This is a genomic window from Pseudomonas coronafaciens pv. oryzae str. 1_6 (genome assembly GCF_000156995.2).
Taxonomy (GTDB): domain Bacteria; phylum Pseudomonadota; class Gammaproteobacteria; order Pseudomonadales; family Pseudomonadaceae; genus Aquipseudomonas; species Aquipseudomonas tremae.
Genome location: NZ_CP046035.1, coordinates 4,882,501 through 4,936,468, shown reverse-complemented (window position 1 = coordinate 4,936,468; position 53,968 = coordinate 4,882,501). Strand labels below are relative to the sequence as shown.

Sequence of the window (53,968 nt, the reverse complement as noted above, 5' to 3'; positions counted from 1 at the left end):
TTTACAAGGCAGAATAGTTAAATCCTCTAGTTCATAGGTTACAAGTCGCTCTTGCCAATTACGAATAACCTGAGCGGAGTTCGCATTCTTGATGTATATGATTAAAGCTCCGCGATTTTGCTGCGCATCACCGGTTGCGTATCTAGTGCAAAGTTGTTGAAATCCTTGGAATAGATAGTCGTACGCACCGTGGATCTTTGCTTCGCCGATCCAAAGGTAGTTGTTCTTTCCTTTAACCGAAAGGTCAGTATGTCCGCCAATTTTTGTTTCGTGAGCGGCATTATATCCCATCGCTCTCAATATATTTACTATTTCCATAGTCAGCCGATCTTCGCCATCTTTGGCTCGGACTTCAGGGTTTTCTTGTATGCGTTTGATGACATCATCTAAATCGGAATGCAACGTGTCGACGAATTGATCGTAAGTACTTGCAGTTGCACGCCTGATTGATCCTGTTATGCCCGATAGTCCTAGCTCTTCGGCAAAAAGCTTCAACTGGCCAATGGTGAGGTTGTCGAATGTACTTCCACTCATGTCACCCATTGTCAACTTCCGGAGAAACTATAAAGTAGGGGTATACATAGCGGTCATAATTGTCCACGGCTATTCCTGTCTCCGGGTGTATCAACTCCCCACTTGTCTCGGCATGATATATAGTCTCGTCGTCAAGAGGGGTTATTTCATTGTCTATTATTAGTTCAAACTTCATTTCAAGAAGTTTGGTCCGCTCGCCTATCAGGTACTGTGTCAGCTTTAAAAGCTGCTCGGGCAGTTGCACCTGAGCCAATTGCGCGATCGCTGAATAACTTAAGTGCTTAATTTCTGATTTGTGCGCGAAAATGTGTTCGGCAACCCGACACACTGCCTCCCGATCTTCGGCAGGGTTGATGTCAGAGGCAATGACCCCAAGCGCATGCTCAAGGTTCATGGCTGGAGCGAGGCTAATAATTTCGTCATCAGGAAATTATAATCGTTATCGGACGCACATGACAGCAGGTAGGCTATGTCAATGGTCGGATCGGCAGCGCTGGTGAGCGCTACCGTGCCAGGGATGACGAGCTGGACATTCCCATGTTTAGAAGGGCTGTCCCAGCACTTGCTTAGCATGTGGGCGTTCAGAGAAGCTACGGTTGCAGCTCCTCCGACATGGTATTGGTCTTGGCGAAAATCTAACTGTCTGGTACGCATCTTGCCCGTGTGCACGCCAGCGCTAGTAGTTGTGTGGCCGATTTCAGCGACTCGCCCATCAGGGTTGTCATATAATTTCTTGATTGCAGGGAAGAAATTCAATGGCCCTTCAAAGTTTTTGGCTAAGTCAATTTTCTTTTCTAATGAGCGAAACGTTTTTTCATCCAGATATTTGAGGCGCTTCTCTATATCTTTAATTCTCTGAATGTCTAAGCCGTCCATGCGGATCTGGACCGTTTTGTTTATTTTGTTTATAGATATTACGTCAAACAGCTGAACCGCGCGATTGCGCACGCCGATCACTTCGTCAAACTCTCCGAAGTCATTAATGACTTTGTCGGTTATCGAGTTGAGTGGTAGTGTCTCACGTTCTGTTATGTATTGTTTGGAGCAGAATACGAACGAGATTTCATCATCACTTTCGTAGTAGTTTACGCAGTGAATCTTCAGAGGAGCCGTAACGAGTTTGTCGTGCTCAAGGGGTAAGGGGAAGCGCTTGTCATATATCGTACCCTTTTCGAGAATTTCACTTTTGAAAAGATCAATTATGGTGTTGTAATCCCCTAAAAGTTTGTAGATGCGCACCATCTTATTGCCGTGAAGTGTCAGATCGATGTACACATCTCTGAGTCCATCACTATATGCTTTACTAGTTTTCGGAGAGATTAAATACGTTGCAAGTTTGTCGATGGACTTCTCCCAACCCATCGACGCGCTCAAGTCGTTTTGATGCAATGCACTGCGAAATAACGCAAACGATACTTTTCTTTCGTTCAATCCATCGGCGTAATCAATTGCGCTCATTTATAAAAAGCTCTCCTTGCCTCGGTCGATCGCACAGTTAAGCGTCTCAATTAATCTGTGCGTGTAGTAGTCTCATCTGTTCAAGATACTATTTCGCCATTAGGCTGTCTAGCTCGTTGGCATGCCGTCTTCAGCACTTCAGTCAATCGACGAGCCGAAATACCATGGGCGTATTATGGACGTTTGCCTCGTCTCGATTCGCAGACGGGGCCGCGCATGAGGCCGGAACGAAAAGATCACTCGTTCAGTATCCGCCCTCAATGCGCCAGGAGGCGATAATTAGCTTTCGGGCGTTGGGTTGGTTTGGGAGTATGCGGAACAGAGCCTCAGGCTGCTTTACGTGCCGCCTTTTGCTTTTCGATCCATCTCTGCACCTCCTTTTGAGACCACCGCGAGTATCTGCCCAGCTTGGTAGGGGCTGGAAAAGCATGTCCTGCAATCAGCTCGTAGATTGTCGACTTGCCGAAGCCAGCTTGCCGACATACCTCTGGGAGTTTGATTAATATATCGATGTCGTTCTCGCTCATGCGATCTCCCCGATGTTCACCAGCTTGAACTCTATTACCCAAACCATCGGGTTGGCATTCCAGTTCTCGTGCCCGTTGAGTGAGACCCACAGGATTGAGAACAGCTCCTCTTCCGAGTAACCAATGCCGTCTGGGTCCAGATGGTCGCGGCAGCTCAATACGCCCTCTGCAAATGCTTGTTCCGGCGTGATGTCTTGCAGCCGTTCGATGCGTACATCTGTTATTTCCAACAGAATCCGAGACGCCCAGCGCGGCATGTGGATGCTGGGCCGCCATTTAAAACCGTAGGAGTAACCAGTTGCATCTATCCGGTAGATGCAGTGCCTCGGTTTGCGAAGGGCTGCTGGAACATCGCAGATTTTTTTGCCTGCCCTCACCCACGCTGAGTAGCTCAAGGTGTGGTTGCTCCAAGACTCATGACCTGCGTCTGGGCAGGGTAACCATGTCTCGCGTACCCAAAGCCTGTCACCTGGTTGGCCGTAGGGGCATTCGGCCAGATGTACATCTGCCGTTTGCGCCCCACTTCCCTCGGCAAGCTTCTTGTGTGGAGTAGGGAGAGACGTTTCCACTAACCGGCGCGTGACTGTCTTTTGGCCTGCCAGTAATGCGTGCGTCATCAGCCCGTTGAATAGTATGGGGCGCTCTTTAGCCATCGCTATGTTGGGCGTGGCCATATTACTGGGCCCGCTCTGAACCCGTCTGGTTGGAATTGTGCTGAGCATCGCGTTATAGGCGAATGTCAGTTCCCGAGGGTGGGCATCGCGCTGATGTAGCATCATCGCAAAGTTGGCGATGTCCTCGAAGTTGCCAGGGTTTCCCTTGGGAATATGCCCGACCAACATCTCTGCCAGCGTTCTATCCTGCACCCTGGTTTCACTCCAGCCACGAAGACCTTTAGCGCGAGCTTCAGCCAGCTTTGTTTTCATGGCTGCAGCGAAGTTGTCGACGGCCAAATTATCGGGGTGTTGGTGTACTTGGCCAGGAAAGAGACGGGCACAAAAGGCATCCAAATCTGCAAGGTATTGAGTTGCAGCTGGAGTGCCGACATTCTCGACCAGTGTGCGTGACTTACCGAGCAGGGCCACGCTGTCGGTCAGCACCGCGATGGTCTCGGTAAGTTGCCTGCGAGCTTTGTCACGCGCTCCCGTGCGGCTCATGGCTTCACCTCATTCGCGACCGTTGCGCTGGCCTGCAGGCCACACTTCGTGCATCTCAGCCCAATGTCTGAAAGGCTGGGTTCATGATGGTTGAGGAAGCGGTACAGCTCTTCCACGGGGCAATCAGACTGGAACGGCCTGTTACAGATCTGCGACAGGGCCTTACCCCCCACCACATGCTGCGCGGGCAGGCGATTTTGAGCGATTAGCGTTGCATCATGAGTGGCTGCCTCGCGCAGCTTTTCGGGGGGTACAGGCGCTTCGGTGGTGCTGCTGGGAAGAGCAGTAATGCCTGCTGCTGTGCAGCAGAGACAGTTTGTTTTTTGTGTGGTGCTCCAGCTGCTGTTGCGGAGAAAAGCGGCTTGAGCCTGAAGGTCAGTCTGTGAGTAATCACTGCCGCTTTCCTCCGATGCTTGGTTGCAAGTTGATTCATCAGGCGCTTCTGGTTTTGTGCTGACGACGTAAAGCGCGTGCGTCTGGTCATTCTCCTCGACCAGATCGGCCAGCAGCAGCGCGTTTTCGATGTCCTTGTGCAGAGTGCGTAAGACGTCAGGTCCGATCATCGACCTCAGTCGATTGTTCAGCTCTTTGTTGAAGCGGGCCGTAGCACGGAGTTCGGCAATAGCTTTGTTGTGCTGCTGGTGCAGGTCGCCAGCAGCTTGCGGGCTGAGCCGCAGCAAGGGGGTAGATCGGTTCATGCTGCGTTCACCTGCTGGGCTGATACGCCGAGCGCTTCAGCCATTTGCAACGCCTGCTGCCGGAGTGCCAGACAATCGCGTTCCAGCTTTTTGCCGGTACGAAACGCGCTGAAAGTCTCAGCAGCGATTCTCAGTTTCTCGGCTATATCGATCAGCACATCTCTTTCTTGCGCACCAAACGCCATGCCTTTCTGAAGCCTTTGGCAGTGTCGCGCCAACTGCTCATGGTCAGTGCGGATCAGCCTGAGTGATGCTTCAAGCTCATTTATCGCCACGACGTCTTGTTCGCGGGGTGTTTGCTCGCCGGTCGTGGTGCCAACTTTGATGCCGTCGCTGCGGCCCATCATGTAGCCAAACCATAAAAGCAGGCCGGCTGAAATGATGAGTCCGATCAGCGCGCAGATTTGAATTGTCGTCATGTGGTGTGCTCCTGATGAGGTTGCTCGGCTGGTGGTGGCAGCCGTTTTGGTTATGTCGGTAAGTCCGCTTCGGCTTGGGAATTGCCCATCTCTTCATCGGCTTTGTATGCGCGGATGTCGATCAGTGCTGCGACATGCCGAATGTGCGCGAACTTCGGTGCTTTGCGGCTTGTGTCCAAAGTGGTGATCGGGAGCGGGATTCGCCCGTTCTCAATCTCGGCAACAAACGACCGTTCGTTGAGGTTTCGGAAGTACTGCTCGCGCAGCTTGTCTAGGGGGATCAGCACATCTCCGAAGGTTCGATACAGCAGTTCAACGGTGGCCGCTTCCGGTGCTGGCATCAGACGTAGCGGATTCTGGTTGTGGTCCTTCATGCTGCAGCTTCTTTGGGTGGGGGAATGTAGTCGTACATGTCCATGAGCGCTTCTTGTGCTGTACGTCCGCGCCCAAATACGTACCCTGCGCAAGGTCGACGCATCGTGAGGGTGAGAGGGATCCATTGGGGTTCAGTGATGCTGAGGTCGAGCGTGACGTGGGCATCGATCATTTGAAGTTCGCATGCCAAAAATTCAGCGATGGCCAGCAACTTGATTTGCTCATGCTGCAATGGCGTTGCCGCAACAGCTTCAAGTAGTGCGGCTGAGTTCATGCCAGCAATGACAGCGGCAACGTCGTTCTGAGTGCGCTGTTCTGGCGGAATGCGCAGCAAGTCGATCAGCAAATGGTCAATCGCTTCTTGGTTCATTCGGTCTTCTCCGCTTAGGGTGGTTCCAGCTGTTCAGGCAGTGCCGTTTGGTGAGCTCGCGCAGGTGTTCAGGAACCTCAAGAAGCGCTGCATTGCGTTCCTCCCGCGTATGCAGCGCGACGATCTGGCGAGCGTATTCCCTAGGCCACGTCACGTTTGTCGGCCGGTATTTCAGGCACAGCCAGCCCCAGTTGTTCAGCGAGCCAGCGTATGCCGGGCTGCTTTACCCTGGTTGACTGGCTGTACTGCATGCCCAACTGGTGATGGAACCAGCTGCTGTCTTTGACACGCATGTACTCGCTGTCCCGTGTTGGATAGGCGGGAAGGTTCCGTTCATTGAGTAGTGCCTTTTCCCGCATCATGGCGATGAGCTTTGGTCTGCTGATGCCAAGTTGCTTGGCGGTCTGAGCTAAGGTGCGTTCCATTACTCCTCCTAGGCCGCGTGCATAGCGGGAGTCGCAATGCTGGCCAGGTGATTGATGGACTCAACGACCTTTTCATGGATTTCGGCATCTGGACCGGACAACGTGAAGCACTTGGTCCGAGGTTGTCTTACTCCGATAGTCATAAGGGTTGTAGCTGCTGTCCGGGTTCTGTTGCGATGAATCGAGACATGAATCGGCTGTTCTAGGCCAACGTCCAGGCTGAGCATGCCGCCCCGGCGAACCAGATCAAAAACTTGCAGACTCAGTTGCTCATCGAGAACGCTGTATTTTCCATCGATGCGCTTTGCCGTGGATGTACCCAAATCGAGCGCGCCGTTAGCTATCTCTTCGATGAAAGCTCCCAACTGGAGGTGCATCGTCGGGGCGTTTTGCAGAGTCAGGGAGTGGCGTTGGTTACCTACCTCTACCCTAAAGTGCGTTTCCGCTGAGGCGTGTTCGACCTTGAGGCGAAAGGGCAGGGCACCGCTCTTTGCAGAGCGAATGACGTGGTTGAACGTTTCTGTCAGCTTGGTCTGCGCTTTGAGTAAGGCCAGTGTGTTGGCGTCGAGCTTGTATTTGCTCATGCTGCCCGCCCTCCGTCGTTTGGGTCGAAGGGAAGTGGTTTCGTAACGGCTCTGAGTTTCGGCTTGCTTGGAATGAAAGTGCAGCCATGGACTACAGCCAGATGGCGAACCTCAAAAACGCGAAGGGGGTCGGTGACTCTAGGGTGGACGTGAATGGTGGTGGCTGTGGTGTGCATGGTGTTGCCTCGCTCTGTGGTGGAAGAGTGAGGCAAGTAAACAATCTGTTTGCTTTTCGGTCAACACATTTTGTTTGTCTTTAGATAAGTGACGGTCCTTTGAGGGGGCGGATGGATGACCACCAGAAAATGCGTCCAAGAATCACAATTCTTTGCGCCAATATGTCGTCAAACTCATAGTCCTCGTCAGCGTATTCGGAGGAATTGAAGCTCTTCATCCTGATCCCTGCTGGCAAGCGTTGCAAAAATTTGATGCGGAAATGCCCGTCATGGTCAATTGCGTAAATCTCTCCGTCGATTATCCGAGTCATGCCGGTATCGATACCAACAGTAGCGCCAGAAAGGATCAGTGGATGGTTGCTATCGCCATTGTTTGTTGCGAACACGGCGTTCGACGGATCCACGCCGCAGGTTCGCATAGTTGCCCTGGAGAATCTGAGCTTCGGTCCAGAGACCTCTTGGACTTCGGTACGAGCAACCTTGCCTGGTCCCGATGAAAGCTCGACCTCCTTGTAAAGCCTCAATTCAACCTCATCGTTTTCAAGTGGCGTATCGGAATCCCAAGGGGCTAGAGGCTCCAGTACGTAGAGGGGGGGCTCATTAGCAGCTGCGCGCGTCGGGTTGCGTGCCGTGGTATCGGTGCGCATGGGCACATCCTTACCTTCAAGCCAGTCACGCTCCACGACCAAGGTACGGGCAACTTCTCCAGCCATGTAGGCTGGCACGCCCCTAGACTTCCAGTTCGTGATGTTTTGCTCATTTTCTAGGTCCAGCACGCGCGCAAATTCCGCGCCTGTTAGCCCCGAATCTGCCAGTGCTTGCCGGAAGCGTTGCCCTTTGAGGAATAGCGGTTGTTTGCTCATAAACAGAATGTTACAGCGCTTGCATCAAAATGATAACAAACGTATTGTTTGCATGTTCCTTTCATTTTGTTTGAAGTGGGTAACCTCATGAGTACGCCTGATCAGATCTTTGATTTGATACTGCGGGTAGCGGAAGAAGCCGGTAAGAGCCCATCGCAGCTCGCACGCGAATGCGAGATTAGCCCGCAGCGGTTGTTTAACTGGCGTCATAGAGGCGTGCCAGTGGCTCAGGTTCGGCCGCTCGCCAAAGCACTTTCTGGCGCTATTTTGCCGCATGAGCTGCGACCTGATTTACCTGAGATATTTCCTGCACCTGAAAGCATTGATGTCGTTAAAGCTGCATAGAAAAAAGGCGACCCAAAGGTCGCCCAGTTTCCCCCAGCACGCGCCACCACAGCGGAGCCGGGCCGCGATTAAGGTTGACGGGCACACCACATGCAATCCGTCGGTCTTCATCGCGTTTTCAAGGCACGGATGCCTTGAGTTGCTGCCTCTTCCACCACAGAGCAGGCAGCTGTTGCGCCAGAGGTAAACGATGGATCGTTTGCCTCGGCACGGTGCCGGTATGACCGGCGTGTGGACCCTTTCAAGCCACGCGGCAAATGTATCACCACTACATGCTGCGCGGCACTGGCAACTTACAAGGATTAATGCCATGAGCCGAATTGCTCTGAGTTGTGTTGAACGGGCGCAGCGGGAGATCCTGCCGCTCGACCTGGCGCTTTACCATGCCGCGAGGGACTACCCTGGCGGCGCTGCTGCAATTGCCGCCACCACCGGCAGAAACCCCACTACCCTGCAACACAAGCTTTCACCAACCCACCCAAGCCACACAGTCAACATTCAGGAGTTCGGCGAGATCCTGGAGCTGACCAAGGACCGCCGCATTCTGGACGCCGTGCATGCCTTGGTCGGTGATACGACTTGGCAGGAGTTGGCAGAGGCTTATACCAACGACATGCCGGAGACGTTGACCACTGGCATTGCAGAATACTTCCATCAGGTCGCGAACCTTGCCGAGACGTGGGCTAAGAGTATCGGCGACGGTGTTGTGAGCGATCAGGAACTGGCTGAGATCCGTCTGCAGGTGTTTCGCAGCATTCAGGGCTTGCTCGGGTTGTTCAACCGCGCCTCCTACGTCAATCAGACGACGCGGGGTACTGATCATGGCTGACATTGCCGACTTTGCTAACGACCTGGTGCAGGAGCGCATAGACCAAGCCCTCGCTGCTCGGCGTGCGGCCAAACCTGCACTCGCGCTTCACTCGTTTCTTTTTTGCGAAACCTGTGAAGAGGCCATTCCCGACGCACGACGTATGGCTTTGCCCGGCTGCACGCAATGCCTGACCTGCCAATCCCTGCTGGAATTGCGTGAGGCCCGTCATGCTCGATGAGGTGTTAGGGCAATTCGCTGACTATGGCCTTGAGCCTGCTCAACCGTTGGTGTTCGGCAAGTTGACCCGTTGCAAGACATCCCAGGACAAGGGAAAGGAAAAGAACGGTTGGTACGTCATTCACGAGCATAGGACCGAAAAGAACGAGTCGCTGATCTTCGGCAGTTTTGGCGACTGGCGTTCGGGTGAGACGCAAAAGATCAAGGTGAAAGCGGGTCGAATGTCGCCCGAAGAGCGTGAGGTCATGCGCGCTCGTCAGGAGGACGCGAAGCGCCGCGCAGCTGAGGTCGCTGCCAATGCTGCCCGCCGTGCGGCCAGTCGGGCTGCCGGTATGTTCAAACGCATGCCTGATAAAGGCAAAAGCGCCTACCTGGATCGCAAGCAGATCGTCGGGTTTCGTGTTCGCTACGCACCGCGTTCAGGCGCTGTGCTGGTCCCGATGAGCAACACCCGTGATCAGATAGTCGGGCTGCAAGTCATTTACCCGGAAAAGCAACAGGATACCGGACGTGACAAGTCCTACTGGCCCTACGGTATGTCAAAGGAGGGCGCGTTTCATTTGATCGGCCCCGAGCCTGAGCCGGGTGAACCATTACTGATCTGCGAGGGGTACGCCACCGGCGCTAGCCTGCACATGGCGACTTCTTACGGAGTCGCCATTGCTTTTGATGCAGGCAACCTGCTGGCGGTCGCGAAGCTGATGCGTGACCGTCTCCCTGGTCGACCAATCATCATCTGCCGCGACGATGACTGGAAGACCAAACGCCCGAATGGACAGCCTTGGAACCCTGGCGAGGAAAAGGCCACCAACGCGGCTCTGATCGTTGGTGGTCAGGTGGTTGCGCCTATCTTCTCGGTTGAGCGTCATGACAAATGGACTGACTTCAATGATCTGCATGTCGCCGAGGGTTTGGAGGCCGTCCGCCGTCAGGTGTTAGCGGTCGTCAGGCCCCCTGCAGCAGGTGGTTGGAAAGACCAGTTGGCACGCAGTGAAAACGGCGCGCTCATTGCCCATATGCAGAATATCGAGCTGATACTCGGCAACGACGAACGCTGGGCTGGTGTCATCAGCTTCAGCGCATTCAGCTCCAAGATCGTCAAGTTGCGGGCCGCGCCTTATGGCGGTGGGACTGGCGACTGGGCTGATATCGATGATATGCGGGTCATGAAGTGGCTGGCTCAGGTCTACAACCTTCGGGTCAAAGCTTCCAGCGTCATCGAGGCGGTGAGCATAGTTGCTCACGACCACGCCTTTCACCCAGTGCGTGAGTACCTGCAGAAGCTTGAGTGGGACCAAGTGCCGCGACTGGAGCAATGGCTCATAGATGTCATGGGGGTTGAACCCTCTGAATACGTCAAAAAGGTCGGCAAGCGGTGGATGATCTCGGCGGTCGCAAGGGTAATGCGGCCTGGCTGTAAGGCTGACTCGGTGCTGATTCTTGAAGGCGCACAGGGCGCTGGTAAGTCCACTGCCATGAGCATCCTCGGGGGCGATTGGTTCATGGACACCCCCTTTGCGCTCGGCGACAAGGATGGCTTTCAGGCGATCCGTGGCAAGTGGATTGTCGAACTGGGCGAGCTGGACAGCTTCAACAAGGCCGAGAGTACCAAGGCCAAGCAGTTCTTTTCTGCCTCCACAGACACCTACCGAGAAAGCTATGGCCGGAGAACAAACGACGTGCCACGCCAGTGTGTTTTCGTGGGTACGACCAACCAAGAAGAATACCTGAAGGACGCGACCGGCAACCGACGCTACTGGCCGGTCGCGTGTACGAAGGTCGAACTTGAGCAGCTGCGTGAAATGCGTGATCAGTTATGGGCTGAGGCGATGTTTTGCTTCCAGGCAGGCGAGATCTGGTGGGTCAATCGTGACGAATCGTCCATGTTCGCCGAGGCGCAGGACGAGCGCTTTGTGGTCGACGAGTGGGAAGGGCTGATTCTGAACTGGCTGGAAGAGTCGCAGATCGGTGAAACCACCAGCGGCAACGAGTTGCTGGGCACCGCTTTGAAACTGGATGCAGGGCATTGGGGCAAGCCCGAACAGATGCGCGTCGGCGCAATCATGCACCGCCTAGGATGGAAGCGGGCGCGATCCTCTGTGCTGTCGAAAAGCGGCTTGCGGCAATGGGTCTACAAGAAACCGGCAGCGTGGGGCCGATCATCAGATCTGGTTGTCGAGAAGTTCGATGAGCCTTGCTTCAATGATTAAACGAATTGATGCGATGTTGAAACTTTGGGCCGAAGACCTGCATTCGCCTTCGCGGGGCGGAACCGCTTCGGGTGGGAACATGATCGCCATGCTGATGGAGTGCAAAGGGGAGCTGATACGCGGCACGCGGGGCAGCCGTGTGCTGCTGGATGAGTCTGCCGACATAGAGCTGATCGTCAACAAGCACCTGGCACCCGAGCTGGCGTTGGTGGTGCGTGAGCATTACTGCAACAGCGACAGCTTCCTGCATCAGAAAATCACCCACTGCGGTTGCAGTCGGCAGACCTACTACGACCGGCTGCATCAAGCACACCTGAGCATTCAAGGGCTGCTGTGGGGTAAGGCTGCTTGAGGGAGCTCGCTATTTCCCGCTTGTCCTACCTCGTCCCACTGCCTATCTACGCGGTGGGACGGGTTTTAGCCCCGTCTGCGTTGCTCCGTCCCACCGTCCCACCTTTAACCAGCATTCCCACATGTAGCGTAGCGGGCACCATCACGCGCTATGCGCGCGTCAGCGTGCGTTTAAATACTCTCTCTTTACACGGAGAAATAACAATAAAGGTAGGACAGTGGGACAACGCTTTGTTTTCGAGGGCTTCTGGCGTCCCACCTGTCTCCAGCCTAGTGGGACAGTGGGACAGGGGCAAAAAAGCGAATGGCCGATTGAGGGTATTCGTCTACATTGCCGGGGCGTTGGTGCTGTGTTGACTACATATTCGTCGGTGGCATTAATACTGGCTTGCTGCCACCGGAATCCACCTGTAAAAAGTAGTCATCTTCGATAGGTGCGACCGCATAGCGGCACACGCACTACACCACCAAACCCGGCCCTTGCGCCGGGTTTTTTGTTTTTAGCTCACCCCGAAGGGTGGTAACCGGATGCGCACCATGCCCGAAAAGAACCCCGACTTATGGGCGCACGTCTGGATGGCCCTTTCCAATCCACTATGGCAGGGCGCGATCATGGCAATCATCGTCTCTCTACTGCGCATCCTCTACGACGCCAAAGAAACCAGTAAGCGTCGGATCTTTTTTGAAGCGCTGATCTGCGGGTCGTTAAGCCTGGTCGCGTCCAGCCTGATTGAATGGATGACCTGGCCGCCCAGCCTCTCGGTGGCTGCAGGTGGAACGATTGGTTTTCTCGGTGTCACGGCCATTCGCGAGTTGGTTACCCGATTCATTGGCCGCAAGGTGGACATCACATGAAAGCCATCGCTGCTGCAATCATCATCACGCTGGTGGGCTTGTTGCTCGTTGGCATCCAGCAGAGCCAGATCGTCGCATTGCGCGGCGCGGTGGAAGTTGAGTCCACAGCCAAGAAGAAAGCGCTCGACGCCAACCTTGAAAGCGAGGCCACCATTACCACGCTTCGGGCTGAGGCCCAACGTAACGCCGCCTATCTGAAGGATCTGAATCAACGGATCAAGGCCAGCGAAAACAAAGCCAAACAGGCGAGGAAAGAATTTGAAGACCTCAAGCGCAACAGCAAGCCCGTTCGTGATTGGGCTTCTCAGCCTTTGCCTGACGGCCTGCGCGGCAAAGCCGGTGGTGGTCACAAAAACGTCAGCGGTCCGAATCGAGCCCCCTGAGCTGATTCCTTGCGAGCGTATCAACACCGATGAGGCAGATCTTCGTTCGAACGGTGACGTGTGGGAGTTGAAGGATCAGGCCATCAAGCTGCTCGACACCTGCGCCGATCAGGTCGACGCGCAGATCCTGCGCAGCCAGAGCAATTAGGCCGCACCAAAATATCAGACACTGCCATTTCTTGTTCTTGGCTCTGAGTGATCATGAATAGTGAAGTCCATCTGGTTCAGACAAGCAGGAAGGGGAATGCTCGGGCCACGAAAGTGGTGATCATGAGCGCCTTTTGAAAACCCGATTGGAATTGACCTCCAATCGGGTTGCGTTGGTTAGATAGAGCTATTGAAGAGACATGGAACTATGGGTTGGCCTACTGCAGAGCATTCACTACTCCTATCGTAAAGCGGCTGCATCATGCTTCCAATAATGAACCCAAAAATAGCGGCTATGACCAAATAGGCCTTGGCTCGCTCTTTCGGGCGATCAGTGTTGTCCATCCAAGCGCCAAAAGTCCGTAATTGACGTCCAGCTAGATACAGGAGGCAAAAAGCCAGTGGTAGGGCGAAGCTCAAGATTCCTATGTCGAAGCCTGGTTTCATGTGTAATTCCTCTTGGTTGGATCCAATCTTATAAACAATCTTTTTTTGTCTTACAACCCATAGCCTCATGATCAGGCCGAACTGCACAGTGGAGTGGAGCATGATCAGCGCCAAGGCGTTGAGGTTTGCAACGACCATTCCTCGCCCGCAATCAAGCACTGACACCCTGTAAATCCCAAAGTGGCGGGGACCCTGGGGTATTTCGGGGTATACGGGGCTGCGGACTCGCGGGACTCGGTTAGCGGACAGTTCACCAGCTTAGTGAACTGCGGTGAACAGGTGAACACCCCGTATTCATTGGGTGAACAGGACATTTCAGTATGACAGTGATCAGCAAGTCGGACTTCGCAGCACGGCGCGGCTGGGCCAAATCCTACGTTTCCAAACTGGCAAAGCAGGAACGCTTGGTTCTCACGCCGGACGGGAAGGTGGAACTGGAAGCAACCGAAGCGCTGCTGGCCGACTCTGCCGATCCGAGCAAAGCCGCTGTCGCGGCCCGCCATGAAGAGGGTCGCATTGATCGCGGTGTCTACAGCGAGCTTTTGCCGAGCGCCGAAACACCTGCGGTGCAGCCCCCGAGTAAAGGCCCGGACTTTCAGAAGTCCAGAGCGCATCGCGAGTACTACCTCGGGCGGCTGGCCGAGTCTGAGTTTCATAAGGTCCAAGGCAATCTGGTTTTGCGGGAAGCGGTTTCAAAAGCCGCCTTCACCGCTGGCCGCACCGTGCGCGACCTCATGTTCGGCCTCTCTCCTCAATTGGCCCCCGAGCTGGCTGCAATGACCGACCCGTGGCAAATCGAAAAACACCTGACGGGAGCATTCCGCCGCGTCTTTGAGGATGCTATTCGCATGACCACCGCTGACCTTGAACATGCCATGACCGAGAAATAGACCTATGCCCACTGGATATGCAGACGGTGCCGAGGTTTACCGCGAAGCGTATTGCCGTGGGCTTGAGCCCGACCCGGAACTCTGGGTCGATGAATGGGCCGATGAGTACATGCGCATCCCGCGTAACACCGGCGCAGCAGAGCCTGGCCAATACCGGACGGCCCGCACGCCGTATGCGCGTGAGCCAATGCGATGTCTGTCACCGGCTCACCCGTGCAAGCGGGTGGTTACCATGGTGGCGTCGCAGTTGATGAAAACCCAGATTGCGCTGAACTGGATCGGCGCGCTGATCCACCTGTCGCCATCGAACATCCTGGCATTGCTCCCCAGCCTCTTTCTGGCAAAGCGTGTGTCATCGCGGATCAGCAAAACCATCAAAGCGACTCCCGTTCTGCGCGAGCGTGTGGCTTCACCGCGGTCGCGGGACGCTCGCAATACGATGGACACCAAAGAGTTCGAAGGCGGATCTTTGTACGCCACCACAGCCGGTTCTGCAGCCAACCTTTCCGAAGTTTCGGCACGGTTTGTTTACGGTGATGAGGTGGATCGCTGGGACGTGGATGTCGATCAAGAGGGTGATCCGATAGAACTGGCCGAAACGCGGGGCAGTACCTTCGGGCGCAACGCCAAGTTCTACTTCTCCAGCTCGCCGACCATTAAAGGCGCTTCGCGTATCGATGACCTGTTCTCGACCAGCGACCAGCGCTACTACTACGTGCCATGCCCAACATGTGGGCACATGCAAACGCTGGAGTGGGAGCGCCTGCTGTACTCGCCGGACTTCAGCACCGTTCATTACCAGTGCGCCGGTCCTGGCTGCGACGTCCTGATCGAGGAGTTTCACAAGGGGGACATGCTCGCCCGTGGCGAATGGCGCTCACATGCCCAGGGCGACGGGGAGACCGTCGGTTTTCATCTCAATGCGCTGTATGCACCACTCGGTTGGACGAGTTGGGTCACGCTCGCGAAGCAATATGAAAAGGCCAAAAAGGCTCAGGACCGTGGCGACCTTGAACCGATGCAGGTGTTCTACAACACCCGTCTCGCCAAGGTCTGGGACAGCGCTCAGGAGCAGACCAAAGCAGCCGTGCTGCAAGCCCGAGCCCTGCAGGAAAACTACGTGCTGGGCTCTATGCCCGCTGGTGTTCTGTCGCTTACAGCCTCTGTCGACGTGCAGGCCAACCGTCTGGAAATGATGGTGGTTGGCTGGGGCGAAGGCATGGAGCGCTGGATCGTTGACTTCCAAGTGATCATGGGCGATCCCTCCGATGATCGCACCTGGCTAGTGCTGGATGAAAAGCTCAAAGAGCGCTACCGCCACCCGTGTGGCGTGAGCTTGGCGATCTTGGCAACGGGTGTCGACTCAGGGGGGCACCACACTCACGAGGTGTATCAGTTCTGTCGCGTTCGACGCTGGCGCAATGTCTTCGCCATCAAAGGCGCAAGCAAACCCGGCAAACCGGTGATCGCTCAACGGCCCTCACTGGTAGACGTCACATGGAAAGGTCAGACCGAGCGCAACGGTGCGGAGCTGTGGATGGTCGGCACCGACACGGCAAAGGACTGGATCTACAACCGCTACCACCTGGAAAGCGGGCCGGGCGCGCTGCACTTTCCAAGGGATTTACCCGATGACTTCTTCGCCCAATGCGTGGCCGAGCGCAAGGTTACTCGCTACGTCAAAGGCTTCAAGCGCATCGAGTGGGTGAAGGGCAAGGCAGAACGCAACGAAGCGTTGGACCTGCTGGTGTACAGCCTCGCGATGGCGCATTACCTGGGGCTGCATCGCTACGGGGAACACAACTGGGCCAGGCTCAAAAATGCCTTGGCGCAAGCCGGTCTATTCGACGACACCGGTCACGCAAAAGCCCCTGTGACAGAGCGTCTGAGTGTCGAGCAAAAACCTGAGCCGAGGCCGGAACCTCGACCCCAGCCTGTGGCTGCTGCCGTTCAAGCGCCAGATCGTCCGACTCCGCAACCCCAGCAACCCACGCAACGCCGCGCCTCCACCAGCGGCTATTTGAAGAGACGTTGATATGGCTTACACCCAGAAGCACCTTGATGCCGTCGAGGCAGCGATAGGGCGTGGTGAAAAGATCGTGCGTTACGCAGATCGGACGGTCGAGTACCGCTCGGTTGATGAGCTGATCCAGGCTCGCGATCTGATCCGCACCAGCCTGACCAACGCTGCCGGTCCACGCTCGCGGGTTGTCCGCCTATACCACGGAGGCAAAGGCCTGTGAGCACTCGTTACCCTACGCTGTCGCGCTCAGGCTTTCTGGTGCCGGAGCGCATCAAGGCCAGCTATGAAGGCGCTGCCGACGGTCGCCGATCTGCCACCTGGGACGCACCTGATACAGGCGTCAACAGCCTGATCATGCCCGCGCTGCGCAACTTGCGCTCCCGCTCCAGAGCCGCAGTGCGCAATGACCCTTATGCGGCCAATGCCATTGATCGTAGGGTCAGCAACCTGATCGGCACCGGCATCACTCCGCAGCCCAGGATCGCGGACAAGGAGTTGCGCCGTATCTTTCAGGAGACGTGGGAGGACTGGGTAGACGAATCCGATGCCGATCAACTGACCGATTTTTACGGCCAGCAAGCCTTGATCGCCCGGACGGTCGAGCAGTCGGGCGAATGCTTCGTCCGGTTGCGACCCAGGCGCATGGACGACGGCCTGGCAGTGCCCTTTCAGTTGCAATGCCTGGCACCCGAGTTCGTTCCGCATGACAAGTTTGAGGTGACCAGTACCGGCAACATTATCCGCGCCGGGATCGAATTTAACGGATTCGGCAAGCGGGTGGCCTACTGGTGTTATCGATCGCACCCGAGTGACATGACCTCTATTAACGCCGGATACAACATGCTGGTGCGTATCCCGGCCAGCCAGATGCTGCACATCTTTGAGCCGGTGGAGCCCGGCCAGCTTCGTGGTGTGCCTCGACTGGCACCGGTGCTGAAGCGCCTGCGCAGTCTGGACAACTACGACGATGCTGTCCTGTTCCGTCAGGAGGTGGCCAACCTGTTCGCGGGCTTCATTCGCAAGCCTGCTACTGACGGTCCGCCCATGCTTGACCCGTTGACGGGCGCGCCCATCAAGGTCGGGGGCGATGGCTTCACGCCGATGGTTGCGCTGGAGCCTGGCACGATGCAGGAGCTGCTGCCGGGGGAGGAGGTCGAGTTCTCGACACCGCCCGATGGCGGCAACAACTACCCCGACTTCATGCGGCAGCAACTAATGGCTGCTGCTGCCGGTGCTGGGTTGCCCTATGAGTTGATGACCGGCGACATGCGGGGCGTCAACGACCGCACCATCCGCGTGGTGCTCAATGAGTTTCGTCGGCGTCTGGAGCAGCTGCAGTTCAGCGTGTATGTCCACCAACTGTGCCGTCCCGTGCGGGCGGCATGGATGGACATGGCGGTGTTGTCGGGTGCTTTGCAACTGGACGACTACGCGGCACGCCGCCGTGAATACCTGCGCACGCGCTGGGTGCCGCAAGGCTGGTCCTACATTCACCCGGTGCAGGACGTGCAATCAAGAACGATGGAAATCAACGCGGGGCTCGCCTCGCGCAGCGAGATGTGCCTGCGCACCGGCACTGATGCCGAGATCGTGGACGAAGAAAACGCCGCTGACGCGGCTCGTGCCCGTGGACTGGGCCTCAACTACAGCACCTTGTCGGCGTTCGATGAGGACCCCGACGAGAAGGAGAACCCATGAAACCGCTGTTGCCGTTTCGCATTTTCAACAAGGCTCCGGTTGCCTTGGCGGTCGAGGACCAGAACTGGTACCGCATCAAGGCTGAAACCCAGGCCGAGCAGACCACCATCGAGATCTACATCTACGGTGAGATCGGCGGCTGGGGCATCACGGCCAACCAGTTCATTCAGGACCTAAAAGCCATTGATGACGGCGTGTCGCCCATCATTGCGGCGTTCAACACCATCGGTGGTGATCTGTTCGACGGGCTGGCGATTCACAACGCGTTGAACCGCTTGGGCGAGCGCTGCACGGCGCGGATTGATGCGTTGGCAGCGAGTGCCGGGAGTGTTGCAGCGTGTGGCGCACACCGCATGGTCATGGCGTCCAACGCCATGTTGATGATCCACAACCCGTGGACCTACACAGCCGGTGATGCCGAGGACCTGCGCAAGGTCGCCGATGTGCTGGACCAGACGCTGGAAGCCATCATCGCGGCGTATAAGGCCAAGTCGCCGAACATCGACGAGGTCGAGCTGCGGCGCATGGTCAACGCTGAAACCTGGCTCACCGCGCCGGAAGCACTGGCACTTGGCCTGGCCGATGAGATCGGGGCCGGGGTAGAGGTCAAAGCCTGCCTGGGGCAGGGCGCTGCCATACAGCGTTTCCGCCAGACACCGAAGGCCCTGCTGGATCAGCTCAATGCCGCAGAACCTGAGCCTGAAGAGGACGACCTGCCAACTGATCCTGAACCGGCTGATGCATCCGCCTTGGCGCTGATGATTACGAAAGCCTGCGGCGCGGCGGGCATCAACAACCTGATTGAGCCTTTGATTGCGTCCACCAAGCTTGCCGATCAAGCAACGGTGCAGGCGGCGATCACCCAGGCCAAGGATGTGCGCGACCTGTGTGTTGCGGCTCGCTTGCCGGAGCTGACTGCCGAATTCGTCAGCGCAGGTCTGGACAAGCAGGCCGTGCAGGCGCGTCTGTTTGAGAAGCTGGTCAGCAGCGGCAAGGGCTTTGAAATCGATAACAGCCTGCCGCTGCAGGACGATCCACCGGCCAAGGTCCAGGCCAAACAACCCGATCACCACGACATCTACGCGGCCCGCAGGGCGGCGCAGGGTGGCAAGAAACCGACCGCTACAGGAGCACGTCCATGACCATCAAAATGGAGCCTATCCATGCCGGTGAATTCCTTCTTTCCGAAGGTCCCGGAAACATCTCGCGAGAGTCGATCAACGTGGCAGCCAGTGGGGCCCTGAATGCGGGCCAGTTGCTGGGTCTGGTTGCAGCCTCCGGCGAGTTCGCGCCCTATGATCCGACCGCCGAAGACGGCAGCGAGATCGCCACAGCGATCCTTTTCGCACCGCTTCCTGAGTCCGATATCGTTCGCCGTGGTCGCGCCGTCGTGCGACTGGCCGAGGTCGCAGAGACGCTGCTGACCGGTCTGGATCTGGACGCTGAAAAGGCGCTGGCCAAGCAGTTCATCTTCCTTCGCTGATCGATTTATCGGCCACAAAACCCTGATTCACTTTCGTTTATCCGACCCCGCCATTTGCGGGGTTTCGTTTTTCTGGAGAATACCCCCATGGCCGATATCGCCATTTTCGACGACGAAGCATTCAGCGTCGCCACGCTCACCGCTGCCATCAACGAACAACCGTACTTGCCCGGTCGCATCAGCAGCCTTGGCCTGTTTCAGGAAGAGGGCATCGCGACCTTGACCGTGCAGATCGAAAAGGACGGCGACACCCTGGCGCTGGTCCCGGCCGGTGAGCGTGGCAGCTCTGGTCTTGTGGTCACTGGCACGAAGCGTCGCATGATTCCATTCAACACCGTCCACCTGCCGGAGCGCTTCACGATCCGGGCGGATGAGATTCAAGGCATCCGCGCATTCGGTTCCCGCACTGAACTGCAGGCCGTGCAGGATGTGATCAACACCCGGCTGGCTCGTGCCCGCCGTCAGCTCGACGCCACTCACGAGTTCCAGCGCATGGGCGCACTGAATGGCCAAGTGCTGGATGCAGACGGCATAACCGTGCTGCTGGACATCTACGCGGCCTTTGGCGTGCAGCGTCAGAGCCTGTCCATGGGCCTGAACGACGAGAAAACGGAACTGCGCGTCAAAGCAGGCGAGGCGCTGGATATGCAGGAGGATGCGCTGGGCAGCGTAACCACCAGTGGTTCGCGGGCATTCTGCGGCAAGCACTTCTGGAACAAGATGATCGTTCACACGTCGGTCAAAGAGACCTACCTCAACTCGGCGCAGGCGTCCGAGTTGCGTGGCGATGCTCGCGAAAGTTTCGAGTTCGGTGGGATCGTTTGGGAACGCTACCGTGGCAAGGTCGCCGGTATCGCTTTCGTGAATGACGACGAGGCGCTTCTGGTGCCCGAGGGTGTCCCGGACCTGTACATCTCGGCCTTCGCTCCAGCGGACTACATGGAAACAGTCAACACGCAGGGCATCCCGTACTACAGCAAGCTGGAAACGCTGCCGTTCGGCAAGGGCGTGGCGGGTGAAGCACAGTCCAACCCGCTGCATCTTTGCACCCGACCTCGGGCGCAGATCCGCCTGACGCTGTAGTCATGGCGTTCCGTGACTTGATCGAAACCCTGGATGACGCCGTGTTCGATGTCCTTAGCGACACGGCGTTCATTGAGGGGCGCGAGGTGTCGGGCATGTTCTCGGCACCTTGGCTGCAACCCAAGCTGGGCCGCATCAATACCGGGCTGCGCGAACCACACCTGGTCATTCGGGTAGCCGACGCGCAGGGCATTGTCGAGCGGCAGCAGGTACGTATCGATCTGCCCGTGCAGGACGGCGGTGGTACGTACACGCTGGTCCGTCAGGAGCCGGGTGGCGATGCGTTGATCACGTTGATTCTGAGGATTAACCCATGAGCGTAGGCAGCTTCTACAAGCAGTCGGCCAAGGATGGCATGATCACCCTGCAGCCATCTTCGGCTGATCTGGAAGCGTTCAAGGACTTTGCAGCGGCGGTTCCCAAAGCAGCAGCAGCGGCCCAGCGGCGCGCCATCAACAAGACGCTCCGTTGGTTGCGCACGCACATCGCAAGAGCGGTGGGGCGCCAGGAACGCATCGCCGTCGCAGCTGTGCGGCAACGCCTCCGGGCTTACCCGGTGAGCGGTGGCACGATGCGCGGCAAGCTCTGGTTTGGTCTGGATGCCATTTCTGCCAGTCGTATCGGCCGTGCGCGGCAGAGCCGTACCGGCGTATCCGTTGCCGGTCGCCGTTATCAGGGGGCGTTCTTCAAAACGGTTTATGGCGGCAGTCCTGATATCTGGATCCGGACCGCGAGCAAGCATTTCGACTCAGGCGCGTACGCCGAAACGCGGCAAGGCAAACGCCGCTCCGGGTTCATCGAAGAAAATGGCAGCCGCTTTCCGTTGGCCAAAGCCAAGGTATCGCTTGAAGAGGCGAGGCCACATTTTGATAACTGGGTGAAACGTGCTGATGAGCGCCTGCTGGAGATCCTCAAGCAGGAATTCAATTACGAGCTGCAGAAGTACCTGAAAGGAACTGCCCGTGCCTGACCAAGCGTTCAATCTTGATTCACTGTACGAAGCCATTGAACGACACATCAGGGCCGCGATTCCCGGTCTTGAGTACGTCGGCACCATGCCGGATATGCTTCAGCAGATCCTCGTCCCGGCCGTGCTGATCGAGCTGGTGGAGTTTGAGCCCGGCATTGATCAGGGCACCGGGGAAACGGCCCTGATTGCCCGGTTCGAAGCACGGGTGATCGTGGGGTCCGAACGCGAGCAATGCCAGCAGCAGGCCGCCTTTGCAGCCACTCAGTTGGCAGTATTGTTGAGGCTGCAAACCTGGGGGCTTGAGGTCGAGCCCGCCGAGTTCGTGAGAGCCGCACAAGACTGGTCGCGTCCTGAACTGGACGGTTACGCGGTCTGGGTCGTCGAATGGACCCAAGGGATCTACCTCGGCGAGGAGGAATGGCCTTGGCCTAATGAGCCGCCTGGCACTCTGGTGTTTGCCTTCAGTCCGGACACCGGACGTGGTAACGAAGATCAGTACCAGTCGCCTGAGGACATGTGATGAGTTTCGCGTTGGCTGAACATGACCGCATGCTGGCTGGTGTGGTGAAGGACTGCTATGTCGTTGCGCTGGACCTTGCCGCGTCACCTCCGGTATGCCGTGTTTCGGATGGTGACTGGGTCAGCGCCTGGGTGCGCTGGCACAGCGTGGCGGCAGGGAAGGCAAGGCACTGGCGGGCACCGACCCTTGGTGAACAGGGCACGTTGCTCAGTGCCAGCGGTGACGTGTCGCAAGGCACGTTCATTCCGGGGCTGTATGGCAATGCCGGTGCCCAGCCTGACAATCGCGATCATGTGGAAGTCTGGCGCTTCGACGACGGCGGTTCCCTGATCTACGACTGGCAGACCAACACTTACACGATTGATCTGCCTACCGGGACGGTGACTGTCACCGTCGGAGCCAGCTCGGCCGTTGTGACTGACGACTCTATCAGCGCGACCTCCGGAACGATCACCGCCAAGGCAGCCACGATCACGCTGGACGGAAACGTCACGATCAGCGGAACGCTCGCCGTCGCCGGTGATATTCGCGGCGGTGGCCAGATCATCGACACCGGTGGCAACACCCCGAACCACAAGCACTGACCCGGCCCGCACTGCGGGCTTTTTAATGTCTGGAGATAACCCATGGCGACCGTAAAAATCGATAAGACTTCTGGTGACCAACCGGCAGCCCCAACAGGCCAGGTCACCCCCACGGCGATATCAGCTACTGACGCCTTGCCTCATCCCGCGCCCGCTGTAGCGGTGCGGATGTATCGAGACACGCTGTTCACCTCGCGCACGCTGATTCTGCCGGATGACCGCACCCTTGCTGTCGCCAAGGGCATTGCCACGGCGCAGGTCGATGACACCGTCGCGCTGGAGTACCTGCGTGCACACCCGGACCTTAAACCGCTGGAGTAACTCATGATCGGAATGGATCGCCGTACCGGTCAGTCTGTCTCCGGCCTGACGCACCTGCGGCAGTCCATCGAAGACATTCTGGGCACTCCTGTGGGCAGCCGCCGAATGCGCCCGGAGTACGGCAGCAAGATCCGGCGCTTTGTCGATCTGCCTGTGAACGAGGGCTGGAAAAGCGCGGTGCAGGCCGAGGTGGCCAAATCGCTAGGCCGTTGGGAACCTCGCCTGAGACTTGAGCGTGTCAGGGTGATTGCGGTCCTGAACGGCCAGGTCACCTTGGAATTGCAGGGGACGTATCTGGGTGACAATGCGGTGTTGGAGGTGACGGCATGAGCTTGATTGAACTGTCGGCGCTGCCCGCGCCGCAAGTGCTTGAGGACCTGGACTTTGAAGAAGAATATCAGGGGGAGCTAGCCGCCTTTCGCGAATACATGGGCGACAACTGGAGCGCTTTGCTGGAAAGCGACCCGGTCACCAAGTTGCTCGAACTGGGGGCTTACAGACGGCTTCAGAACCGTGCGCGTGTCAACGACGCGGCAAAGTCATTGATGCTGGCATATGCCCAGAAAGCCGATCTTGATCAGTTGGCAGCCAACGTCAACCTCAAACGTCTGGAGATCCAGGCAGCAGACCCTGTTGCAGTGCCTCCCACTGCAGCTGTCATGGAAGAAGACGATGCGCTTCGGGAGCGTGTCCAGCTTGCCTACGAGGGACTGACCACGGCGGGGCCACGAAACAGCTACATCCTTCACGCACGCAACGCCTCAGGTTTGGTGGCCGACGCCACTGCGGAAAGCCCATCACCGGCAGCCGTGGTGGTTACGGTACTAGCGTTGGAAGGCAGTGGTGTAGCTGGAGCGGATCTGCTGGAGACGGTTCGGCTCAACCTCAGTGACGAGGATGTGCGTCCCTTGGGGGATCGCTTGACCGTTCAGAGCGCTGAGATTTTGCCTTACCGCATCAATGCTGTCGTCCACATGGTGGGGAGCGGGCCTGAAACTGAGGCTACTCTGGCTGAATGCAAGAACCGGCTGGGGGCCTGGATCAACCCCAGGAGACGTCTGGGCCTTGAGGTGGCTCGATCCGGCATTGACGCGCAGCTGCACATCAGCGGCGTCAGTCGGGTTGATCTTCAGGACTGGAAGGACATCCGCCCGACCAAGGCGCAGGCCGCCTGGTGTGAAGCATTCACCGTGACGCGGGGTAGTTGAGATGTCCAGCTTGCTCCCCCTCAACAGTTCCCCGCTTGAGCGCGCCATTGAGGTTGCCACGGATGAAGTCCCGAAGATTCCCTTGCGCACGCTGTACAACCCGCAGACCTGTCCCGCGCACTTGCTCTATCACCTGGCGTGGGCCTGGTCGGTGGACCGCTGGGATGAAGCATGGTCTGAGCCGGTAAAGCGTGCAGCCATTGCCGCGTCGTTCTTCATCCATGAACGCAAGGGGACCATTGGTGCGATACGCCGAGTGGTTGAACCGCTTGGCTATCTCATTGATGTCCTGGAGTGGTGGCAGACCGTACCTGAGGGAATCCCCGGTACTTTTGCCCTCAAGGTGGGTGTGCTGGACACCGGCATCACCGAGGAGATGTATCAGGAACTGACAGCCCTGATCGATGACGCCAAGCCTGTCAGCCGTCACATGCTGGAACTGGCCATCAGCCTTGAAACGACCGGCCGTTTCTACCTAGCCGCTTCGGTCTCCGAAGGCGACGAAATCGACGTCTATCCACCTGTACCGCGTGACATTGAAGTCTCGGGGCATATGGGGCTGGGTGGGCGTGAAACCACTATCGATACTCTGGATGTCTTCGCATGATCGATCAGACTTCGCAATTCTTTGCCACCCTGACCAATATCGGTGCGGCCAAGCAGGCCAATGCCGATGCCCTCGGCGTGCCTTGGAAAATAGCTCAAATGGGTGTGGGTGATGCCAATGGCACCGATCCGGTGCCCGATGCTTCACAGAAAAAACTGATCAACGAGCGCCGCCGTGCCCCGCTCAATCAGCTCAAGGTTGATCCAGCCAACAACGCGATCATCATCGCCGAGCAGGTTATCCCGGCAGAGGTGGGCGGCTTCTGGATTCGTGAAATTGGCTTGTACGATACGGAAGGGGATCTGGTGGCGGTTGCGAACTGCGCGCCGTCCTTCAAACCATTGCTGGCTCAAGGTTCTGGACGCACGCAGATCGTGCGCATCAACCTGCTGGTCAGCAATACCAGCAACGTCGAGCTGCGCATTGACCCAACGGTTGTGCTGGCCACACGTTCCTTCGTGGATCTGCGGATTCAGGAGGAGCTTTCCAAACTCGACAACAAGCAATCTGTTCGTGCTGCCACCACCGGCCCGATTGTCCTTGCTGGCATTCAGACGGTCGATGGCATTGCGCTTGTCGCAGGTGACCGGGTACTGGTGAAAAATCAGGCCAGCGGTAAAGACAATGGCCTGTACTCAGTCGTCGCAGGTAATGCCTGGTTGCGCGTTGTTGACGCGGATGCAAGCGCCGAGGTGACGCCCAACCTGATGGTCAGCGTCGAGCAGGGTGACACGTTGTTCGACACGCTCTGGCAGTTGACGACAAACGCGCCAATTACCCTGGGTACGACTGCGCTGGTGTTCGAGCAAGTGGCAGGTCCAACTGGCGTTTTGCCCGGTACTTACAACCGGGTTACGGTAGACCGACGCGGCCTGGTGATGGCCGGTTTCAACCCGACCACACTGGGCGGGTACGGCATTGCCGATGCCTACAGCAAGACCGAGATCGATACGCGGGTTGCGGCGTTACAACCCAAGCTGGGGTTTACCGCTGTGCAACAAGGCACCGGTGCGGGCCAATTGGACAACGCGGTGAAGATCGGATGGAGCGGGACTGACCTGAAAGCGACTGTTGATAAGACAGATCTTGGAAAGCTCTGGTATTCAAGCAACTTTAACCCCGACAAAAAAGCGGATCGTGCTGAAACCCTCTCCGGCTACGGTATTAATGACGCTTATACGTCAGCAGAAGTTGATCGGCGTGTGTCTGAGCGTGCCTTGAAGACGGAGGTTTATTCGAAGGCTGATACGTATACAAGAGCTGAGGTTGATACTCGGGACGCGCAGCGCTACACCAAAGAGGAAACCGATCTAAGACTGTCGGGCAAGGCGACTGGGGACGGCATTACGGTTGTCGGGTTTGCGGGCAATGATGTCAAATATCCCTATATGCGTCGATCCACTGATGGCGGCGTTTACCACCTGCAGACAAGGCTGGGGTATGTTCCTGTTCAAGCGGGCACGGGAGTCGGGCAGCAAAGCAACCTGATAAAAATAGGTCATTCCGCTGTTGGCGTTAAAATCACAGTTGACGAAACAGACTTTGGCAATCTCTGGTACTCGGGCAATTTTGACCCCAGTAGTAAAGCGAACGTAGGCTCCACGCTTGCTGCCTACGGGATTAACAATGCGTATACCAAGGCTGAGGTCGATGCACGCGACTCGTCTCGCGCAATTGCTGATTCAATCACCCACGTAGGGTTTGCCAGCGGTGATGTTGCTTTTCCCTACATGCGGCGGTCGTCCGACGGCGGAATATTTTACCTGCAGACCCGTCTAGGCTTCTCCCCTGTAGAGCAGGGTGGCGGCGCAAATATGGGTAATTTCAAACTGAGGCTAGGTTACAACAATGCCGGCAGTGTCCGTTTTTCAGTAGATGGCGCTGATTACGGCGATCTGATAAGCGATATTAACCTGGCGACGAAAGTTGCGGGACTTGGACTGACTGGCATTGGTCAGTATGCATTCGCACGAGTAATCAATACATATGGTAATTCTATAAACCAAGGTACATCGATTCCCGGCAACAACCTTCTTTACAGCTCTACAGCTGCAGGCGACGGCGCAAGTAGTAACTCGGGAACCATTGGCATAGGGACCTGGCGTGCTCATGGCGCGTTTAACGGTACTGAGCGCACGCTCTTTCAACGAATCAATTAGGTTAACTATGAGAACAGTATTAAGCGCCCGCGATCCTCGCTGGTCCGATCAGGCTCATTCGTCCATCGTTCTGATGGTGGCGTTCAAAGAAGTGTTCGAGATCTATGGAGAGACGCCGTTCGCGGCTTCTCCCCACGATACCGAGCCTCATGGTGTAGAGCTGTTTGAACGTGCGCTGGCCGGTGAGTTTGGTGAGGTCCAAGAGCCGACGCTCCAGACGGTGCAGGTACAGGTCATGTGCGAGCGTGGCGGACTTTCTGCTGCAGCTACGGCGCGAATCAACGAGTTGGTCGTCGAGCTGGAAACGTTGCAAGACGCCGTTGATCTGGGCGTCGCGACGCCCGAGCAGCAAACGGCGCTGCCTGCTATCAGCGCCGAGATTAAGGCGCAGCGGTTATACCGCGTCGAACTCGCGCAGCTCGACACGAAGCCTGGCTATCCGCTGGACTTTGAATGGCCGGTGCCGCCTGCCGATCCATTCGTTTACGAGCCGCCCAAGCCGGAAGCTCCTGCGCAGAACGTCAGCGACGACGATCAGCAAAGCACCTGACGCCCCGCACTGATGGGGCGTTTTCTTACCCGCTATTCGCATTCCACCACCAACCCCCCTGATCGGGGTTTTTTCGTTTCTGGAGATCGTCTTATGAGTTTCTTCCACGGCGTGACCATGACAAACGTCGACACGGGCGCACGTACCATTTCGCTGCCCACGTCCTCAATCATCGGTCTGGTCGATACGTTCACCGAGGCCCCGGCGTACAGCGCCAAGGCCAATGACCTGGTGCTGATCACGTCCGAGCGCGAAGCCATTGCAGCGTTTGGTCCTGACTCGGCGATCACCAAAGCCTGTCAGGCGGTGTACGTGCGGGCCAAGGCGGTGATCGTTGCTTGTGGCGTTGCCAAACTGGACGATGCTGCCCTGCAAACTTCCGCCATCATCGGCGGTGTCAAAGCTGATGGCACGCGCACCGGGCTCCAGGCACTGCTCGACGGCAAGAGCCGCTTCAACGCCCAGCCGCGACTGCTGATCGCGCCCAAGCACAGCTCGATTCTGGCGGTCGGCACCGCCATGGCTGCACTGGCAGACAAACTGCGGGCGCTGCCGATCTTCGATGGCCCCAACACCACAGACGAAGCGGTCATGGCGTATGCCAAGAACTTCGGCGGCAAGCGCTCCTTCATGGTCGACCCCGGTGTCCAGTACTGGGATACAGCGACCAGCAAGACAATAGATGCGCCGGGCTCTGCCTGGGTGGCGGGTCTGTTCGCCTGGACCGACGCGGAGTATGGCTTCTGGGCCTCGCCGTCGAATAAAGAGTTCGCCGGGATCACCGGCACCACCCGGCCCATCGAGTTTCTGGACGGCGACGAAACCTGCCGCGCCAACCTGCTCAACAACGCGAACATCGCCACCATCATCCGTGATGACGGTTATCGCCTGTGGGGCAACCGCACCCTGAGCAGCGACCCCAAGTGGGCGTTCGTCACCCGTGTCCGCACCATGGACATCGTCATGGACGCGATCCTCTACGGGCACAAGTGGGCGGTCGACCGTTCGATCACTGCGACCTACATCAAGGACGTGACCGAGGGCCTGCAGGCGTTCATGCGTGACCTGAAAAATCAGGGCGCAATCATCAACTTTGAAGTGTTCGCGGACACCGAACTGAACACGGCCAGCCAGCTGGAGCAGGGCAAGGTGTTCTGGAACATCCGATTCACCGACGTTCCACCTGCCGAAAACCCCAACTTCCGCGTCGAAGTCACCAATCAATGGTTGACCGAAGTGCTCGACTCTGCCGCTTAAGGAACTGCAACGATGGCGATGATTCCCGAAACACTGAGCAACCTGAACCTGTTCGTCGACGGCGTCAGCTTCCAAGGCGATGTTCCAAGCCTGACGCTGCCCAAGTTGACGATCAAGACGGAAGAGCACCGGGCTGGAGGCATGGATGCTCCAGTTGAGCTGGATATGGGCATGGAGAAGCAGGAAGCCAACTTCACAACAACGGGCGTGCGCCGGGAGTCGTTGAAGTTTTTCGGCCTGGCTGATGGCACTGCCTTCAACAGCGTTTTCCGAGGCGCGTTCAAGGGCCTGAAAGGCAAGATCACCCCAGTCGTGGTCACCCTTCGCGGTCGGCTCAAAGAGGTCGACATGGGTGACTGGAAGCCGGGTGACAAGTCCGAGATCAAACACTCGGTCGCGGTCACCTACTACAAGCTGGAAGTGGATGGCCGTCTGATTTACGAGATCGATGCGCTGGGCATGAAACGCGTCATCAACGGTGTCGACCAACTCGCTGCAGAACGTTCAGCCCTCGGCCTCTGATAAAAGGAAATTCCTGTGTCTCAAGCAAATACCCAACCAAGCTGGATGACTCTGACGGCCGAGAGTGTTTCGGTGAAGCTGTCCAAGCCTGCCGAAGTCAACAGCGTTCAGGTGGATACTCTGACCTTGCGTGCTCCGACCGTGCGAGATGTGCGTGCTGCGCAAGCGGCCTCAAATGGTGATGCCGAACAGCGCGAGATCAACCTCTTCGCATCGCTCGCCGAAGTGGGCGGTGGTGATCTGGAAAGGCTACCGCTCAAAGACTACAACCGCCTGCAGGCGGGCTATTTTCGTCTGGTGCAAGACGACGAGCTTTGATCCTGCACTTCAGAAGCTGGCGGCAAAGCGACTTGCAAAAGAGCTGGGCTTCTCGTCGGTGGAAATCATGTCCATGTCTTTCTCGGACATGATCTGGTGGCTCACGGACTGAGCCCATCCCAACATCTGAGGTGAGTGATGGCGAACAATCTGGCATTGGGGCTGGTGATTGGCGGCTCTGTCAGTTCCACCCTGGGTTCGGCCTTCAGTACCGTCGAAGGCCGTATCAAGAAGCTGGAGCAAAAGGGTAGTCAGGCCAAGGTGTTGAGAAACACCATTGGCGAAACCATGCGCCTGCGTGATGAGTGGAAGAAAGCGCACGACAGTGGTGCTGCATCGGCCTCTGGTCTGCTGCGCAAGCTTGAGACCAACCTCGACACGCTGCGTAAACAGGGTGTTCAGGTCGGCAAGCTCAGGCAGGAATATCAGTCCCTTGACCGTGTGGCCAGAAGCATGGACCTCAAGGTCAAGGGGCACCAACAGATCGAGCAGGGCAAGGCCGGACTCAAGTCCGGGATCGGCACCGCTGTCGCGGGTGTCGGCGCACTGGCAGTACCGACCAAGATCAGTGCGGACTATCAGGCGATCATCCGGGACATCGCGATCAAGGCGGGGGTGGCCAACAAGCCACAGGAAGCGGAACTGACCACCTCGGTGATCAAGACTTCTCAAGACACGGGCATGGCACGCAACGATGTGGCTGACCTGGTCAACAAGCTGGTCGGTGCGGGCATGAGCCTGGACAAGGCGCTGTCCTACGCGCCGGTGGCGGCGAAGTTTGCGGTCGGGCAGGGGGCCAGCGGCACCGATACGGCCAACATGATTCAGGCACTGCAGCAGAACGCCAAAATCACCGACCCGAAGATGATGGAAAAAGCCCTTGAGGCCGTCGCCATGCAAGGGCAGGCAGGTAGTTTTGAAGCCAGCGACATGGCGAAGTGGTTTCCGCAACTGCTTGCGGGCATGGGCAAGCTGGGTGTGACCGGCATGGATTCGGTGAGCCAGCTCGGCGCAATGCTGCAGGTGCAGATGAAAACAGCCGGCGGCTCGGATGAGGCGGCCAACAACCTGAAAAACTGGATGGAGAAGATCGGCTCCACCGACGTGGTGAAGTCATACAAAGACGTTGGTATCGACTATCAGGGTTCTCTCAACACAGGCATCCAGAAGGGAATGTCGACCCTGGAGTCCAGCTTTGCGCTGGCCCAGCACTACATCGAAAAGACCGATCCGGCCAAAGCCAAAAAAATGAAGGAGGCCACGGAGAAGATCAGTAAGGAAGCTGATCCGAAAAAGGCGAAAGAGATGCTGGATTCGCTGGAGCAGGCGCTGCGCACTGGCGATCTGTTCGCCGACATGCAGGTCAAGGCTGCGCTGACGGCGTACTCGCAAAACCGTGGCATGTATGAGCAACTGAAAAAGGACGCTCAGAACGCTTCAGGGATTCTGGACAAGAACCTGGCCGAGCGGCGTGGCGCTTCGTCGCAGATCTGGGCAGAGACGTTTCAGGCCGTCAACGACTCGATGCGTAGCATCGGCGACGCCATTCGCCCGGTCACTGACGCAGTCGCCAAAGGTATCACTGCAACAGCCAAAGAATTCACCACGCTTTCTGATAACGCCAAGCCTGTGGTTCTGGCCATCGCGTTACTCGGTGGCGGGTTGGTAGCCCTCAAGTCGGCTGCCGGTGCATTCAAAATCGGCAAGGGGTTGCTCAACCTCGGTCGCGGTGCGTTAGGCGGCAGCCCGAACAAGGTTCAGAAGGTCTTCGTCACGAACTCTGGCGATAGCGATGGCAAGCCCGAGGGCAAAGTCGGTGCGGTCAAAGGGCTGCTGGAGACTGGTCTCAAAGCCTTCAAGGGCAAGGATAAAGCCAAGGGCAAGAACAAAAGCAAGACCCAGGACGGTGACAAGGAACAGGTTGACGGTGACGACGATGAGTCTGAGGAAGGCGGCAAGACAGGTTTTGATCCTGTCGAAACCGGCCTCAAGATCCTCGATCTGTTCGGCGAAGGCAGTAGCGACGGCGATAGTGGCAAAGGTGGCGGCAGCAGCTCGGAGCCGCAGAAAGTCTTTGTGGTCAATGCCAATGCTTTCGGCGGTGGTTCAGATGCACCGGGTGACCAGCGTCGGTCTCGACGTGGTCGACGGCGAGGCGCAGCGGGTGGTGCCGGTGGTCGTCGTGGTGGTCCTCCTATGCCGCCAAGGCCACCTGTTCCATCTCCACCCCCTCCGGTGCCCGCTGGTCGACTGGCGCGTATGGCCGGGGCTGCCGGGAAGTTGGGCGGTCTTGCCAAGGTGGTTCCGGGTGCCAAGTTTCTCGATGCAGGCATGCTGGCGTTGGATACGTACCAGAATGCCGAAACCCAGGACGAGAAAGCCGAAGGCTACGGCGGCGCTGCCGGGGGATTGGCTGGCGCGTTGGCGGGTGGTGCGGCAGGTGCAGCCATTGGCTCCATTGTGCCCGTTGTCGGCACGGCCATCGGCGGGCTGGTGGGCGCATTTCTCGGAGGCATGGGCGGGCAGGACGTCGGTGGCTTTCTGGGCAAAGCGCTGTTTGGCTCAGACGAAAAAGCCGAGGCTGTTGCTGAAAAGCCAGGCGATACCAAGCCGTCTGCTGCGCCTGGCGATGTGGTCAAAGCGATGGCGGCGGTTGGTCCACCCCAGGCGTTGCCTGCTGTCATCAAGGCCGCCGAGCAAAGCAAGGCCGAGCCGGCGAAGATAGATCAGCAACTCACCTTCTCGCCGAACATGCCTGTCAGCGTACAGGGAGATGTGAAGGATCCGGCACAACTGGCACGAGAGATCGCGCCGTTTCTTCAGCGTCAATTTGAAGAGTTCAGTCGACAGGCGGCAGCCCGTCAATTGTTTGATGCCCCAGATGTGGGGTAAGGAAAGGTTATGGCCTATGCAGAGCAACTGCAGTCGTCGTTGAAGTACTTGATTACAGCGGGGGAGGTAGGGCGTCGAAGTCTGGATGACATGGTTGGCCCCTTGAATGGGGCCATCGGCGACATAACAGGGGCAGCATCAGAGCTGGAGAACATCCCTTTCATCGGTCCTGCCGTAGGCGCGAAGTTGCAGCGCACCATGCGTGGCATCAATGTCGCCCAGTCAAAGGTGGGCCAGGTGGTGGCGATGTACGGGCAGGCGACCAGTGCGGCGGCGCAGGTGCAAGAGCGTATGGGCACACTGAAAGAGCAAGCGTCCAAGGCGAGTGCTGCAATCAATCGGGTTGCCGGGAAGATTAGCCCGTCTCTGGGCAACATCGTACCCACCGGTAGTTTTGCCTCTCAGACCACGCCAGCCCCGGAAGCAGTAAAACCGTTTCCGCACTTGCTGATTATTCAGCCACTCAAGCCCGAGGCGCAGCCTTACTACTTCAACCTGGACACGGCTGCGTTCGATGAACTGCGCAGACAGACCGCGTTCCGTTGGGCCGGGCAAGAGCGTTTGACCCGCAGCATTGCGCAACAGGCGGTTGGGTTCGGCGACGACAAGCTGAGTTTGAAAGGGTCCATCTTTCCAGGCTTCAAAGGCGGACTTAAGCAACTGAACACGTTGCGCAGCATGGGTCGCAATCTGCAACCCCTCAGCCTGACAACAGGCTACGGAGAGGTTCTAGGCAACTGGTGTCTGCTTAGTGTGGATGAAGAACAGAGCAACCTGCTGGCCGGGGGTATTCCCCGCAAGCAGGGCTTTTCATTGGAGTTTGTGAGCTATGGCGACGATCTGCAGAACGTCTAACGGGGATCTGCTCGACACTCTGTGTCAGCACTACTACGGGCACCTGAATGGCAGCGTTGAGGCGGTGCTGGATGCCAATCAGGGCCTGGCAGATGAGCCGCAACCGTACCGGGCTGGCGTGCAGATCCTGCTACCGGATCTGCAGGTCACAAGCGAAGAAGCCATTCAGCTCTGGGGCTAGGGCCAGCCGGTTCACATCCACCTTTTATCAACGCTTGGCGGCGGATTCTGGTGAATCTGCCATGTCTTGCCATGGCTATCAAAGAAGGTCCCATGAAGCCTGCATTCCGAATCGTTGCGGATCGCACCGATATCACGGCCTTGATCAATGACCGTTTGTTATTGCTCCGGACAAGTGACAAGCCAGGCATGGAGTCTGATGAGTTTGAGCTGCGTATCGATGATCGGGACGGAGCCGTTGCCCTGCCGTCGCGAGGCGCGGACATCGAGATTTACCTGGGTTACGAAGGACAGCCACTGACGCGGCTGGGGCTTTACACCGTGGATGACATAGAGTCGTCCGGGCCTCCCGATACCTTGGTCATTCGCGGCAAGGCCAGCGATATGCGTGGCAGCGGCAGGACCACTCGTTCCGGTAGCTGGGAAGATGTCACGCTGCAGCAGATCGTGAACGACGTCGCGACACGTAATAGTTGGAAGCCTGTCTGTAACGTCGCAACGAAGGTACCCCGCGCTGATCAGCTTGACGAGTCGGACTATAACTTCATTACCCGGCTGGCCAAGAAGCATGACTGCACTGCCAAAGTCGCAGACGGCAAGTTGTTGGTGCTGCCACGCCAAGGCGGCGAGAGCGCAAGCGGTAAGGCGTTGGGCGTTGTGAGGATTCAACGCAATGACGTGGCGCGCTGGCAGTTTCGTCTCAGTGACAAGACGACGCAAAGAGCCGTGCAGACCAAGCATCAGGACAAGAAAACGGGAAAACTGAAGGTGGTTGAGCTGACCAACGATCAGTCACCTGACGGCCTGCCGCCCGTTCACACCGACCGCCACATCTACCCGAACAAATCTGCTGCAGAGCAGGCAGCGAAGGCGCGCCTTGCCGCATTCAATCGCAGCACCGCTGGCGTTCGGCTGGAAATGGCCGGGCGCACCGATCTATTCGCCGAGCGGATGGTCGACGCCCAGGGCTTCAAGGTCGGCCTGGATGGTGAGTACCTAGTCGACTCGGTTGAACAGGTATTCACCCAGTCCGGCTGGACCACCACGGTGGAGTGCAACGGCGGAAAATCCGGCAAGGCCAAAGCGAAGGGCAAGAAAAAGAAAGAGAAGAAACCGGTCAAGGTCGTACAGCTTTAACTGGCCAGATCAGCACCCACTTATTAGGAGAACCACGCATGTCAATTACCACGCAGCAGTTGTTGCAGATACTTCCCAACGCCAGCTCCCGAGCTGGCGTTTTTGTTCCTGTCTTAAACGTTGCAATGAGCAAGTACGCCATCGTCACCAGATTGCGCATTGCCGCATTCATCGCCCAGGTCGGCCATGAGTCTGGCCAGTTGCGCTACGTTCGCGAACTGGGCAGCGATGACTACCTCGACAAGTACGACACTGGACGCCTGGCTGAACGCTTGGGCAACACGCCCGAGGATGATGATGACGGCCAATTGTATAGGGGCAGGGGGCTGATTCAGGTCACCGGCAAAGCGAACTACGCGGAGTGTGGCGAAGCGCTTGGGCTGGATCTGCTCAAGCACCCCGAACTCTTGGAGCGTCCAGAGCATGCAGCCATGTCGGCAGGTTGGTTCTGGCACCGAGCTGGACTCAATACCTTGGCGGATAAAGGGGACTTCCTGGCGATCACCAGACGCATCAATGGCGGCACCAATGGCATGGCAGATCGGCAAAGGCTTTACGAGCGTGCTTTGAAGATGCTTGCTTGATACTGTCTTCTGATGAAGATATGTGCATGGGGCGTGTGCGTCAATCTCTCGTAGTCGTATCTTGCTGACTTAACGTTATGCGATAGCTCTTCAGCGTCTCACCTTCAGTCAGGTATTGCTTACTAAAGTAACGGTATACAGCGCCTTTTATCTCGATCCCAACACCGTTTTCTGTGTCACGTATTTTTACATCCTTAACAGCGCTATCCGTGACCATGAAAAGGTTGGCTTTGTTTAGCTCTTTCAGCACCTCTTTATCGTTGCCGCTTAAGGGTTTGCTAATGTAAAAGCGAAGCGTGTTCAGGTCGGTGGCGGGCGCGAAATATTCGGTGACGTACAACCATGCGCCGTCAGAAAGCTCACGTTTTATAACGACTTCATCAGCATCACCCCGGCCAAAAAGGAAACCGTCAAAAATAAATCTTAACGCTATTATGATAACTAGCGTCCAGAAGAAAAATTTGTAATTTAATTTAAGCTCAATAGCCTTTGAGTTCTGCATAGCGAATCCCTCTTTCTATCCATGTCTGATCTTTGGGATCGTCACCATAAGGTGCACGCCAAAACCAGTGGCCCCAGTCAATCTCAGGATCCTGAGTGTCTGCTTCCTTTTGAGCGAAACCGGCAGCTCTTAATAAAAGCTGTTCGGATAACTGGCCAGCTCTACCAACTGCACCATAGTGGAAGTTGCCAAAGTTTTCCCATTTGTGATTTTGCTGCTTGTAATCCCAAGGTCCGTGACCACGAACCTTTTGGTAGAACCAGCTCATAAATGCGCCAGTTGCAGGGTCGCGTTTCCAACGGTCATTGGTAAGTTTCATGTGGACGTCGACACTAACGTGAGGAGGTATAACAGCAGGTATGATGATATTCATGATTTTTCCTTGATCTTAAATAGAAAAATTACGAATAGATTTTGTTGCTGATCGCGTCCCAGCCGCCAGCAATTTGTCCTGCGCTTTGCCCGGTTTTCCGACTTTGCTTAGAGTATACGAGCTGGATACGGCCGTAGTTTAAGGCAATTAGTTCGCTAGGAAAGGCACCGACTTGATTGCCATTACCCGTCAAGGTAAATGAACTAATAATAACCTCTTCTAGTTTTATCTCTAAATATTTGACTTTCGGATCTCCGGCGCGAAAAACGTGCACAGATACTTGTTTAAAATGCTTACCGCTGCAGCAAGCTTCATGAAGCTTCGGCGTGGCGTTATCTACGGCTTTCCGGACAAGCATGTCACTCATGTACGCACGCCCTGAGGTCGCGCCACCCGACGAGGTAGACGTCGCAGATGCTGTCTGGTTTGCAGAGAGGTCGAAATCCTGTAATTCGATCCAGTTCTCGTAGCCCTCGGAGAGGGTTTCGCCTGGTACACCTTCAATTTGGAGATATGCTTCAAATGACATAGTTAATTCCTTTTAGTGAACTCATCATCTCACGATCATACACAAAATGATTTTTCAGTGGTACGCCTACCAGCTTCGGTTACGAGTCAATCAACCGCCGCCCTAAGTTGAAAAAGAGCGACCAGTCGTGATGCGCCAACACCACGCCCGGTCGCCGTCCCCGCAGATTACCCCTGCAAGTCCAGCCAAGGCTCTCGCTTCGTGCACAAAGCGAAGCGAGCCTAGCACCTGTCTATATATACAGTAAAGGTCTTGCTTTCTATGTCCACACCCATCATCCCTTGGATGGGCGGCAAACGCCGCCTTGCCGACCGTCTCATCCCGCTGTTCCCACCCCACGAATGCTATGTCGAAGTGTTCGCAGGCGGTGCGGCCCTCTACTTCATGCGTCCTCAGGCCGCCCCGGTTGAGGTCTTGAACGACATCAACGGAGACTTGGTCACGCTGTATCGCGTCGTCCAAAACCACCTTGAAGAATTTGTCCGCCAGTTCAAATGGGCGCTCAGCTCGCGCCAGGTATTTGAGTGGCAGAAGATGACCCGCCCCGAAACGCTTACCGACATCCAGCGCGCGGCCCGATTCTTCTATCTTCAGCATCATGCCTTTGCGGGGAAGGTCAGCGGACAGACGTTCGGGACCGCAACGACGGGACCAGCCATCAACCTGCTACGGATCGAGGAGAACCTTTCTGCGGCCTGGCAGCGTTTGTCAGGTACATATGTGGAGAACCTGCCGTGGCTCGAATGTGCCGAGCGTTACGACCGGCCTCACACCTTCCATTATATGGACCCGCCTTACTGGCAGACTGCCGGGTACGGTGTGGATTTCCCATTCGAGAATTATGAGCGGATGGCTGATTTCATGCGCAGGTGCAAAGGGAAAGTGATGGTCAGTATCAATGACCATCCAGACATAAGGCGAGTGTTCGACGGGTTCCATTTTGAGATGCTGGATATCCGATACACGACGACCAATCAACGGCATGGAACTTCTGCCGTCGCCGGTGAGCTTATAGTCATGAATTGGGAACCAAAGTTAATGAATGGATTATTTTAACTTGGTCTATCTGGACCCAAAATTCGTATGGTTTCTAAAAGCCTGGTATCTCACGCCACGCTTTTTCAGGTGGCAAAGCTTGGAATCTCCAGCCGTTCGAATGGGAAAGCCTCTTCTATTCCAGACGATAGCTCGTAGAGATCAGAGAAACCGTGTCGGCGGCCTAGCTTTGGTGTCCAATATCTACCATGCGCAAGCCAGTGCCTGTATTTTTGGGCGGTCCTTAGCTTTTCAATATATGGTGCTGACGAAGGAACATGATTTTTCCAAGCAGCTAAAATGTCGTCGAACCTCATCTCTAGTTTGTGCTTTCCGTATAGCTTTCGGAATGCACGACTGAGAGGGTCTTTCAACTTTTTATCAACCCTTGCGAGATAATCTATCCTAAACCGCGCCTCAAGCGCTGCGAGTACAGTTAGGCAAGTTGATGTCTCGAACTCGTCAGACTCTCGCTTGTAGGCATCAATTACTTGTTCAGGAGTGGAGAATGCGTATTTGTCGATATAGGCATCGCTTCCGCCTAGATAAAATGTACCTATTGCAGTTCGGACGCCTTCATAATAATCAGCTATGTCTGAGTATTTTAAATGCAATCCGGATGGCTGAAATACGATTCTCCTCATGCCATATCCATTATCAGTTCTTGGAAGTTTTCCTTGTTCCACTCAGAGTATTTGTACGGAGGTTTGGCAGATAGTATGACCCAGCGCCATGGAAGCTCTTCTTGGCCACTATTTGGCTGCGGTTTACGAATTGGTTTCTCGTCACCAATTGTGACTGTTACAGTGACTTTAGGGCCTGTACCTTTTATCAGGGCAACGCTTCTTGTTCCCTTTGGGCCTACGATGTCGACACGGCCTTTTGAGCCAATAAGCATGGTTCCTACCGGTGAAAATATGTACTTAATGTTACCTATTCTTAATACTGCGCTTTCAACCTGATAGATGCCCAGTGATTCCTCGCGAATCATGATCGGATGAAGGGTAAGCTCTGTAGAACCTTCGGTGATGAAAGGCGTTAGAAAAGTACGAACCTCTGTGTAGAGATCGTCGAGTAGTTTGCGCCATTCCTCGATCTGCTCTTGTGGGTCAAATTTTTGAGACGAAGGAGATTTTTTCTCATTCACAAAGTCACTAAAACTTTTTTTGGTCAAGGGGGATCTCCGATAGGTAAGTGGGTGGAGGTGCTGGGATGTCTGACAGCTCCAGAGCTTTGAATGGTATGCCGTATATCTATGCATACGGTAGTTGAAAACCTGTCAGAGGCGATAGAGCAGCGTTTACATTGATGCCGCCTGAGGGGTGGTCTTTAGCTAATCTGTGTGCATCCACTCGTCTTTTTCTATCGTACAATGATATTGCACCGTGTTCCTCGGTAAGCTACTGTCCCGAATCAACCAGATGAGCATCCTTCCGTGACGACTGTCAGCAAACTCTTGATGCGTGTGATCAAGGCCCACGCCCGCTGGCGTTGGCGCGCCTGACTCTTTCTTTTGCCGGATTTCCGGCTCTGCAGAACCAAGCCAAATACCGCAATTCATGCCGACAGCCGGGCTGAATACAGCTCAATAAAAAGCGGGTATTAAAGCGGGTTTAGTTTTTAGATTTCTTGGTAAAAGATCAGTAAATTCAATAGGTTGGGTAAGAAATGCTACTGATGATCGATAACTACGACTCCTTTACCTACAACGTTGTGCAGTACCTCGGTGAGCTGGGAGCAGACGTCAAAGTCATTCGCAATGACGAACTGACCATTGCCCAGATCGAAGCCCTGAACCCCGAGCGCATCGTGGTATCGCCCGGTCCGTGTACGCCCAACGAAGCAGGCGTATCGCTTGAGGTGATCAACCACTTCGCCGGCAAATTGCCGATTCTGGGTGTCTGCCTTGGGCATCAGTCCATTGGCCAGGCATTCGGGGGCGAGGTGGTGCGTGCGCGTCAGGTAATGCATGGCAAGACCAGCCCGGTGGTACACGAAGACGGTGGCGTGTTCGAAGGCCTTAATCATCCATTGGTGGTAACCCGCTACCACTCGCTGGTGGTCAAGCGCGACACGTTACCCGAGTGCCTGGAAGTGACGGCATGGACGTCGCTTGAAGATGGCTCTGTTGACGAGATCATGGGCCTGCGCCACAAGACATTGAACATCGAGGGCGTACAGTTTCATCCCGAGTCGATCCTGACCGAGCAAGGTCACGAGTTGTTCGCCAATTTCCTCAAACAGAGCGGCGGCCATCGTCAGGTCTAAGGACTTCTTATGAGTACCCCCATGAATATCAAAGGTGCGCTGAATCGCGTGGTCAATCAGCTGGACCTGACCACTGAAGAGATGAGCGACGTCATGCGCGAAATCATGACCGGGCAATGCACCGAAGCGCAGATCGGCTCTTTTCTGATGGGCATGCGCATGAAGAGCGAAACCATCGACGAGATTGTCGGTGCGGTTTCGGTCATGCGCGAGCTGGCCGACAAGGTCGAACTGAAAACCCTTGATGGCGTTGTCGACATCGTCGGCACTGGTGGCGACGGCGCGAATATTTTCAACGTGTCCACCGCGTCGGCATTTGTTATTGCCGCCGCTGGCTGCACGGTGGCCAAGCACGGCAACCGTGCCGTTTCCGGCAAAAGTGGCAGTGCCGATTTGCTGGAAGCGGCGGGTGTATACCTCAATCTGACGCCTGTTCAGGTGGCTCGATGCATTGACAGCGTCGGTATCGGCTTCATGTTCGCGCAGTCTCATCACCGCGCCATGAAACACACTGCCGGCCCTCGCCGGGAGTTGGGGCTGCGTACATTGTTCAATATGCTTGGCCCGCTGACGAACCCGGCCGGCGTGCGTCATCAAATCGTCGGCGTGTTCAATCAGGCGCTATGCCGCCCGCTGGCCGAGGTGCTGTTGCGTCTGGGCAGCAAGCACGTACTGGTGGTGCATTCGCAGGATGGGCTGGACGAGTTCAGTCTGGCCGCGCCCACCTTCGTAGCCGAATTGAAGAATGGCGAAGTGACAGAGTACTGGGTTCAGCCTGAAGATCTGGGCATCAAGAGTCAGAGTCTTTATGGCCTTGCAGTGGAAAGCCCCGCCGCTTCCCTGGAACTGATTCGTGATGCGCTGGGCCGTCGCAAGACCGAGAACGGGCAGAAAGCTGCGGAGATGATCGTGCTCAATGCCGGTGCTGCGCTTTATGCCGCTGACCACGCCACAAGTCTGAAAGAGGGTGTGGCACTGGCGCACGATGCTTTGCACACCGGTCTGGCTCGGGAAAAACTGGAAGAGTTGGGTGCTTTCACGGCTGTATTCAAACAGGAGAACGAAGGATGAGCTTGCCCACTGTACTGGAAAAAATTCTTGATCGAAAAGCTGATGAAATCTCTGCCCGTCGTGCGGTCGTTAGCCTGACTGACCTCGAGCAAGAGATCGCGAAGGCTGATGCACCCCGTGGTTTTGCCAATGCGCTGATCACCCAGGCCAGGCTGAAGCAGCCCGCCGTCATTGCGGAAATCAAGAAGGCGTCGCCGAGCAAGGGCGTTATCCGGGAAAACTTTCTGCCCGCCGATATTGCCAGAAGCTATCAAGCGGGGGGCGCGACCTGTTTGTCCGTATTGACCGATGTTGATTTCTTTCAGGGCTCCGATGCCTACCTGCAACAGGCGCGCGCAGCCTGCAATTTGCCGGTTATCCGCAAGGATTTCATGATTGACCCGTATCAGGTGTACGAGGCGCGAGCCATTGGTGCGGACTGTATTCTGCTGATCGTATCGGCACTGGACGACGGGCGTATGGCTGAGCTGGCTGCCGTCGCCAAGAGTGTCGGGCTGGACGTGCTGGTTGAAGTGCATGACGGCGCCGAACTGGATCGCGCGCTCAAGGTGCTCGATACGCCGCTGGTGGGGGTCAACAATCGCAACCTCCACACTTTCGAGGTCAGCCTCGAAACCACGCTGGATCTGCTGCACCGTATCCCGCAGGATCGTCTGCTTGTCACTGAAAGCGGCATTCTCAACCGCGCGGATGTCGAGTTGATGGAAATCAACAGTATTTATTCATTCCTGGTGGGCGAAGCCTTCATGCGTGCCGTCCATCCGGGCGATGAACTGCAGCGGCTGTTCTTTCCTGAGCGCAAATCAGTCGTGAGTGGTTCTTCCACCCATTAACCGCATCTACTGCGCGCGCTGAGGGCTGGCATGCAAGACTCGATCATCGACATCTGTGTCGAACAAGGCTTGCAAGCCGAGCAGGAGCTATTGGCTAGCGTGTGTGCAGGCGAGGCAGACCACGGTTTGCTGCTCTGGCGACCCACCGATCAAGCGCTGGTGATACCGCGACGCATGAGCCGCCTCCCAGGTTTTATCGAAGCCAGCGAGACAATGACGGATAACGGCTGGCCTGTTCTGTTGCGCGAAACCGGTGGTGAGCCGGTTCCGCAGTCTTGCGCCACTGTCAATATCGCACTGGTCTATGCCCAGCCTGCGGCGGACTCTGATCGGGATCGCATCGAAACTGCTTATCTGCGCCTGTGCCAGCCGATTCTCGACCTGCTGCTCGCATTGGGCGGTCAGGCTTCGCTGGGTGAAGTGGCCGGCGCCTTCTGCGACGGTCGTTTCAACGTCAATCTAGATGGTCGAAAAATGGTCGGCACGGCTCAGCGCTGGCGCCAGAGTCAGGGCGGAACACGTCCCGTTGTGTTGGCTCACGGTGCGTTGCTGCTGGATGACCAGCGCGCGCAGATGGTGGCAGCAGTCAATCGTTTCAATGAACTATGTGAGCTTGATCAGCGTGTACGTGCCGAGAGTCACATTGCCCTGCACGAAGCGTTTCCCGATGCGCAGGTTCTCGAGCATCTGGCACAGCGTTACCGGCGCATGCTGGCCGAGCTCTGATCGCCAGCGCATCAGCGTGTGCCGTAGACCACCATGGTTTTGCCTTTGACGTTGACCAGGCTTTGTTCTTCCAGAGCCTTCAGCACGCGGCCGACCATCTCCCTCGAACAGCCCACGATGCGGCCGATCTCCTGGCGGGTGATCTTGATCTGCATGCCGTCCGGATGGGTCATGGCGTCTGGCTGTTTGCACAAGTCCAGCAACGTGCGCGCCACGCGTCCGGTCACGTCGAGAAACGCCAGGTCACCCACCTTGCGCGTGGTGTTGCGCAGGCGTTCGGCCATCTGGCTGCCGAGTGCGTAGAGAATTTCCGGATCCTGCCTGACTAGCTCGCGGAAGGTGTCGTAGGAGATTTCGGCGACCTCGCACTCGGTCTTGGCTCGTACCCATGCACTGCGCACGGATTCACGCCCCGGTTGCTCGAACAGACCCAACTCGCCGAAGAAATCGCCGTTGTTCAGATAGGCAACTATCATTTCCCTGCGCTCGTCATCCTCAATCAGCACAGTGACCGAGCCTTTGAGAATCAGAAACAACGACTCGGAATGATCGCCTGCGTTGATGATGTTGCTTTTCGCTGCATAGCGACGACGTTCCGCATGAGCGAGTAGCTTGTCCAGCCTGCTGGCTTGAGGTGTAAAGGTTATTGCGACCATGCGGTACTTCCGAAATAGAGACTATGGCCAAATGGCATACCTATAGGTATCGGCTGCACCTGGGTTCTCAGCAGCTTTTCAAGGCGTAACGGGTGCTATTTGCGAATGTTCCTACACGTTTCCTGCAAAAAGCATTTTTTCTGAGTGTTCGGTCAGGGTTTGGCGCTGTGCTAAGCTTGCGTCCCCCTTTTTTACAATGCAGTTTTAGAATGGAGTCCTGGCGATGAAGGCACGCATCCAATGGGCCGGCGAGTCCATGTTTCTCGGAGAGTCCGGCAGCGGTCATGTAGTGGTAATGGACGGTCCGCCTGAAAGCGGTGGGCGCAATCTGGGTGTTCGGCCAATGGAAATGGTGCTGTTGGGCCTGGGCGGCTGCAGCAGCTTTGACGTGGTCAGCATCCTCAAGAAGTCGCGTCAGCCTGTCGAAAGCTGCGAAGCCTTTCTTGAAGCCGAGCGCGCAGACGAAGAGCCGAAAATATTCACAAAAATTCATCTGCACTTCGTTGTGAAGGGCCGCGGGCTCAAGGAGACTCAGGTCAAGCGTGCCATTGAGCTGTCTGCAGAGAAGTATTGCTCGGCCTCGATCATGCTCGTAAACGGGGGTGTAAAGATCACTCACGATTATGAAATTGTCGAACTGGGCTGAACGTCAGACATCCAACGATCATAAAAACGGCGCACACTCTGGCAGACGGCTTCGGACGTCTGCATAATGCGCCACTTTTTCAGGGCGCAGCGTGCATTGGTTTTTCTGCTGGCAGCCCGAACAGATAACCAAAATCGCCAACGCGAAGAGGTGTTAACCGTCCTACGCAGATGAGCCGGGCTCACCTGACGGGCATGCTTGATCACGCGGCTGGCGCCGCACCCATATAGAGAGTTTTTAACGGTGAAAAGCAAACTCAAGCTCCACGGGTTCAATAACCTGACAAAGACCTTGAGCTTCAACATTTATGACATCTGCTATGCGGAAACCCCGCAAGACCAGCAGGCGTATGTCGAGTACATCAACAGTGTGTACGACGCAGAACGCCTCACGCGGATTCTGACTGATGTTGTCGATATCATTGGTGCCAACATCCTGAACATTGCGCGTCAGGATTACGATCCACAAGGTGCCAGTGTGACCATTCTGATCTCCGAGCAGCCGGTGACGCCTACCGAAAGCCAGATCGAAGAGTCGCCAGGTCCATTGCCGGAAACTATCCTGGCGCACCTGGACAAGAGCCACATCACGGTTCACACCTACCCTGAAATTCACCCGGTAGATGGCATTGCCACGTTCCGGGTGGATATCGACGTGTCGACCTGTGGCGTCATTTCACCGCTAAAGGCGCTGAATTATCTGATTCACAAGTTCGAGTCGGACATCGTGACCGTCGATTATCGCGTGCGCGGCTTTACCCGCGACGTGGAAGGCAAGAAGCACTTCATCGATCACGAAATCAACTCGATCCAGAACTACCTGTCCGAAGACACACGCAACGGTTACCAGATGACCGACGTGAACGTGTATCAGGAAAACCTGTTCCACACCAAGATGCTGCTCAAGCAGTTCGAACTGGATAACTACCTGTTCGGCGACGCTACCAGCAACCTGTCTGTCGAGCAGCGCGAGCAAGTGACAGCGAAGGTCAAACACGAAATGCTGGAAATCTTTTACGGCCGTAACGTAGCCGTATAAGCCGGATTTCGGAAATGAAAAAGGCGCCTCTTGCAGGCGCCTTTTTTCGTGGGGCTTTGGTCAGATGCGATAAGTCGACTTGGTCATGACCTTGGCCAGCACACTCATGCCGAACTTGACCGGGGCAGGGAAGCGGAAGCCGCCTGCCTCCAAGGCAGATTCGGCGTGGTGTTCTTCATCGCTGAGCATCTGTTCAAGAATCGCCCGGGACTTGCCGTCTTCGCTCGGCAGTTGGACCAGGTGCTCGCTCAAGTGCTTGCAAACCTGATCCTCTGTCGCCGCCACAAAGCCCAGGCTGACCCGGTCACTGATAATGCCGGCTACTGCGCCCATGCCGAATGACAGGCTGTAGAACAGCGGGTTCAGCACGCTGGTGTGGCTGCCAAGTTGACGAATGCGCTGCTCGCACCAGACCAGGTGATCGATCTCTTCTTCGGCGGCGTGCTCCATCGCCTTGCGTACCTTGGGCAACTTTGCGGTCAGCGCCTGACCCTGATACAGCGCCTGGGCACAGACTTCTCCGGTGTGGTTGATACGCATGAGGCCCGCCACGTGACGCGTGTCGACGTCACTCATCTTGTGGTCTGGCTGGACGACTGCGGGAGAAGGGCGTCGGGCGTGAGCGCTGGACGGCAGCAATGTGCGCATTGCGCTATCGGCTTGAAGTAACAGACGGTCGAGTGGGGAGTATTGACGTTCGGTAGCCATGGGCACCTCCGGAAGATCATGCGGGCAGTTTACCCCAATCAGCCGGAGGTGGCAGGGCCTGTCTCGTGTGGTCAGCGATCATCTGCTTCGCTGGTCGCGATCATGCCTGCAAACGCTGGATCAACCCGGAGGCCAATTCATCTGACGCTGACCCAGCACGTGCATATGAATGTGATAAACGGTCTGTCCGCCCAGCTCGTTGCAGTTCATTACCACCCGAAAGCCTTCTTCGCAGCCCAGCTCGATGGCCAGACGCTGCGCAGTGAACAGGATATGTCCTGCCAGGCTTTTGTCCTCTTCGGTTAGATCGCTCAGGGTGCGAATGGGTTTTTTCGGGATAACCAGAAAATGCACAGGTGCCTGAGGGGCAATGTCGTGAAAGGCCAGAACCTGATCATCTTCGTAGATGATCTTTGCCGGAATTTCCCGGTTGATGATCTTGGTAAACAAAGTTTCCACAGCCGTTGCTCCTTGTCGGTTGATGGGCGTAGCAGGGTATTGCCATGCAGCAACGAGCCCGAGTGTACTGAGCGAGGTACGAGTAGCCCAGTCGTTTGTCGTCAGCGCGGGCAGAATTTCTTGTTGATGTAGCCGCTGATCTGCCGCGCCAGCCAGCGCGAAACCAGGCGCGGGCTGAGCGTCCAGAACCTGTTGCTGAAACCTGGAATGATGACTGCACGGTTTTTTCCCAGCGCACGCACGGTGTACAGCGCAACTTCTTCAGGGCTCATCAGGTTGTCGACGTTCACCTGTAGCTGCGCGGTGCGGAAAAAAGCCGTTCTGGTTGGCCCCGGGCACAATACCGAGACCTTGACCCCGGCCTTCTTCACCTCTTCGCGCAGCCCTTCGGAGAAGTGCAGCACGTAGGCCTTGCTCGCGTAGTAGGTGCTCATCCACGGCCCAGGCTGGAAAGCCGCCACCGAAGCGACATTGAGTATTTGCCCACCGCCCTGAATAGCCATGAGGTTGCCAACGGTATGGCACAGGCGCGTGAGGGCCAGAATATTAAGGTCGATCAGGTCTTGTTCGGCGCCCCAGTCCTGCGCCAGAAAGGGGCCGCAAGTACCAATGCCGGCGGCATTGACCAGCAAGTCGATCTGATGCGCGCCGTCTTCCAGCTCCAGCAGAAAACCTGACAGTCTTAGCGGCTCGCCCAGGTCGCATGCGCGAAACAGTACTTCGACGCCAAAGCGCTGGGTCAGCTCCAGAGCAATCGTTTCCAGAAGATCGCGTTGGCGTGCGACCAGGATCAAGCTGCGACCACGGCGTGCCAGCGCCTCGGCCATCGCCAGGCCTATACCGCTGGAAGCACCGGTGATCAGGGCGTAACGGGTCATGCATTTCTCCATTGAGCGTGTTGCGCCCGGCGTTGCGCCGAACCGTGGGCCGTCTGTTACTGGCTGCTGTTGTCTTTGGGCTCTTGGTAGACATCCGCCGGCGCCGTCAAGGCACTGTCCTTGTCCTCTTCATCGTCGTAGGGCAGGGATTGCTCATACTCATCGGTCTGCAGCGCCAGTTCCGCCTGAGCGAGTTTGCCGATGCTGTAATAGATACTGGCCACCGAAATAATCGGGATCATGACAATCCAGATAATGCCCAGCACCTTGACGCCCCGCGTGTTGGGCGGCGGCGGCGGACCAAACTGATTTGGGCCTCGTGTGCCGGGCAGCAGCATCATCAGGAAGGGGAACAACGTGCCTACAAAGGGCACCAGATTCAACAGCAAGAGCCAGCCTGACCAGCCAAGATCGTGCAGCCTCTGTACGCCTATCATCACGCCGATTGTCATGAACACCACCACCAGGACCGCGATCAGCAAGCCTCCGCCGACCAGCGACCAGTTCAGGACCATCAGGGCAAGCGCCATCAACGCTACCAGGGTGACGCACTGAACCATGCTCCATGCCAGAAACCGCAGGCGGCCGATGCGCCCGTGAGTGGTGAAGACCTTGAGCGTCGAATGCCCATACTGCTCATTGACGACCTGCGCCTTGGGTGGCGCATACGGAGAGGCGTCCGCGGGCGCCTGTCTGGCGGGCGACCAGGGCGTGGCCTGAGTGGAGACTTCATCGAGATTGAGGCTGATCGCCTCATCGGGCTCGAGATAGGCTTCAACACCCGCGTTTTTCAGAGCGTCGATGTAACGTTCGGCCTCCGCCCGGACCAAGCCGCGTTTGAGCGCTACAGGTTCACCGTTAAACAGCTTTTGAACAGCCGCCGTTTCGCTCTTGAACAGTCCGGCCAGGTTGGCCTGTGCAGTTTCTGGCTCTACGCCGTCACGCACCTTCCCTGCAAACATGATCTTGAAAAGGGTTTCGGTCATACAGGGCTTCCTTGTCTTGAGTTAGGAGCATTCGAGGATTGCTCTGCCCATGCAGAGCGTCCTTTCATGGTCCGAATACGCACGGTGTGATAACCGATCAGAACGGTCGGACGATAACCAGAATGACCACGGCGATCAGGACCAGTACCGGAATTTCATTGAACCAGCGATAAAACACATGGCTGCGGCCATTCTCGCCACGGGCGAAACGCTTGATCTGCGCGCCGCACACATGGTGGTAACCGATCAACAGCACCACCAGCGCCAGCTTCGCGTGCATCCAGCCCTGGCTGAAGTAGCCGCTGGGGTTGAAGCTGATCAACCAGCCGCCGAAAATCAGCGTGGCAATCATTGCTGGCCCCATGATGCCGCGGTACAGCTTGCGTTCCATTACCTCGAAACGCTCACGGCTGACAGCGTCTTCACTCATCGAGTGATAAACGAACAGCCTTGGCAGGTAGAAGAGGCCTGCAAACCAGCAGACCATTGAAATAATGTGCAGCGCTTTGATCCATAGATAGAGCATTTTTAGTTATTCCCAGGTTCACGGTGGCCGAATAGTAGTGTCTTGTGCATCCATACGTCACGTTGTCGGTTGTCGCAGACGCCATAGGCTCCTATTATCGACCGCTTTCCAGTTGTTTCGTTGAGGGCAGGTTATGGTCAAGGTCGGTATCGTCGGCGGCACGGGTTACACCGGTGTCGAGCTGCTGCGTCTGTTGGCACAGCATCCGCAGGCAGAAGTGGTGGTTATTACCTCTCGCTCGGAGGCCGGTCTTCCAGTCGCCGACATGTACCCGAACCTGCGAGGCCATTACGACGGCCTGGCGTTCAGCGTGCCTGACGTTAAAACCCTGGGCGCTTGTGACGTCGTGTTCTTTGCCACGCCTCATGGCGTAGCCCATGCCCTGGCAGGTGAGCTGCTTGCCGCAGGCACCAGGGTCATTGACCTGTCTGCCGACTTCCGTCTGCAGGACTCGGAGGAGTGGGCCAAGTGGTACGGCCAGCCCCATGGTGCGCCGGAGCTGCTGAAGGACGCGGTTTACGGGCTGCCTGAAGTCAATCGCGAGCAGATAAAAAGCGCGCGCCTGATCGCCGTGCCGGGTTGCTATCCGACTGCTACCCAACTGGGCTTCCTGCCGTTGCTTGAAGCAGGCATTGCCGATAACACTCGCCTGATTGCCGACTGCAAATCAGGTGTGAGTGGCGCTGGTCGCGGGTTGAGCATTGGCTCTCTGTACTCCGAGGCCAACGAGAGCTTCAAGGCTTATGCTGTAAAAGGCCACCGTCACTTGCCTGAAATCACTCAGGGCTTGCGCCGCGCCGCAGGTGGGGATGTCGGCCTGACCTTCGTTCCGCACCTGGTGCCGATGATTCGGGGCATTCACTCCACGCTGTATGCGACGGTCACTGATCGCTCCGTAGACCTGCAGGCGCTTTTCGAAAAGCGCTACGCCGACGAGCCTTTCGTGGATGTCATGCCGGCGGGCAGTCATCCAGAGACTCGTAGCGTACGCGGCGCCAACGTTTGCCGTATCGCCGTGCACCGTCCGCAGGGCGGCGATCTGGTTGTGGTGCTTTCGGTCATCGACAATCTGGTCAAGGGTGCGTCGGGTCAGGCGGTTCAGAACATGAACATCATGTTTGGCCTGGATGAGCGTGCAGGGCTGTCCCATGCGGGAATGATGCCTTGAAGGGGTCGCTGAGGCGTTGCCGCGCAAATAGTTGACCGATTTTCTAGGAGAAGCGGATAATGCCGTCATTACGCATTACGACGGCTGATGCCGGGAGATATCTGACATGAGTGTTGAATCCTTCACGCCTACGGCTTTGGAATTCACCCCAAATGCAGCGCACAAGGTGAAAACCCTGGTCGACGAAGAGGGTAATGACCGCCTTAAACTGCGTGTATTCGTTACAGGTGGCGGTTGCTCGGGCTTTCAGTACGGCTTCACGTTTGATGAAGACGTGGCAGACGACGATACAATCGTCGAGCGAGAAGGCGTCAGCCTGGTGGTCGATCCGATGAGTTTCCAGTATCTGGCTGGCGCGGAAGTCGATTATCAGGAAGGGCTTGAGGGTTCGCGATTCGTTATCAAGAACCCGAATGCATCGACTACCTGTGGTTGCGGCTCTTCGTTCTCGATCTGACGGGGCCAGCTGTAACAAAAACGCCGCTCATACGAGCGGCGTTTTGCGTTTTGCTTTCAGGATTCAGGCCGGATAGATTGCGCCGAGAACCCTGCGGCCCTTGGCGCCGGTGACCGTTGGCCGGTTGGCAGGTACGCCTTCAAGGCAGCAATGAGCGAGCCAGGCAAACGCCATCGCCTCTACCCAGTCAGGGTCGACGCCAAACTTCTGAGTGCTGTTGACCTCGGTATCAGGCAACAGCTCGGCGATACGTTGCATCAAGGCCGCGTTGTGCGCGCCGCCACCGCAGACCAGCAGTTGCGTGGTGGTCGCTTGTGCGGATTGCAGGGATTCAGTAATCGTCAGCGCCGTCAGTTCCAGTAGTGTGGCTTGTACATCTTCCGGTGCCAGCGTAGGTAGCTGGAACAGATGATGATGCACCCAGCCCAGATTGAATACTTCCCGGCCTGTGCTTTTAGGGCCCTTGGTCAGGAAGAATTGATCGCTGAGTAGTTTTTTGAGCAGGTCCGGGTTGACCTTGCCGCTCGCGGCCCACGCGCCGTCCTTGTCATAGCTTTCGTGGCGCTGCGACTGTATCCACGCATCGAGCAACACGTTGCCCGGACCGCTGTCGAAACCCTCGACCGGTCGATCAGACTCAATCAGGCTCAGGTTGCTGAAGCCGCCGATATTCAGCACAGCGCGGTGATTTTTGTTGTCATCGAACAGCGCTTCGTGAAAGGCAGGCACCAGCGGTGCGCCCTGACCTCCAGCAGCAATGTCGCGACGACGGAAGTCGCTTACCACTGTTATTTCGGTCAGTTCGGCCAAGAGGGCGGGGTTGCCGATCTGGATGCTGTAGCCGCGAGCAGGCTCGTGCCGAATCGTCTGGCCGTGGCTGCCAATGGCGCGTATCTGACCAGCGACCATGTTCTGCTCTTTAAGCAAAGCCAGAACACCCTCTGCGACCAGGCGGCACCACTTCTGTTCCGCAATGGCTGCGCGAGCGAGCTCATCCGCGCCGCTTGAGCAAAGCGCGAGTAATTCCGCATGCAGGTCTTCCGGCATTGGAATGTAGTGAGTTGCCAGCAGTTTTGATCGGTCATCCTGCTCCAGCAGGGCGATATCAATCCCATCAAGGCTGCTGCCGGACATCACACCTATATAGAAGTAGGCCATGGATTACCTTTTATTCGAGGCCAGCGTGGTGGCCTTTTCCTGATCCATGCGCGCCATCAACGGTTGGCTTTGCTGCATGAACCGCTGTTTTTCGGATTTGGCGATCGGATCCGCCATCGGAAGCTTCTGACCCAATGGGTCTACGTGTACGCCATTGACCTGAAATTCATAGTGCAAGTGCGGGCCAGTCGACAGACCGGTCGTTCCAATATAGCCGATCACTTGGCCTTGCTTGACGGAACTGCCCGTTTGCACGCCTTTGGCGAAGCCCTGCATGTGACCATACAGCGTGCGATAGGTGTCGCCGTGCTGGATAATTACGGTATTGCCGTAGCCCCCGCGACGGCCTGCCAGCAGTACCTTGCCATCGCCTGTGGCCTTGATTGGTGTGCCGCGTGGCGCTGCATAATCGACACCTTTGTGTGCACGGATCTTGTTCAGGATCGGGTGTTTGCGGCCCATCGAGAACATCGAGCTGATGCGGGCGAAATCAACCGGGGTGCGGATGAAAGCCTTGCGCATGCTGTTGCCGTCGGCGGTGTAGTAATTGGTAGTACCTTGCTTGCTGGTGTAGCGAACCGCAGTGTAAGTCTTGCCCCGATTCGTGAAGCGCGCGGCCAGAATGTTGCCGGTGCCGACGCTCTTGCCGTTCACCACTTTCTGCTCGTACACCACGTCAAACTGGTCGCCCTTGCGGATGTCCTGAGCGAAATCGACGTCGTAGCCAAAGATATTGGCCATGTCCATCGTCATGCTATGGGTCAGGCCTGCACGCTGGGCTGACTGGGACAGGGAGCTGTTGATGACGCCGTGTACATAGACATTGCGCACATTGGGCTTGCTGATTTCACGGTTGAACGCAAACCCTGTGGCCGTTTTCGAGAGGCTGATGGTCTCGAGTTCGCTGAGTTTGGTATGCAGCTGCTTGAGCTGGCCGTCCGGCGTAAGCTCGAACTGCAGAGTCTGACCGTTCTGCAGCTTGCTGAATTGCTTGGCCTGTTTGTCGCTGGCCAGGGCTTCATGGACTGCCGCGGCCGGCAGACCAACCTTCTCAAACAGAGTCGAAAGGGTATCGCCTTTACTGACAGTGACTTCCCGGTGAAGCGGATCCTTGGCAACTGGAGCCTGTTTTTCGGCTTCAGCCTGCGCGGTTTCAGTGTCTGGTGCCTGTTCGGCGGCGTTGTCGATTTGAGCGAATGGCGATTCGGTGGTTTCAGGTGTGGCTTGAGTGGCTTCTGGAGCGTCTTGGTCTTGTACGTCCTGATCCGGCATCTCCAGATCAAGGGCAAGGTTCGTTCGTTTGGCTTCCACTTCGCTTGAAGGGAAAACCAGGAGAGCCAGGCTCAACAATGCGGCGATGCCGCTTGCAGCGAGCAGGTGACTCTTCGGATAAAGCGGGGGCGCTTTAGGCGGTGTGTCTTTCATAGGTAATTTGACTTTGAAAAAGGTGAAATGGAAAAGATGAATGACATGATGAAGATGAAATAACTGTATAAAATATAACCAAAACCTGCTCGAAGCAACCCTTGCCGCGTATCAGTCACCGATATGCAGGTGAAGGCTGGGCAAAACTTGTAATTGGGCTCTGATCTTGTAAGGTTGAGCCCCTTTGAATTGGGGGCTGAAATGAAGTCGGTTGAAGAACAGCTGGCGCTTATAAAGCGCGGTGCAGATGAACTCCTGGTCGAGGCCGAGCTGGTCGAAAAGCTCAAGCGTGGTCAGCCACTGCGTATCAAGGCCGGGTTCGACCCGACAGCACCTGATCTGCACCTGGGGCACACCGTCCTTATTAACAAGCTGCGCCAGTTTCAGGATCTGGGGCACCAGGTCATATTTCTGATCGGCGACTTCACCGGCATGATCGGCGACCCTAGCGGCAAAAGTGCCACGCGCCCGCCGCTCACGCGTGAGCAGGTTCTCGATTACGCAGAGACTTACAAATCTCAGGTTTTCAAGATCCTTGACCCCGCGAAGACCGAGGTGGCCTTCAATTCGACGTGGATGGATAAACTCAGCCCGGCTGATTTTATTCGTCTGTCTTCGCAATACACGGTTGCGCGGATGCTTGAGCGTGACGATTTCGACAAGCGCTATAAGAGCAATCAATCCATTGCCATCCACGAGTTTCTTTACCCGCTGGTGCAGGGGTATGACTCGGTAGCCTTGAAGGCTGACGTCGAGCTGGGCGGCACCGATCAGAAATTCAACCTGTTGATGGGGCGTGAGCTTCAGCGTTCGTACGGGCAAGAGCCGCAGTGCATTCTGACCATGCCTTTGCTGGAAGGGCTGGATGGCGTGAAGAAGATGTCCAAGTCTCTGGGCAACTATGTCGGCATTCAGGAAGCGCCAGGCATTATGTACAGCAAGCTGGTATCGATCCCGGATTCATTGATGTGGCGCTACTTTGAGCTGTTGAGCTTTCGCTCCATGGAAGAGATCAATGGTTTCAAAGCCGATTGCGAGGCGGGCGCCAATCCGCGGGACATCAAAATCAAGCTGGCTGAAGAGCTGGTTGCGCGTTTTCATGGAGAAGAAGCGGCAGCCAGTGCGCATCGTTCTGCCGGTAACCGTATGAAGGAAGGCGAGCTGCCGGAAGACCTGCCGGAGATATCGGTAGCTGCCGCTGAGGATATGCCTATCTCGGCCGTCCTTAATAAGGCGGGGCTGGTTAAGAATGCTGCAGTTGCTCGTGATCTGCTGGCGTCCGGCGGCGTACGTATAGATGGTGAAGTGGTAGA

General features: G+C 56.5%; 67 protein-coding genes (2 of these 67 running past the window's edge). 42 read left to right on the top strand and 25 right to left on the bottom strand.

What is annotated here, in order from left to right:
- From POR16_RS22530 to POR16_RS22470, 12 genes are all read right to left on the bottom strand, one after another.
- Window positions 1–543, bottom strand: partial view of a hypothetical protein gene (locus POR16_RS22530; RefSeq protein WP_005896724.1) — the 5' portion only. Its footprint begins 111 nt before the window's first position; the window shows 543 of its 654 coding nt (coding positions 1–543); its start codon is at window positions 541–543; its stop codon lies off the left edge, out of view.
- Window positions 536–928 (bottom strand): hypothetical protein, encoded by a 393-nt coding sequence (locus POR16_RS22525; protein WP_005896727.1) that lies wholly within the window; start codon window positions 926–928, stop codon window positions 536–538. Before POR16_RS22525 ends, POR16_RS22530 begins: the two co-directional genes overlap by 8 nt.
- Window positions 925–1,992 (bottom strand): hypothetical protein, encoded by a 1,068-nt coding sequence (locus tag POR16_RS22520; protein ID WP_005896730.1) that lies wholly within the window; start codon window positions 1,990–1,992, stop codon window positions 925–927. Before POR16_RS22520 ends, POR16_RS22525 begins: the two co-directional genes overlap by 4 nt.
- A 326-nt stretch (window positions 1,993–2,318) precedes the next feature.
- Window positions 2,319–2,519, bottom strand: coding sequence for a helix-turn-helix transcriptional regulator (locus POR16_RS22515; protein WP_005896733.1), 201 nt, complete (start codon window positions 2,517–2,519; stop codon window positions 2,319–2,321).
- A complete protein-coding gene (locus POR16_RS26195) occupies window positions 2,516–3,676 on the bottom strand; it encodes a hypothetical protein (RefSeq protein WP_005896736.1) in 1,161 nt (386 codons plus the stop codon). The genes POR16_RS22515 and POR16_RS26195 overlap by 4 nt, the downstream gene beginning before the upstream one ends.
- Window positions 3,673–4,374, bottom strand: coding sequence for a hypothetical protein (locus tag POR16_RS22500; protein ID WP_005896740.1), 702 nt, complete (start codon window positions 4,372–4,374; stop codon window positions 3,673–3,675). The genes POR16_RS26195 and POR16_RS22500 overlap by 4 nt, the downstream gene beginning before the upstream one ends.
- Entirely contained in the window at window positions 4,371–4,793 is a 423-nt protein-coding gene (locus POR16_RS22495) for a hypothetical protein (RefSeq protein ID WP_005896743.1), read from the bottom strand. Before POR16_RS22495 ends, POR16_RS22500 begins: the two co-directional genes overlap by 4 nt.
- Window positions 4,794–4,843: 50 nt before the next feature.
- A complete protein-coding gene (locus POR16_RS22490; protein ID WP_005896747.1) occupies window positions 4,844–5,167 on the bottom strand; it encodes a pyocin activator PrtN family protein in 324 nt (107 codons plus the stop codon).
- A complete protein-coding gene (locus POR16_RS22485) occupies window positions 5,164–5,538 on the bottom strand; it encodes a hypothetical protein (RefSeq protein ID WP_005896750.1) in 375 nt (124 codons plus the stop codon). The genes POR16_RS22490 and POR16_RS22485 overlap by 4 nt, the downstream gene beginning before the upstream one ends.
- 140 nt (window positions 5,539–5,678) lie before the next feature.
- Window positions 5,679–5,963, bottom strand: a complete 285-nt coding sequence (locus POR16_RS22480; protein WP_005896753.1) for a phage antirepressor KilAC domain-containing protein — start codon at window positions 5,961–5,963, stop codon at window positions 5,679–5,681.
- An 8-nt stretch (window positions 5,964–5,971) separates the two neighbouring features.
- Window positions 5,972–6,547: a hypothetical protein gene (locus POR16_RS22475; RefSeq protein ID WP_005896756.1), complete on the bottom strand. Its 576-nt coding sequence runs from the start codon at window positions 6,545–6,547 to the stop codon at window positions 5,972–5,974.
- Between the two features lie 256 nt (window positions 6,548–6,803).
- Window positions 6,804–7,586, bottom strand: coding sequence for a S24 family peptidase (locus POR16_RS22470; protein ID WP_005896759.1), 783 nt, complete (start codon window positions 7,584–7,586; stop codon window positions 6,804–6,806).
- 87 nt (window positions 7,587–7,673) lie between these two features.
- On the opposite strand from POR16_RS22470, the gene POR16_RS22465 reads away from it, so the two are divergent.
- The 32 genes from POR16_RS22465 to POR16_RS22300 all read left to right on the top strand — a co-directional run bounded on the left by POR16_RS22465 (window position 7,674) and on the right by POR16_RS22300 (window position 35,213).
- Window positions 7,674–7,931 carry a YdaS family helix-turn-helix protein gene (locus POR16_RS22465; protein WP_005896762.1) on the top strand — a complete coding sequence of 86 codons (258 nt, stop codon included), beginning with the start codon at window positions 7,674–7,676 and terminating at the stop codon, window positions 7,929–7,931.
- Between the two features lie 310 nt (window positions 7,932–8,241).
- On the top strand, window positions 8,242–8,760 hold the full coding sequence (locus POR16_RS22460) for a phage regulatory CII family protein (protein WP_005896765.1): 519 nt from the start codon (window positions 8,242–8,244) through the stop codon (window positions 8,758–8,760).
- A complete protein-coding gene (locus tag POR16_RS22455; RefSeq protein ID WP_005896768.1) occupies window positions 8,753–8,980 on the top strand; it encodes a TraR/DksA family transcriptional regulator in 228 nt (75 codons plus the stop codon). Before POR16_RS22460 ends, POR16_RS22455 begins: the two co-directional genes overlap by 8 nt.
- On the top strand, window positions 8,970–11,189 hold the full coding sequence (locus POR16_RS22450; protein ID WP_122381150.1) for a VapE domain-containing protein: 2,220 nt from the start codon (window positions 8,970–8,972) through the stop codon (window positions 11,187–11,189). Before POR16_RS22455 ends, POR16_RS22450 begins: the two co-directional genes overlap by 11 nt.
- A complete protein-coding gene (locus tag POR16_RS22445) occupies window positions 11,182–11,541 on the top strand; it encodes a PA0613 family protein (RefSeq protein WP_122381151.1) in 360 nt (119 codons plus the stop codon). The genes POR16_RS22450 and POR16_RS22445 overlap by 8 nt, the downstream gene beginning before the upstream one ends.
- Before the next feature lie 527 nt (window positions 11,542–12,068).
- Window positions 12,069–12,395 carry a phage holin, lambda family gene (locus POR16_RS22440; RefSeq protein WP_005896772.1) on the top strand — a complete coding sequence of 109 codons (327 nt, stop codon included), beginning with the start codon at window positions 12,069–12,071 and terminating at the stop codon, window positions 12,393–12,395.
- The gene (locus tag POR16_RS22435) at window positions 12,392–12,778 is read left to right on the top strand and encodes a hypothetical protein (RefSeq protein WP_005896774.1); all 387 of its coding nucleotides are present in this window, start codon (window positions 12,392–12,394) and stop codon (window positions 12,776–12,778) included. The genes POR16_RS22440 and POR16_RS22435 overlap by 4 nt, the downstream gene beginning before the upstream one ends.
- Window positions 12,779–13,692: 914 nt before the next feature.
- Complete coding sequence (locus POR16_RS22420) at window positions 13,693–14,262, top strand: hypothetical protein (protein ID WP_005896780.1); 570 nt, start codon at window positions 13,693–13,695, stop codon at window positions 14,260–14,262.
- Window positions 14,263–14,266: 4 nt separating this feature from the next.
- Window positions 14,267–16,297, top strand: coding sequence for a phage terminase large subunit family protein (locus tag POR16_RS22415; protein ID WP_122381152.1), 2,031 nt, complete (start codon window positions 14,267–14,269; stop codon window positions 16,295–16,297).
- Between the two features lies 1 nt (window position 16,298).
- Window positions 16,299–16,505 (top strand): phage head-tail joining protein, encoded by a 207-nt coding sequence (locus POR16_RS22410; RefSeq protein ID WP_003377401.1) that lies wholly within the window; start codon window positions 16,299–16,301, stop codon window positions 16,503–16,505.
- Window positions 16,502–17,983, top strand: a complete 1,482-nt coding sequence (locus POR16_RS22405) for a phage portal protein (RefSeq protein ID WP_005896782.1) — start codon at window positions 16,502–16,504, stop codon at window positions 17,981–17,983. Before POR16_RS22410 ends, POR16_RS22405 begins: the two co-directional genes overlap by 4 nt.
- Window positions 17,980–19,125: a head maturation protease, ClpP-related gene (locus POR16_RS22400; protein ID WP_005896784.1), complete on the top strand. Its 1,146-nt coding sequence runs from the start codon at window positions 17,980–17,982 to the stop codon at window positions 19,123–19,125. The genes POR16_RS22405 and POR16_RS22400 overlap by 4 nt, the downstream gene beginning before the upstream one ends.
- The gene (locus POR16_RS22395; RefSeq protein WP_005896785.1) at window positions 19,122–19,466 is read left to right on the top strand and encodes a head decoration protein; all 345 of its coding nucleotides are present in this window, start codon (window positions 19,122–19,124) and stop codon (window positions 19,464–19,466) included. The genes POR16_RS22400 and POR16_RS22395 overlap by 4 nt, the downstream gene beginning before the upstream one ends.
- A gap of 87 nt (window positions 19,467–19,553) precedes the next feature.
- A complete protein-coding gene (locus POR16_RS22390) occupies window positions 19,554–20,549 on the top strand; it encodes a major capsid protein (protein WP_005896787.1) in 996 nt (331 codons plus the stop codon).
- Window positions 20,550–20,551: 2 nt separating this feature from the next.
- On the top strand, window positions 20,552–20,866 hold the full coding sequence (locus tag POR16_RS22385; RefSeq protein WP_005896789.1) for a head-tail joining protein: 315 nt from the start codon (window positions 20,552–20,554) through the stop codon (window positions 20,864–20,866).
- Window positions 20,863–21,519, top strand: coding sequence for a hypothetical protein (locus tag POR16_RS22380; RefSeq protein ID WP_122381153.1), 657 nt, complete (start codon window positions 20,863–20,865; stop codon window positions 21,517–21,519). The genes POR16_RS22385 and POR16_RS22380 overlap by 4 nt, the downstream gene beginning before the upstream one ends.
- The gene (locus tag POR16_RS22375; RefSeq protein ID WP_005896795.1) at window positions 21,512–22,039 is read left to right on the top strand and encodes a hypothetical protein; all 528 of its coding nucleotides are present in this window, start codon (window positions 21,512–21,514) and stop codon (window positions 22,037–22,039) included. Before POR16_RS22380 ends, POR16_RS22375 begins: the two co-directional genes overlap by 8 nt.
- Complete coding sequence (locus POR16_RS22370; RefSeq protein WP_005896798.1) at window positions 22,039–22,623, top strand: phage baseplate assembly protein V; 585 nt, start codon at window positions 22,039–22,041, stop codon at window positions 22,621–22,623. The genes POR16_RS22375 and POR16_RS22370 overlap by 1 nt, the downstream gene beginning before the upstream one ends.
- A gap of 42 nt (window positions 22,624–22,665) precedes the next feature.
- Window positions 22,666–22,944 carry a hypothetical protein gene (locus tag POR16_RS26370; RefSeq protein WP_042932983.1) on the top strand — a complete coding sequence of 93 codons (279 nt, stop codon included), beginning with the start codon at window positions 22,666–22,668 and terminating at the stop codon, window positions 22,942–22,944.
- A 3-nt stretch (window positions 22,945–22,947) separates the two neighbouring features.
- Window positions 22,948–23,274: a GPW/gp25 family protein gene (locus POR16_RS22360; RefSeq protein ID WP_005896802.1), complete on the top strand. Its 327-nt coding sequence runs from the start codon at window positions 22,948–22,950 to the stop codon at window positions 23,272–23,274.
- The gene (locus POR16_RS22355) at window positions 23,271–24,152 is read left to right on the top strand and encodes a baseplate assembly protein (protein ID WP_005896804.1); all 882 of its coding nucleotides are present in this window, start codon (window positions 23,271–23,273) and stop codon (window positions 24,150–24,152) included. The genes POR16_RS22360 and POR16_RS22355 overlap by 4 nt, the downstream gene beginning before the upstream one ends.
- 1 nt (window position 24,153) lies before the next feature.
- Window positions 24,154–24,759: a phage tail protein I gene (locus tag POR16_RS22350; protein ID WP_005896806.1), complete on the top strand. Its 606-nt coding sequence runs from the start codon at window positions 24,154–24,156 to the stop codon at window positions 24,757–24,759.
- Entirely contained in the window at window positions 24,756–26,918 is a 2,163-nt protein-coding gene (locus tag POR16_RS22345; RefSeq protein ID WP_005896808.1) for a phage tail protein, read from the top strand. Before POR16_RS22350 ends, POR16_RS22345 begins: the two co-directional genes overlap by 4 nt.
- Window positions 26,919–26,925: 7 nt before the next feature.
- Window positions 26,926–27,468: a tail fiber assembly protein gene (locus POR16_RS22340; RefSeq protein WP_005896810.1), complete on the top strand. Its 543-nt coding sequence runs from the start codon at window positions 26,926–26,928 to the stop codon at window positions 27,466–27,468.
- 93 nt (window positions 27,469–27,561) lie between these two features.
- On the top strand, window positions 27,562–28,725 hold the full coding sequence (locus POR16_RS22335) for a phage tail sheath C-terminal domain-containing protein (RefSeq protein ID WP_005896812.1): 1,164 nt from the start codon (window positions 27,562–27,564) through the stop codon (window positions 28,723–28,725).
- Between the two features lie 12 nt (window positions 28,726–28,737).
- Complete coding sequence (locus POR16_RS22330; protein WP_024670873.1) at window positions 28,738–29,247, top strand: phage major tail tube protein; 510 nt, start codon at window positions 28,738–28,740, stop codon at window positions 29,245–29,247.
- 15 nt (window positions 29,248–29,262) lie between these two features.
- Complete coding sequence (locus POR16_RS22325) at window positions 29,263–29,565, top strand: phage tail assembly protein (protein ID WP_024660117.1); 303 nt, start codon at window positions 29,263–29,265, stop codon at window positions 29,563–29,565.
- 138 nt (window positions 29,566–29,703) lie between these two features.
- Window positions 29,704–32,457 (top strand): phage tail tape measure protein, encoded by a 2,754-nt coding sequence (locus POR16_RS22320; protein ID WP_005896818.1) that lies wholly within the window; start codon window positions 29,704–29,706, stop codon window positions 32,455–32,457.
- 9 nt (window positions 32,458–32,466) lie between these two features.
- Window positions 32,467–33,312 (top strand): phage tail protein, encoded by an 846-nt coding sequence (locus POR16_RS22315; protein ID WP_005896820.1) that lies wholly within the window; start codon window positions 32,467–32,469, stop codon window positions 33,310–33,312.
- Complete coding sequence (locus tag POR16_RS22310) at window positions 33,287–33,493, top strand: tail protein X (RefSeq protein ID WP_005896822.1); 207 nt, start codon at window positions 33,287–33,289, stop codon at window positions 33,491–33,493. The genes POR16_RS22315 and POR16_RS22310 overlap by 26 nt, the downstream gene beginning before the upstream one ends.
- A 92-nt stretch (window positions 33,494–33,585) precedes the next feature.
- Window positions 33,586–34,629, top strand: a complete 1,044-nt coding sequence (locus POR16_RS22305) for a phage late control D family protein (RefSeq protein ID WP_122381154.1) — start codon at window positions 33,586–33,588, stop codon at window positions 34,627–34,629.
- A gap of 38 nt (window positions 34,630–34,667) precedes the next feature.
- Window positions 34,668–35,213 (top strand): glycoside hydrolase family 19 protein, encoded by a 546-nt coding sequence (locus tag POR16_RS22300; RefSeq protein ID WP_005896827.1) that lies wholly within the window; start codon window positions 34,668–34,670, stop codon window positions 35,211–35,213.
- A 40-nt stretch (window positions 35,214–35,253) separates the two neighbouring features.
- Here POR16_RS22300 and POR16_RS22295 read toward each other — a convergent pair whose 3' ends face one another.
- From POR16_RS22295 to POR16_RS22285, 3 genes are read right to left on the bottom strand one after another with little or no spacing between them, the layout of a single operon-like run.
- On the bottom strand, window positions 35,254–35,715 hold the full coding sequence (locus POR16_RS22295; RefSeq protein WP_005896829.1) for a hypothetical protein: 462 nt from the start codon (window positions 35,713–35,715) through the stop codon (window positions 35,254–35,256).
- Window positions 35,693–36,088 (bottom strand): polymorphic toxin type 44 domain-containing protein, encoded by a 396-nt coding sequence (locus POR16_RS22290; protein WP_005896831.1) that lies wholly within the window; start codon window positions 36,086–36,088, stop codon window positions 35,693–35,695. Before POR16_RS22290 ends, POR16_RS22295 begins: the two co-directional genes overlap by 23 nt.
- A gap of 28 nt (window positions 36,089–36,116) precedes the next feature.
- Window positions 36,117–36,617, bottom strand: coding sequence for an Hcp family type VI secretion system effector (locus POR16_RS22285; protein WP_005896833.1), 501 nt, complete (start codon window positions 36,615–36,617; stop codon window positions 36,117–36,119).
- A gap of 261 nt (window positions 36,618–36,878) precedes the next feature.
- Between POR16_RS22285 and POR16_RS22280 the strand changes: the two genes are divergently transcribed.
- Window positions 36,879–37,673: a DNA adenine methylase gene (locus tag POR16_RS22280; RefSeq protein ID WP_031597625.1), complete on the top strand. Its 795-nt coding sequence runs from the start codon at window positions 36,879–36,881 to the stop codon at window positions 37,671–37,673.
- 65 nt (window positions 37,674–37,738) lie between these two features.
- Here the strand turns inward: POR16_RS22280 and POR16_RS22275 are convergent, their stop codons facing one another.
- Window positions 37,739–38,296 (bottom strand): hypothetical protein, encoded by a 558-nt coding sequence (locus tag POR16_RS22275; RefSeq protein ID WP_005896837.1) that lies wholly within the window; start codon window positions 38,294–38,296, stop codon window positions 37,739–37,741.
- Window positions 38,293–38,826, bottom strand: coding sequence for a hypothetical protein (locus POR16_RS22270; RefSeq protein ID WP_005896839.1), 534 nt, complete (start codon window positions 38,824–38,826; stop codon window positions 38,293–38,295). Before POR16_RS22270 ends, POR16_RS22275 begins: the two co-directional genes overlap by 4 nt.
- A gap of 494 nt (window positions 38,827–39,320) precedes the next feature.
- Between POR16_RS22270 and POR16_RS22265 the strand changes: the two genes are divergently transcribed.
- Genes POR16_RS22265 through POR16_RS22250 form a run of 4 tightly spaced genes read left to right on the top strand, consistent with a single transcriptional unit; the run spans window position 39,321 to window position 42,550 of the window.
- Entirely contained in the window at window positions 39,321–39,920 is a 600-nt protein-coding gene (locus POR16_RS22265) for an aminodeoxychorismate/anthranilate synthase component II (RefSeq protein ID WP_005896841.1), read from the top strand.
- 21 nt (window positions 39,921–39,941) lie between these two features.
- Window positions 39,942–40,991, top strand: coding sequence for an anthranilate phosphoribosyltransferase (trpD, locus tag POR16_RS22260; RefSeq protein WP_005896843.1), 1,050 nt, complete (start codon window positions 39,942–39,944; stop codon window positions 40,989–40,991).
- The gene (gene trpC, locus POR16_RS22255; protein WP_005896845.1) at window positions 40,988–41,824 is read left to right on the top strand and encodes an indole-3-glycerol phosphate synthase TrpC; all 837 of its coding nucleotides are present in this window, start codon (window positions 40,988–40,990) and stop codon (window positions 41,822–41,824) included. Before trpD ends, trpC begins: the two co-directional genes overlap by 4 nt.
- A gap of 30 nt (window positions 41,825–41,854) precedes the next feature.
- On the top strand, window positions 41,855–42,550 hold the full coding sequence (locus POR16_RS22250) for a lipoyl protein ligase domain-containing protein (RefSeq protein ID WP_005896847.1): 696 nt from the start codon (window positions 41,855–41,857) through the stop codon (window positions 42,548–42,550).
- A gap of 11 nt (window positions 42,551–42,561) precedes the next feature.
- On the opposite strand, the gene crp is transcribed toward POR16_RS22250, so the two are convergent.
- Window positions 42,562–43,206, bottom strand: a complete 645-nt coding sequence (gene crp, locus POR16_RS22245) for a cAMP-activated global transcriptional regulator CRP (RefSeq protein ID WP_024670550.1) — start codon at window positions 43,204–43,206, stop codon at window positions 42,562–42,564.
- A 223-nt stretch (window positions 43,207–43,429) separates the two neighbouring features.
- On the opposite strand from crp, the gene POR16_RS22240 reads away from it, so the two are divergent.
- Together POR16_RS22240 and speD are read left to right on the top strand one after the other, a co-directional pair.
- On the top strand, window positions 43,430–43,852 hold the full coding sequence (locus POR16_RS22240) for an OsmC family protein (RefSeq protein ID WP_005896851.1): 423 nt from the start codon (window positions 43,430–43,432) through the stop codon (window positions 43,850–43,852).
- Between the two features lie 243 nt (window positions 43,853–44,095).
- Window positions 44,096–44,890, top strand: coding sequence for an adenosylmethionine decarboxylase (gene speD / locus POR16_RS22235; protein WP_005896853.1), 795 nt, complete (start codon window positions 44,096–44,098; stop codon window positions 44,888–44,890).
- 60 nt (window positions 44,891–44,950) lie between these two features.
- Here the strand turns inward: speD and coq7 are convergent, their stop codons facing one another.
- The 5 genes from coq7 to hemJ all read right to left on the bottom strand — a co-directional run bounded on the left by coq7 (window position 44,951) and on the right by hemJ (window position 48,447).
- Complete coding sequence (gene coq7 / locus POR16_RS22230) at window positions 44,951–45,598, bottom strand: 2-polyprenyl-3-methyl-6-methoxy-1,4-benzoquinone monooxygenase (protein ID WP_005896855.1); 648 nt, start codon at window positions 45,596–45,598, stop codon at window positions 44,951–44,953.
- Between the two features lie 120 nt (window positions 45,599–45,718).
- Entirely contained in the window at window positions 45,719–46,057 is a 339-nt protein-coding gene (locus tag POR16_RS22225) for a histidine triad nucleotide-binding protein (RefSeq protein WP_005896857.1), read from the bottom strand.
- A gap of 101 nt (window positions 46,058–46,158) precedes the next feature.
- On the bottom strand, window positions 46,159–46,935 hold the full coding sequence (locus POR16_RS22220) for an SDR family NAD(P)-dependent oxidoreductase (RefSeq protein ID WP_005896860.1): 777 nt from the start codon (window positions 46,933–46,935) through the stop codon (window positions 46,159–46,161).
- 56 nt (window positions 46,936–46,991) lie between these two features.
- Window positions 46,992–47,921: a DUF805 domain-containing protein gene (locus POR16_RS22215; RefSeq protein WP_122381155.1), complete on the bottom strand. Its 930-nt coding sequence runs from the start codon at window positions 47,919–47,921 to the stop codon at window positions 46,992–46,994.
- 97 nt (window positions 47,922–48,018) lie between these two features.
- The gene (gene hemJ / locus POR16_RS22210) at window positions 48,019–48,447 is read right to left on the bottom strand and encodes a protoporphyrinogen oxidase HemJ (RefSeq protein WP_005896864.1); all 429 of its coding nucleotides are present in this window, start codon (window positions 48,445–48,447) and stop codon (window positions 48,019–48,021) included.
- A gap of 133 nt (window positions 48,448–48,580) precedes the next feature.
- Between hemJ and argC the strand changes: the two genes are divergently transcribed.
- Both argC and erpA read left to right on the top strand, forming a co-directional pair.
- Window positions 48,581–49,615 (top strand): N-acetyl-gamma-glutamyl-phosphate reductase, encoded by a 1,035-nt coding sequence (argC, locus tag POR16_RS22205; protein ID WP_005896868.1) that lies wholly within the window; start codon window positions 48,581–48,583, stop codon window positions 49,613–49,615.
- A gap of 106 nt (window positions 49,616–49,721) precedes the next feature.
- Window positions 49,722–50,072: an iron-sulfur cluster insertion protein ErpA gene (gene erpA, locus POR16_RS22200; protein WP_002551953.1), complete on the top strand. Its 351-nt coding sequence runs from the start codon at window positions 49,722–49,724 to the stop codon at window positions 50,070–50,072.
- A gap of 63 nt (window positions 50,073–50,135) precedes the next feature.
- Here the strand turns inward: erpA and POR16_RS22195 are convergent, their stop codons facing one another.
- Entirely contained in the window at window positions 50,136–51,230 is a 1,095-nt protein-coding gene (locus POR16_RS22195) for an anhydro-N-acetylmuramic acid kinase (RefSeq protein ID WP_005896872.1), read from the bottom strand.
- Window positions 51,231–51,233: 3 nt separating this feature from the next.
- Complete coding sequence (locus POR16_RS22190) at window positions 51,234–52,655, bottom strand: peptidoglycan DD-metalloendopeptidase family protein (RefSeq protein ID WP_005896875.1); 1,422 nt, start codon at window positions 52,653–52,655, stop codon at window positions 51,234–51,236.
- 201 nt (window positions 52,656–52,856) lie between these two features.
- Between POR16_RS22190 and tyrS the strand changes: the two genes are divergently transcribed.
- Window positions 52,857–53,968: the 5' portion of a tyrosine--tRNA ligase gene (tyrS, locus tag POR16_RS22180; protein ID WP_005896877.1), read on the top strand. Its footprint extends 88 nt past the window's final position; only the first 1,112 of its 1,200 coding nucleotides appear in the window; its start codon is at window positions 52,857–52,859; its stop codon lies off the right edge, out of view.

Excerpts from the sequence above, each read along its gene's own strand:
- POR16_RS22525 (WP_005896727.1), bottom strand. The coding sequence starts at position 928 with ATGAACCTTGAGCATGCGCTTGGGGTCATTGCCTCTGACATCAACCCT.
- POR16_RS22520 (WP_005896730.1), bottom strand. The coding sequence starts at position 1,992 with ATGAGCGCAATTGATTACGCCGATGGATTGAACGAAAGAAAAGTATCG.
- POR16_RS22515 (WP_005896733.1), bottom strand. The coding sequence starts at position 2,519 with ATGAGCGAGAACGACATCGATATATTAATCAAACTCCCAGAGGTATGT.
- POR16_RS26195 (WP_005896736.1), bottom strand. The coding sequence starts at position 3,676 with ATGAGCCGCACGGGAGCGCGTGACAAAGCTCGCAGGCAACTTACCGAG.
- POR16_RS22500 (WP_005896740.1), bottom strand. The coding sequence starts at position 4,374 with ATGAACCGATCTACCCCCTTGCTGCGGCTCAGCCCGCAAGCTGCTGGC.
- POR16_RS22495 (WP_005896743.1), bottom strand. The coding sequence starts at position 4,793 with ATGACGACAATTCAAATCTGCGCGCTGATCGGACTCATCATTTCAGCC.
- POR16_RS22490 (WP_005896747.1), bottom strand. The coding sequence starts at position 5,167 with ATGAAGGACCACAACCAGAATCCGCTACGTCTGATGCCAGCACCGGAA.
- POR16_RS22485 (WP_005896750.1), bottom strand. The coding sequence starts at position 5,538 with ATGAACCAAGAAGCGATTGACCATTTGCTGATCGACTTGCTGCGCATT.
- POR16_RS22480 (WP_005896753.1), bottom strand. The coding sequence starts at position 5,963 with ATGGAACGCACCTTAGCTCAGACCGCCAAGCAACTTGGCATCAGCAGA.
- POR16_RS22475 (WP_005896756.1), bottom strand. The coding sequence starts at position 6,547 with ATGAGCAAATACAAGCTCGACGCCAACACACTGGCCTTACTCAAAGCG.
- POR16_RS22470 (WP_005896759.1), bottom strand. The coding sequence starts at position 7,586 with ATGAGCAAACAACCGCTATTCCTCAAAGGGCAACGCTTCCGGCAAGCA.
- POR16_RS22465 (WP_005896762.1), top strand. The coding sequence starts at position 7,674 with ATGAGTACGCCTGATCAGATCTTTGATTTGATACTGCGGGTAGCGGAA.
- POR16_RS22460 (WP_005896765.1), top strand. The coding sequence starts at position 8,242 with ATGAGCCGAATTGCTCTGAGTTGTGTTGAACGGGCGCAGCGGGAGATC.
- POR16_RS22455 (WP_005896768.1), top strand. The coding sequence starts at position 8,753 with ATGGCTGACATTGCCGACTTTGCTAACGACCTGGTGCAGGAGCGCATA.
- POR16_RS22450 (WP_122381150.1), top strand. The coding sequence starts at position 8,970 with ATGCTCGATGAGGTGTTAGGGCAATTCGCTGACTATGGCCTTGAGCCT.
- POR16_RS22445 (WP_122381151.1), top strand. The coding sequence starts at position 11,182 with ATGATTAAACGAATTGATGCGATGTTGAAACTTTGGGCCGAAGACCTG.
- POR16_RS22440 (WP_005896772.1), top strand. The coding sequence starts at position 12,069 with ATGCGCACCATGCCCGAAAAGAACCCCGACTTATGGGCGCACGTCTGG.
- POR16_RS22435 (WP_005896774.1), top strand. The coding sequence starts at position 12,392 with ATGAAAGCCATCGCTGCTGCAATCATCATCACGCTGGTGGGCTTGTTG.
- POR16_RS22420 (WP_005896780.1), top strand. The coding sequence starts at position 13,693 with ATGACAGTGATCAGCAAGTCGGACTTCGCAGCACGGCGCGGCTGGGCC.
- POR16_RS22415 (WP_122381152.1), top strand. The coding sequence starts at position 14,267 with ATGCCCACTGGATATGCAGACGGTGCCGAGGTTTACCGCGAAGCGTAT.
- POR16_RS22410 (WP_003377401.1), top strand. The coding sequence starts at position 16,299 with ATGGCTTACACCCAGAAGCACCTTGATGCCGTCGAGGCAGCGATAGGG.
- POR16_RS22400 (WP_005896784.1), top strand. The coding sequence starts at position 17,980 with ATGAAACCGCTGTTGCCGTTTCGCATTTTCAACAAGGCTCCGGTTGCC.
- POR16_RS22395 (WP_005896785.1), top strand. The coding sequence starts at position 19,122 with ATGACCATCAAAATGGAGCCTATCCATGCCGGTGAATTCCTTCTTTCC.
- POR16_RS22390 (WP_005896787.1), top strand. The coding sequence starts at position 19,554 with ATGGCCGATATCGCCATTTTCGACGACGAAGCATTCAGCGTCGCCACG.
- POR16_RS22385 (WP_005896789.1), top strand. The coding sequence starts at position 20,552 with ATGGCGTTCCGTGACTTGATCGAAACCCTGGATGACGCCGTGTTCGAT.
- POR16_RS22380 (WP_122381153.1), top strand. The coding sequence starts at position 20,863 with ATGAGCGTAGGCAGCTTCTACAAGCAGTCGGCCAAGGATGGCATGATC.
- POR16_RS22370 (WP_005896798.1), top strand. The coding sequence starts at position 22,039 with ATGAGTTTCGCGTTGGCTGAACATGACCGCATGCTGGCTGGTGTGGTG.
- POR16_RS26370 (WP_042932983.1), top strand. The coding sequence starts at position 22,666 with ATGGCGACCGTAAAAATCGATAAGACTTCTGGTGACCAACCGGCAGCC.
- POR16_RS22360 (WP_005896802.1), top strand. The coding sequence starts at position 22,948 with ATGATCGGAATGGATCGCCGTACCGGTCAGTCTGTCTCCGGCCTGACG.
- POR16_RS22355 (WP_005896804.1), top strand. The coding sequence starts at position 23,271 with ATGAGCTTGATTGAACTGTCGGCGCTGCCCGCGCCGCAAGTGCTTGAG.
- POR16_RS22350 (WP_005896806.1), top strand. The coding sequence starts at position 24,154 with ATGTCCAGCTTGCTCCCCCTCAACAGTTCCCCGCTTGAGCGCGCCATT.
- POR16_RS22345 (WP_005896808.1), top strand. The coding sequence starts at position 24,756 with ATGATCGATCAGACTTCGCAATTCTTTGCCACCCTGACCAATATCGGT.
- POR16_RS22340 (WP_005896810.1), top strand. The coding sequence starts at position 26,926 with ATGAGAACAGTATTAAGCGCCCGCGATCCTCGCTGGTCCGATCAGGCT.
- POR16_RS22335 (WP_005896812.1), top strand. The coding sequence starts at position 27,562 with ATGAGTTTCTTCCACGGCGTGACCATGACAAACGTCGACACGGGCGCA.
- POR16_RS22330 (WP_024670873.1), top strand. The coding sequence starts at position 28,738 with ATGGCGATGATTCCCGAAACACTGAGCAACCTGAACCTGTTCGTCGAC.
- POR16_RS22320 (WP_005896818.1), top strand. The coding sequence starts at position 29,704 with ATGGCGAACAATCTGGCATTGGGGCTGGTGATTGGCGGCTCTGTCAGT.
- POR16_RS22315 (WP_005896820.1), top strand. The coding sequence starts at position 32,467 with ATGGCCTATGCAGAGCAACTGCAGTCGTCGTTGAAGTACTTGATTACA.
- POR16_RS22310 (WP_005896822.1), top strand. The coding sequence starts at position 33,287 with ATGGCGACGATCTGCAGAACGTCTAACGGGGATCTGCTCGACACTCTG.
- POR16_RS22305 (WP_122381154.1), top strand. The coding sequence starts at position 33,586 with ATGAAGCCTGCATTCCGAATCGTTGCGGATCGCACCGATATCACGGCC.
- POR16_RS22300 (WP_005896827.1), top strand. The coding sequence starts at position 34,668 with ATGTCAATTACCACGCAGCAGTTGTTGCAGATACTTCCCAACGCCAGC.
- POR16_RS22295 (WP_005896829.1), bottom strand. The coding sequence starts at position 35,715 with ATGCAGAACTCAAAGGCTATTGAGCTTAAATTAAATTACAAATTTTTC.
- POR16_RS22290 (WP_005896831.1), bottom strand. The coding sequence starts at position 36,088 with ATGAATATCATCATACCTGCTGTTATACCTCCTCACGTTAGTGTCGAC.
- POR16_RS22285 (WP_005896833.1), bottom strand. The coding sequence starts at position 36,617 with ATGTCATTTGAAGCATATCTCCAAATTGAAGGTGTACCAGGCGAAACC.
- POR16_RS22280 (WP_031597625.1), top strand. The coding sequence starts at position 36,879 with ATGTCCACACCCATCATCCCTTGGATGGGCGGCAAACGCCGCCTTGCC.
- POR16_RS22275 (WP_005896837.1), bottom strand. The coding sequence starts at position 38,296 with ATGAGGAGAATCGTATTTCAGCCATCCGGATTGCATTTAAAATACTCA.
- POR16_RS22265 (WP_005896841.1), top strand. The coding sequence starts at position 39,321 with ATGCTACTGATGATCGATAACTACGACTCCTTTACCTACAACGTTGTG.
- trpD (WP_005896843.1), top strand. The coding sequence starts at position 39,942 with ATGAATATCAAAGGTGCGCTGAATCGCGTGGTCAATCAGCTGGACCTG.
- trpC (WP_005896845.1), top strand. The coding sequence starts at position 40,988 with ATGAGCTTGCCCACTGTACTGGAAAAAATTCTTGATCGAAAAGCTGAT.
- POR16_RS22250 (WP_005896847.1), top strand. The coding sequence starts at position 41,855 with ATGCAAGACTCGATCATCGACATCTGTGTCGAACAAGGCTTGCAAGCC.
- crp (WP_024670550.1), bottom strand. The coding sequence starts at position 43,206 with ATGGTCGCAATAACCTTTACACCTCAAGCCAGCAGGCTGGACAAGCTA.
- POR16_RS22240 (WP_005896851.1), top strand. The coding sequence starts at position 43,430 with ATGAAGGCACGCATCCAATGGGCCGGCGAGTCCATGTTTCTCGGAGAG.
- coq7 (WP_005896855.1), bottom strand. The coding sequence starts at position 45,598 with ATGGCTACCGAACGTCAATACTCCCCACTCGACCGTCTGTTACTTCAA.
- POR16_RS22220 (WP_005896860.1), bottom strand. The coding sequence starts at position 46,935 with ATGACCCGTTACGCCCTGATCACCGGTGCTTCCAGCGGTATAGGCCTG.
- POR16_RS22215 (WP_122381155.1), bottom strand. The coding sequence starts at position 47,921 with ATGACCGAAACCCTTTTCAAGATCATGTTTGCAGGGAAGGTGCGTGAC.
- hemJ (WP_005896864.1), bottom strand. The coding sequence starts at position 48,447 with ATGCTCTATCTATGGATCAAAGCGCTGCACATTATTTCAATGGTCTGC.
- argC (WP_005896868.1), top strand. The coding sequence starts at position 48,581 with ATGGTCAAGGTCGGTATCGTCGGCGGCACGGGTTACACCGGTGTCGAG.
- erpA (WP_002551953.1), top strand. The coding sequence starts at position 49,722 with ATGAGTGTTGAATCCTTCACGCCTACGGCTTTGGAATTCACCCCAAAT.
- POR16_RS22195 (WP_005896872.1), bottom strand. The coding sequence starts at position 51,230 with ATGGCCTACTTCTATATAGGTGTGATGTCCGGCAGCAGCCTTGATGGG.
- POR16_RS22190 (WP_005896875.1), bottom strand. The coding sequence starts at position 52,655 with ATGAAAGACACACCGCCTAAAGCGCCCCCGCTTTATCCGAAGAGTCAC.